At 68.1% G+C, this 57,055-nt stretch carries 54 protein-coding genes and 1 tRNA gene (2 of these 55 cut by a window edge); 24 read left to right on the top strand and 31 right to left on the bottom strand.

From position 1 onward, the window contains the following. The 3 genes in view from dnaG to ACOGXE_RS15650 are tightly spaced (at most 41 nt apart) and all read right to left on the bottom strand, a layout consistent with a single transcriptional unit that may run on beyond the window. Positions 1 to 963, bottom strand: the 5' end (the start) of a protein-coding gene (dnaG, locus tag ACOGXE_RS15660; protein WP_419931824.1) for a DNA primase. 1,053 nt of this gene lie to the left of the window's left edge; only the first 963 of its 2,016 coding nucleotides appear in the window; the start codon lies at positions 961 to 963; the stop codon falls past the left edge of the window. Between the two features lie 12 nt (positions 964 to 975). Then, the gene (locus ACOGXE_RS15655; protein WP_419931823.1) at positions 976 to 2,481 is read right to left on the bottom strand and encodes a putative PEP-binding protein; all 1,506 of its coding nucleotides are present in this window, start codon (positions 2,479 to 2,481) and stop codon (positions 976 to 978) included. Between the two features lie 41 nt (positions 2,482 to 2,522). Next, positions 2,523 to 3,872: a glycine--tRNA ligase gene (locus tag ACOGXE_RS15650; RefSeq protein WP_419931822.1), complete on the bottom strand. Its 1,350-nt coding sequence runs from the start codon at positions 3,870 to 3,872 to the stop codon at positions 2,523 to 2,525. Between the two features lie 95 nt (positions 3,873 to 3,967). On the opposite strand from ACOGXE_RS15650, the gene ACOGXE_RS15645 reads away from it, so the two are divergent. Continuing rightward, positions 3,968 to 4,402: a hypothetical protein gene (locus ACOGXE_RS15645; RefSeq protein WP_419931821.1), complete on the top strand. Its 435-nt coding sequence runs from the start codon at positions 3,968 to 3,970 to the stop codon at positions 4,400 to 4,402. Here ACOGXE_RS15645 and recO read toward each other — a convergent pair. Both recO and uppS read right to left on the bottom strand, forming a co-directional pair. Further along, positions 4,399 to 5,115: a DNA repair protein RecO gene (gene recO, locus ACOGXE_RS15640; RefSeq protein WP_419931820.1), complete on the bottom strand. Its 717-nt coding sequence runs from the start codon at positions 5,113 to 5,115 to the stop codon at positions 4,399 to 4,401. The genes ACOGXE_RS15645 and recO overlap by 4 nt on opposite strands. A gap of 34 nt (positions 5,116 to 5,149) precedes the next feature. Next, the gene (gene uppS / locus ACOGXE_RS15635; protein ID WP_419931819.1) at positions 5,150 to 5,872 is read right to left on the bottom strand and encodes a polyprenyl diphosphate synthase; all 723 of its coding nucleotides are present in this window, start codon (positions 5,870 to 5,872) and stop codon (positions 5,150 to 5,152) included. Between the two features lie 24 nt (positions 5,873 to 5,896). On the opposite strand from uppS, the gene ACOGXE_RS15630 reads away from it, so the two are divergent. Next, positions 5,897 to 7,792 carry an ATP-dependent DNA helicase gene (locus ACOGXE_RS15630; protein ID WP_419931818.1) on the top strand — a complete coding sequence of 632 codons (1,896 nt, stop codon included), beginning with the start codon at positions 5,897 to 5,899 and terminating at the stop codon, positions 7,790 to 7,792. A gap of 29 nt (positions 7,793 to 7,821) precedes the next feature. Here ACOGXE_RS15630 and era read toward each other — a convergent pair whose 3' ends face one another. From era to ACOGXE_RS15605, 5 genes are all read right to left on the bottom strand, one after another. Continuing rightward, positions 7,822 to 8,688, bottom strand: coding sequence for a GTPase Era (era, locus tag ACOGXE_RS15625; RefSeq protein ID WP_419931816.1), 867 nt, complete (start codon positions 8,686 to 8,688; stop codon positions 7,822 to 7,824). A gap of 29 nt (positions 8,689 to 8,717) precedes the next feature. Then, positions 8,718 to 10,082 carry a hemolysin family protein gene (locus tag ACOGXE_RS15620; protein WP_419931815.1) on the bottom strand — a complete coding sequence of 455 codons (1,365 nt, stop codon included), beginning with the start codon at positions 10,080 to 10,082 and terminating at the stop codon, positions 8,718 to 8,720. Next, the gene (gene ybeY / locus ACOGXE_RS15615; RefSeq protein WP_419931814.1) at positions 10,079 to 10,570 is read right to left on the bottom strand and encodes an rRNA maturation RNase YbeY; all 492 of its coding nucleotides are present in this window, start codon (positions 10,568 to 10,570) and stop codon (positions 10,079 to 10,081) included. The genes ACOGXE_RS15620 and ybeY overlap by 4 nt, the downstream gene beginning before the upstream one ends. A 79-nt stretch (positions 10,571 to 10,649) precedes the next feature. After that, the gene (locus ACOGXE_RS15610) at positions 10,650 to 11,612 is read right to left on the bottom strand and encodes a PhoH family protein (RefSeq protein ID WP_419931813.1); all 963 of its coding nucleotides are present in this window, start codon (positions 11,610 to 11,612) and stop codon (positions 10,650 to 10,652) included. 158 nt (positions 11,613 to 11,770) lie between these two features. Further along, positions 11,771 to 12,085, bottom strand: a complete 315-nt coding sequence (locus tag ACOGXE_RS15605; RefSeq protein ID WP_419931812.1) for a DUF3039 domain-containing protein — start codon at positions 12,083 to 12,085, stop codon at positions 11,771 to 11,773. Between the two features lie 146 nt (positions 12,086 to 12,231). Between ACOGXE_RS15605 and hemH the strand changes: the two genes are divergently transcribed. Then, complete coding sequence (gene hemH, locus ACOGXE_RS15600) at positions 12,232 to 14,598, top strand: ferrochelatase (RefSeq protein WP_419931811.1); 2,367 nt, start codon at positions 12,232 to 12,234, stop codon at positions 14,596 to 14,598. A 22-nt stretch (positions 14,599 to 14,620) separates the two neighbouring features. Here hemH and ACOGXE_RS15595 read toward each other — a convergent pair whose 3' ends face one another. Further along, positions 14,621 to 17,491 carry a vitamin B12-dependent ribonucleotide reductase gene (locus tag ACOGXE_RS15595; protein ID WP_419933539.1) on the bottom strand — a complete coding sequence of 957 codons (2,871 nt, stop codon included), beginning with the start codon at positions 17,489 to 17,491 and terminating at the stop codon, positions 14,621 to 14,623. Between the two features lie 183 nt (positions 17,492 to 17,674). Here ACOGXE_RS15595 and ACOGXE_RS15590 point away from each other — a divergent pair, with 183 nt between their 5' ends. The 3 genes from ACOGXE_RS15590 (at position 17,675) to nudC (ending at position 20,024) form a co-directional block, all read left to right on the top strand. Further along, a complete protein-coding gene (locus ACOGXE_RS15590; protein ID WP_419931810.1) occupies positions 17,675 to 18,403 on the top strand; it encodes a dihydrofolate reductase family protein in 729 nt (242 codons plus the stop codon). Positions 18,404 to 18,545: 142 nt separating this feature from the next. After that, positions 18,546 to 19,202, top strand: a complete 657-nt coding sequence (gene lexA, locus ACOGXE_RS15585) for a transcriptional repressor LexA (RefSeq protein WP_419931809.1) — start codon at positions 18,546 to 18,548, stop codon at positions 19,200 to 19,202. Continuing rightward, positions 19,203 to 20,024 (top strand): NAD(+) diphosphatase, encoded by an 822-nt coding sequence (nudC, locus tag ACOGXE_RS15580; protein ID WP_419931808.1) that lies wholly within the window; start codon positions 19,203 to 19,205, stop codon positions 20,022 to 20,024. 14 nt (positions 20,025 to 20,038) lie between these two features. Here nudC and cysS read toward each other — a convergent pair whose 3' ends face one another. From cysS to ACOGXE_RS15565, 3 genes are all read right to left on the bottom strand, one after another. Next, the gene (gene cysS, locus ACOGXE_RS15575) at positions 20,039 to 21,478 is read right to left on the bottom strand and encodes a cysteine--tRNA ligase (RefSeq protein ID WP_419931807.1); all 1,440 of its coding nucleotides are present in this window, start codon (positions 21,476 to 21,478) and stop codon (positions 20,039 to 20,041) included. Positions 21,479 to 21,547: 69 nt separating this feature from the next. Further along, positions 21,548 to 22,339, bottom strand: coding sequence for a type II CAAX prenyl endopeptidase Rce1 family protein (locus ACOGXE_RS15570; RefSeq protein ID WP_419931806.1), 792 nt, complete (start codon positions 22,337 to 22,339; stop codon positions 21,548 to 21,550). Between the two features lie 11 nt (positions 22,340 to 22,350). Then, positions 22,351 to 22,683: a helix-turn-helix domain-containing protein gene (locus ACOGXE_RS15565; protein ID WP_419931805.1), complete on the bottom strand. Its 333-nt coding sequence runs from the start codon at positions 22,681 to 22,683 to the stop codon at positions 22,351 to 22,353. Positions 22,684 to 23,005: 322 nt separating this feature from the next. On the opposite strand from ACOGXE_RS15565, the gene ACOGXE_RS15560 reads away from it, so the two are divergent. From ACOGXE_RS15560 to ACOGXE_RS15530, 7 genes are read left to right on the top strand one after another with little or no spacing between them, the layout of a single operon-like run. Then, complete coding sequence (locus tag ACOGXE_RS15560) at positions 23,006 to 23,623, top strand: RcpC/CpaB family pilus assembly protein (RefSeq protein ID WP_419931804.1); 618 nt, start codon at positions 23,006 to 23,008, stop codon at positions 23,621 to 23,623. Then, a complete protein-coding gene (locus tag ACOGXE_RS15555) occupies positions 23,620 to 24,942 on the top strand; it encodes a CpaF family protein (protein WP_419931803.1) in 1,323 nt (440 codons plus the stop codon). Before ACOGXE_RS15560 ends, ACOGXE_RS15555 begins: the two co-directional genes overlap by 4 nt. Next, positions 24,939 to 25,784, top strand: coding sequence for a type II secretion system F family protein (locus ACOGXE_RS15550; RefSeq protein ID WP_419931802.1), 846 nt, complete (start codon positions 24,939 to 24,941; stop codon positions 25,782 to 25,784). Before ACOGXE_RS15555 ends, ACOGXE_RS15550 begins: the two co-directional genes overlap by 4 nt. Beyond that, positions 25,784 to 26,506: a type II secretion system F family protein gene (locus ACOGXE_RS15545; RefSeq protein WP_419931801.1), complete on the top strand. Its 723-nt coding sequence runs from the start codon at positions 25,784 to 25,786 to the stop codon at positions 26,504 to 26,506. The genes ACOGXE_RS15550 and ACOGXE_RS15545 overlap by 1 nt, the downstream gene beginning before the upstream one ends. Positions 26,507 to 26,555: 49 nt before the next feature. After that, positions 26,556 to 26,831, top strand: coding sequence for a hypothetical protein (locus ACOGXE_RS15540; RefSeq protein ID WP_419931800.1), 276 nt, complete (start codon positions 26,556 to 26,558; stop codon positions 26,829 to 26,831). Then, entirely contained in the window at positions 26,828 to 27,259 is a 432-nt protein-coding gene (locus ACOGXE_RS15535) for a hypothetical protein (RefSeq protein WP_419931799.1), read from the top strand. The genes ACOGXE_RS15540 and ACOGXE_RS15535 overlap by 4 nt, the downstream gene beginning before the upstream one ends. Beyond that, positions 27,256 to 27,705, top strand: coding sequence for a hypothetical protein (locus tag ACOGXE_RS15530; protein ID WP_419931798.1), 450 nt, complete (start codon positions 27,256 to 27,258; stop codon positions 27,703 to 27,705). The genes ACOGXE_RS15535 and ACOGXE_RS15530 overlap by 4 nt, the downstream gene beginning before the upstream one ends. 334 nt (positions 27,706 to 28,039) lie before the next feature. Here ACOGXE_RS15530 and hemW read toward each other — a convergent pair whose 3' ends face one another. The 5 genes from hemW to lepA form a co-directional block, all read right to left on the bottom strand. Then, positions 28,040 to 29,215: a radical SAM family heme chaperone HemW gene (gene hemW / locus ACOGXE_RS15525; RefSeq protein WP_419931797.1), complete on the bottom strand. Its 1,176-nt coding sequence runs from the start codon at positions 29,213 to 29,215 to the stop codon at positions 28,040 to 28,042. Beyond that, positions 29,212 to 29,502 (bottom strand): helix-turn-helix domain-containing protein, encoded by a 291-nt coding sequence (locus tag ACOGXE_RS15520; protein ID WP_419931796.1) that lies wholly within the window; start codon positions 29,500 to 29,502, stop codon positions 29,212 to 29,214. The genes hemW and ACOGXE_RS15520 overlap by 4 nt, the downstream gene beginning before the upstream one ends. 1 nt (position 29,503) lies before the next feature. Next, positions 29,504 to 30,619, bottom strand: a complete 1,116-nt coding sequence (dnaJ, locus tag ACOGXE_RS15515) for a molecular chaperone DnaJ (RefSeq protein WP_419931795.1) — start codon at positions 30,617 to 30,619, stop codon at positions 29,504 to 29,506. A gap of 11 nt (positions 30,620 to 30,630) precedes the next feature. Further along, positions 30,631 to 31,680 (bottom strand): heat-inducible transcriptional repressor HrcA, encoded by a 1,050-nt coding sequence (gene hrcA, locus ACOGXE_RS15510; protein WP_419931794.1) that lies wholly within the window; start codon positions 31,678 to 31,680, stop codon positions 30,631 to 30,633. Between the two features lie 174 nt (positions 31,681 to 31,854). Then, on the bottom strand, positions 31,855 to 33,681 hold the full coding sequence (gene lepA / locus ACOGXE_RS15505; protein WP_419931793.1) for a translation elongation factor 4: 1,827 nt from the start codon (positions 33,679 to 33,681) through the stop codon (positions 31,855 to 31,857). Between the two features lie 54 nt (positions 33,682 to 33,735). Here lepA and rpsT point away from each other — a divergent pair, with 54 nt between their 5' ends. After that, the gene (gene rpsT / locus ACOGXE_RS15500; RefSeq protein ID WP_419931792.1) at positions 33,736 to 33,993 is read left to right on the top strand and encodes a 30S ribosomal protein S20; all 258 of its coding nucleotides are present in this window, start codon (positions 33,736 to 33,738) and stop codon (positions 33,991 to 33,993) included. Between the two features lie 29 nt (positions 33,994 to 34,022). Here the strand turns inward: rpsT and holA are convergent, their stop codons facing one another. From holA to ACOGXE_RS15480, 4 genes are all read right to left on the bottom strand, one after another. Then, positions 34,023 to 34,994 carry a DNA polymerase III subunit delta gene (holA, locus tag ACOGXE_RS15495; RefSeq protein ID WP_419931791.1) on the bottom strand — a complete coding sequence of 324 codons (972 nt, stop codon included), beginning with the start codon at positions 34,992 to 34,994 and terminating at the stop codon, positions 34,023 to 34,025. 61 nt (positions 34,995 to 35,055) lie between these two features. Further along, positions 35,056 to 36,975, bottom strand: coding sequence for a ComEC/Rec2 family competence protein (locus ACOGXE_RS15490; protein WP_419931790.1), 1,920 nt, complete (start codon positions 36,973 to 36,975; stop codon positions 35,056 to 35,058). Next, positions 36,962 to 37,564: a helix-hairpin-helix domain-containing protein gene (locus ACOGXE_RS15485; RefSeq protein WP_419931789.1), complete on the bottom strand. Its 603-nt coding sequence runs from the start codon at positions 37,562 to 37,564 to the stop codon at positions 36,962 to 36,964. Before ACOGXE_RS15485 ends, ACOGXE_RS15490 begins: the two co-directional genes overlap by 14 nt. A 67-nt stretch (positions 37,565 to 37,631) precedes the next feature. Then, positions 37,632 to 38,789: an MFS transporter gene (locus ACOGXE_RS15480; protein ID WP_419931788.1), complete on the bottom strand. Its 1,158-nt coding sequence runs from the start codon at positions 38,787 to 38,789 to the stop codon at positions 37,632 to 37,634. A 132-nt stretch (positions 38,790 to 38,921) separates the two neighbouring features. Between ACOGXE_RS15480 and ACOGXE_RS15475 the strand changes: the two genes are divergently transcribed. Together ACOGXE_RS15475 and ACOGXE_RS15470 are read left to right on the top strand one after the other, a co-directional pair. Continuing rightward, the gene (locus ACOGXE_RS15475) at positions 38,922 to 39,971 is read left to right on the top strand and encodes a phosphotransferase family protein (protein WP_419931787.1); all 1,050 of its coding nucleotides are present in this window, start codon (positions 38,922 to 38,924) and stop codon (positions 39,969 to 39,971) included. Between the two features lie 17 nt (positions 39,972 to 39,988). After that, the gene (locus ACOGXE_RS15470; protein WP_419931786.1) at positions 39,989 to 41,002 is read left to right on the top strand and encodes an LLM class F420-dependent oxidoreductase; all 1,014 of its coding nucleotides are present in this window, start codon (positions 39,989 to 39,991) and stop codon (positions 41,000 to 41,002) included. Positions 41,003 to 41,068: 66 nt separating this feature from the next. On the opposite strand, the gene ACOGXE_RS15465 is transcribed toward ACOGXE_RS15470, so the two are convergent. Further along, on the bottom strand, positions 41,069 to 41,455 hold the full coding sequence (locus ACOGXE_RS15465) for a hypothetical protein (protein ID WP_419931785.1): 387 nt from the start codon (positions 41,453 to 41,455) through the stop codon (positions 41,069 to 41,071). A 100-nt stretch (positions 41,456 to 41,555) separates the two neighbouring features. Here ACOGXE_RS15465 and ACOGXE_RS15460 point away from each other — a divergent pair. Further along, positions 41,556 to 41,628, top strand: a tRNA-Ala gene (locus ACOGXE_RS15460). A gap of 22 nt (positions 41,629 to 41,650) precedes the next feature. On the opposite strand, the gene ACOGXE_RS15455 is transcribed toward ACOGXE_RS15460, so the two are convergent. Together ACOGXE_RS15455 and ACOGXE_RS15450 are read right to left on the bottom strand one after the other, a co-directional pair. Beyond that, positions 41,651 to 42,124, bottom strand: coding sequence for a nuclear transport factor 2 family protein (locus tag ACOGXE_RS15455; protein ID WP_419931784.1), 474 nt, complete (start codon positions 42,122 to 42,124; stop codon positions 41,651 to 41,653). Positions 42,125 to 42,133: 9 nt separating this feature from the next. Next, positions 42,134 to 43,339, bottom strand: coding sequence for an acyl-CoA dehydrogenase family protein (locus ACOGXE_RS15450; RefSeq protein ID WP_419931783.1), 1,206 nt, complete (start codon positions 43,337 to 43,339; stop codon positions 42,134 to 42,136). A gap of 43 nt (positions 43,340 to 43,382) precedes the next feature. On the opposite strand from ACOGXE_RS15450, the gene ACOGXE_RS15445 reads away from it, so the two are divergent. Next, on the top strand, positions 43,383 to 44,834 hold the full coding sequence (locus ACOGXE_RS15445; protein ID WP_419931782.1) for a flavin-containing monooxygenase: 1,452 nt from the start codon (positions 43,383 to 43,385) through the stop codon (positions 44,832 to 44,834). Positions 44,835 to 44,863: 29 nt separating this feature from the next. Here ACOGXE_RS15445 and ACOGXE_RS15440 read toward each other — a convergent pair whose 3' ends face one another. Beyond that, positions 44,864 to 45,673 carry a protein phosphatase 2C domain-containing protein gene (locus tag ACOGXE_RS15440; protein ID WP_419931781.1) on the bottom strand — a complete coding sequence of 270 codons (810 nt, stop codon included), beginning with the start codon at positions 45,671 to 45,673 and terminating at the stop codon, positions 44,864 to 44,866. Between the two features lie 198 nt (positions 45,674 to 45,871). On the opposite strand from ACOGXE_RS15440, the gene ACOGXE_RS15435 reads away from it, so the two are divergent. From ACOGXE_RS15435 to ACOGXE_RS15410, 6 genes are read left to right on the top strand one after another with little or no spacing between them, the layout of a single operon-like run. Continuing rightward, the gene (locus ACOGXE_RS15435) at positions 45,872 to 47,020 is read left to right on the top strand and encodes an aromatic ring-hydroxylating oxygenase subunit alpha (RefSeq protein ID WP_419931780.1); all 1,149 of its coding nucleotides are present in this window, start codon (positions 45,872 to 45,874) and stop codon (positions 47,018 to 47,020) included. Next, positions 47,017 to 48,045 (top strand): hypothetical protein, encoded by a 1,029-nt coding sequence (locus ACOGXE_RS15430; RefSeq protein WP_419931779.1) that lies wholly within the window; start codon positions 47,017 to 47,019, stop codon positions 48,043 to 48,045. Before ACOGXE_RS15435 ends, ACOGXE_RS15430 begins: the two co-directional genes overlap by 4 nt. A gap of 6 nt (positions 48,046 to 48,051) precedes the next feature. Then, complete coding sequence (locus ACOGXE_RS15425; RefSeq protein WP_419931778.1) at positions 48,052 to 48,909, top strand: FAD binding domain-containing protein; 858 nt, start codon at positions 48,052 to 48,054, stop codon at positions 48,907 to 48,909. After that, entirely contained in the window at positions 48,906 to 49,394 is a 489-nt protein-coding gene (locus ACOGXE_RS15420) for a (2Fe-2S)-binding protein (protein ID WP_419931777.1), read from the top strand. The genes ACOGXE_RS15425 and ACOGXE_RS15420 overlap by 4 nt, the downstream gene beginning before the upstream one ends. Further along, positions 49,391 to 51,754, top strand: coding sequence for a xanthine dehydrogenase family protein molybdopterin-binding subunit (locus ACOGXE_RS15415; protein WP_419931776.1), 2,364 nt, complete (start codon positions 49,391 to 49,393; stop codon positions 51,752 to 51,754). The genes ACOGXE_RS15420 and ACOGXE_RS15415 overlap by 4 nt, the downstream gene beginning before the upstream one ends. A 32-nt stretch (positions 51,755 to 51,786) precedes the next feature. Then, positions 51,787 to 53,553 (top strand): cation:proton antiporter, encoded by a 1,767-nt coding sequence (locus tag ACOGXE_RS15410; RefSeq protein ID WP_419931775.1) that lies wholly within the window; start codon positions 51,787 to 51,789, stop codon positions 53,551 to 53,553. 81 nt (positions 53,554 to 53,634) lie between these two features. On the opposite strand, the gene ACOGXE_RS15405 is transcribed toward ACOGXE_RS15410, so the two are convergent. The 4 genes from ACOGXE_RS15405 to ACOGXE_RS15390 all read right to left on the bottom strand — a co-directional run. Then, positions 53,635 to 54,192, bottom strand: coding sequence for a Uma2 family endonuclease (locus ACOGXE_RS15405; protein WP_419931774.1), 558 nt, complete (start codon positions 54,190 to 54,192; stop codon positions 53,635 to 53,637). Between the two features lie 246 nt (positions 54,193 to 54,438). Beyond that, entirely contained in the window at positions 54,439 to 55,227 is a 789-nt protein-coding gene (locus ACOGXE_RS15400; RefSeq protein WP_419931773.1) for an SDR family NAD(P)-dependent oxidoreductase, read from the bottom strand. Positions 55,228 to 55,334: 107 nt separating this feature from the next. Further along, on the bottom strand, positions 55,335 to 55,901 hold the full coding sequence (locus ACOGXE_RS15395; protein ID WP_419931772.1) for a TMEM165/GDT1 family protein: 567 nt from the start codon (positions 55,899 to 55,901) through the stop codon (positions 55,335 to 55,337). A gap of 26 nt (positions 55,902 to 55,927) precedes the next feature. Further along, a protein-coding gene (locus ACOGXE_RS15390; RefSeq protein WP_419931771.1) for a molybdopterin-containing oxidoreductase family protein crosses the window boundary here: on the bottom strand, positions 55,928 to 57,055 show its 3' portion. Its footprint extends 891 nt past the window's final position; the window shows 1,128 of its 2,019 coding nt (coding positions 892–2,019); its start codon lies off the right edge, out of view; the stop codon is at positions 55,928 to 55,930.

The following is a 57,055-nucleotide window of genomic DNA, read 5'->3' as shown; positions in this document are numbered from 1 at the left end:
CCACTGATGCACGCGCTCGGCGGCGGCCTGGCCCGCAGCGTCTGCGTCGAACGCCAGCACGATGCGCTTGGCGGAACGCGAGAGCAATTCGGCGTGCTGCGCAGTCAGCGCTGTGCCGCAGGTGGCAACGGCTTCGGCAATGCCCGCCAGCTCGCAGCCGATGACGTCCGTATGGCCCTCGCACACCACGATCCGGCCTGCCTTGCGTGCTGCCTGTTTGGCCAGATGCAGCCCGTAGAGCACCTTGCTCTTGTCGTACACCGCGGTGCCGGCGGTGTTCTTGTACTTCGGACCCTTGGGCGGCGGCTCATCGGATCGGGGCAGCACGCGCCCGGCAAAGCTGACGACCCGGCCGCTGGCGTCGCAGATCGGGAACATGATCCGATCCCGAAAGAAGTCCGACGCCGGGTCGGCGTACGCCAGCCCCGCCGCTGCGAGCTGTTCGGGCGGCGCGTCGAGATGCCTGCAGAGCTCGTCCCATACCGGCGGGGCGTAGCCGAGACGCCACTTGACCACCGTGTCGCGGTCGTAGCCCCGCCGACGAAGGTATGCCCGCGCATCGCCCGCATCGGGACTGCTCATCAAGCGCTCGTAGTAGAAGCCAGCCGCCCGCTCCAGCAGTTCGAGCAGTTCCTTGCGGCGCTGGTTGGCGCGCTGCGCGCCGGGTGCGTCGTAGGTCAGCGTGATGTTGGCTGCTGCTGCCAGTTGCTCGACGGCATCGGTGAAGTCCAAGTGCTCGGTTTCGCGCAAGAACGTGATGGCATCGCCGGAGGCTTTGCAGCCGAAGCAGTGGTAGAAGCCCTCGGTGCCGTTGACGCTGAACGACGGCGTCTTCTCGGTGTGAAACGGGCACAGTCCCACGTGACGGTTGCCGACCCGCTTGAGGCTCACTCTGCGGCCGATGAGCGCGACGAGATCGGTGGCCTCGCGGACGCGCTGCACATCGGAGTCTCGGATGCTCATCTGGGCTCGACGCTACGCGAGCAGGGCTTGGGCGGCGGCGAGACGCGCGACCGGCACCCGGTAGGGCGAGCACGACACGTAGTCCAGCCCCGTGTGCACGGCGAAGGCAACGCTCGCCGGGTCGCCGCCGTGCTCGCCGCACATGCCGGCGCGCAGGTGCGGATTGACAGCACGGCCGCTAGTCAGAGCCCCGCTCATCAGCTCGCCTACCCCGTCGGGATCGAGCGAGGCGAACGGATCCGCCTCGAGCAGGCCATCGGCGACGTACGGCGCGATGACACGTGTCGCGGTGTCGTCCCGGCTGAACCCGAAGACCATCTGGGTGAGATCGTTGGTGCCGAAGCTGACGAAATCCACTTCGGGAGCGAACTGACCAGCGATCAGGCAGGCACGCGGTGTCTCGATCATCGTCCCGATCCGAGGGGCAGGCCCGGACTGCTCGCCTGTCCACGCAGCGCGGATGGCGCTCACCGACGCCCCGAGCTCTCGGGCAGTGGACACGAGCGGCACCATGATCTCGACGTCGGGATCTCCCCCGGCTGCCCGCCGGTCGGCCACCGCCCCGGCGATGGCCCGGACCTGCGCCTCATAGAGATCGGGGCGCAGCAATCCGAGTCGCACGCCGCGTACACCCAGCATCGGGTTGTGCTCATGCCACTCGGCCGCCACGTCAGGATCGGCTCCTGCCAGGAATTCGTGCATCGGCGCATCGAGCAGCCGGATCGTGACGGGCAGACCGTCCATGGCCTCGAGCAGTTCGCAGACATCGTTGCGCTGTGCCGATTCCAAGTCGTCAAGATGCTCGTCGTGCCCGCTCAGGATGACGTGCTGGACGATCTCGAGCCGATCGGGCTCCAGGAACATGTGCTCGGTGCGACACAGCCCGATGCCTCGCGCCCCCAGCGATCTGGCCGTCGAGGCATCGGCAGCAGCATCAGCATTGGCGAGCACGGCGAACCGGCCGGCCGTGACACGATCTGCCCAGTCGAGCACCTCGGCGATCTCCGCCGGGAGCATCGACCCCGGTTCCCGCCCAGCCCCGGCGACCTGCCGGTCTCCGAGCGTCACTTCGCCGGTGGAGCCGTCGATCGAGATCGGGGTCCCGTTGGTGACGCGCCGATCGCCGACGCTGAAGCTGTCGGCTTCGACCGTGATCTCCCGCGCGTCGCACACCGCCGGAATGCCCCAGCCGCGGGCCACCACAGCGGCATGGCTTGCCAGACCGCCCCGAGCCGTCAGGATGCCCGCAGACAGGCCCATGGCAGCCACATCGGCGGGAGTGGTCTCGGTGGCGACGAGTATCACCGTGTTTCCTGCCGCCGCGAGGTCCAGCGCAGCCTCCGATCCGACGGCCACGAGGCCGGAGGCTGCGCCCGGCGATGCCGCCAGACCGGTGGTCAGCACTGTGCCGGCGTCGCCGGCGAACGTCGGGTGCAGCGCCGCAGTCAGCTCGTCGAATCCCAGCTCGGCCACGGCCTGTTGCTGGCGAGCGCTCAGTCCTGTCTCAGAGTTCGCCATCGCCACCCCCGCAAGCGCAGGCCCGTCGCCGCTTCGTGCCGCTAGAGATCCAGGCGGCTGGTGAGATGGTCTACTAGCGAGGCAATCGGTACCCGGTCCTGGCCCATCGAATCGCGATCACGCACGGTCACACAGCGATCCTCGATGGACTCGAAGTCGACGGTGACGCACAAAGGCGTCCCGATCTCATCCTGGCGGCGGTAGCGCCGCCCGATGGCCTGGGTCTCGTCGTAGTCGCACATCCAGTGCGCTTGGCACAGGGCCAGCACCTCGCCGGCAAGTGCTGTCAGCGGCTCCTTGCGCGACAGCGGCAGCACCGCCGCCTTGTAGGGCGCCAGTCGTGGATGCAGTCCCAACACCGTGCGCAGCTCGTCGTTGACCGTCTCCTCCCGGTAAGCAGCCAGCAGGAACGCCATCAGCGCACGCGTAGCTCCTGCCGCCGGCTCGATCACATGCGGGATGTACCGTTCGCCGCTGGCCTGGTCGAAGTACTCCAGCTTCTGGCCCGAGTGCTCGGCATGCTGGCGCAGGTCGTAGTCGCCGCGGTTTGCCACACCCTCGAGCTCGCCCCAGCCCCACGGGAACAGGAACTCGACATCGCTGGTCCCGCTTGAATAGTGGCTGAGCTCGTCATCATCGTGGGGACGCAACCGCAGGGAGCTTGCGGGAATGCCCAAGTCCACGTACCACTGGTGCCGCTCGGCCAGCCAGAACTCGTACCACTGCTGAGCCTCGGCGGGCGGGACGAAGAACTCCAGCTCCATCTGCTCGAACTCGCGGGTGCGGAACACGAAGTTGCCCGGCGTGATCTCGTTGCGGAACGACTTGCCCACCTGGGCGATGCCGAACGGCGGGCGCTTGCGGCTGGTCTCAAGGATGTTCTTGAAGTTGACGAACATGCCTTGGGCAGTCTCGGGCCGCAGGTACACCTCGGCCCCCGCACCTTCGACTGGCCCCGCTTGCGTACGGAACATCAGGTTGAACGCCCGGGCCTCGGTGAAGGTACCGCGCCGGCCGCAGTTCGGACACAGGTCGGGGTCCTCGAGCTGGTCCTGACGGTGACGGGTCTTGCACGCAGTGCAGTCCACCAGCGGATCCGTGAAGTTCTTGAGGTGGCCCGAGGCCTCCCAGACCTGGGGCGGCCCGAGGATGGACGCGTCGAGACCCACCACATCGCTTCGCAGCTGGACCATGGACCGCCACCAGGCGTCCTTCACATTGCGCAAGAGCTGCGCGCCGATCGGCCCGTAGTCGTAGGCGCTGCGGAATCCGCCGTAGATCTCTGCGGAGCCGAACACGATGCCCCGCCGCTTGCAGAGATTGACGATCTTGTCGAACAGCGCGGGATCGGGGCCCGGCTGGGAGGATCCGGCGCCAGCGGTACTCGTCACGGGCGGCAAGGGTACTGACGGCCTGCGAGGGCGCCGGGGGCATTTTCGGCCTGGGGAGCTTCACCGGCCGCGCGCCGCTCATTAGGCTCAGCGTCATGCGGCTGCGCGACACCACCGTGGTCTTTCTGTGTGCGTTCCTCGGCATGATGGTGCTGCTCATGCCGCTGCCGGTCTTCGGCGGCCCGTACGAGGACATTCAGGAGGGTCAGGTCGACTGGACCTGCTCGATGCCGCTGCTGAGCCTGGCCCCGCCCGACGTCGACCTTGACAGCGTGCGCGACGCAGTCGACGAGGCGGTCGACGCGACCCGTACCACCGGAGAGCCGTACGTGCGGCCGGAGAGCCCGCATCCGCTGTGCAGGGGCTTGGCCCGTACCCAGGTGGTGCTGGCGCTGCTGGCGTTCGCCGGTGCTTTCTGGCGGGGACGGAGGTGGTGGCGCTCAACGGCCGACGCCCGGGCGGAGAAGCGCTTCAAGCGGCTGCACGAGAGCGTCGAGAGCCCCCAGGGACGCTCCAGGATCTTGCGCTAGCCCAGCAGGTCGGCGCTTCGGAGCCGGCGATCCATGTGGTACTCCCACATGCGCGTGACGACCGCTGCCGCCTCGTGGGTATCGGAGCACGGCTCGATGTCGAGCACGGCGTTCACACGGCCTTCCACGATCGAGCGCAGCATTTCCAGCGCGCCACTGGAGAGCTGGCGGCCCCGCCGGTGGGTGGCGCAGGTGACACCGCCCTGCGCGGGATCGAACGCCACGATGGGCGCCTCGTCGCAACCGGTGCCCACCACGCAGCTGTCAAGCATCGGCGCGGTTCCCTCGTGCGTCAGCAGGCGCAACAGGAACGCCGGCAGCAGCATCTCAGAGTGGGCCCGGTCCAGACGGGCCAGCGCTCCGGTGAGCATCTGGTACGGCACGGGGTCATCGCCGCGGTCGTGAACCGACTGATCCACCGCCTCGGCGAGCGTCATGGCGACGCCCAGCCGGTCCAGGTCCGAGCGCAACGCCGGCCAGCGGTCGAGCGTCACAGCGCCCGTCACGATGTCCAGCTCGCCCCGCCCCCGGTAGAGCTGCAGATCGACATGCCGCAGCGGTTCGACATGGCCGGCCAGCTTGCTCCGTGTGCGCCGGGCGCCCTTCGCGACCGCGCGCACCTTGCCGTGCCCCGAGGTGATAACCGTGATGATCCGATCGGCCTCGCCGAGCTTGGTGGTGCGGAGCACGATGCCTCGGTCCCGGTACTGCATCTGCTCCGATGTCCCCCAGCCTCGTGGTGTGATTTCAGCGGTTCAGGCCGCCAAAACGCCGGTCGCGCGCCTGGTAGATGCAGATGGCGTCGAACAGGTCCCCCCTCCGGAAGTCCGGCCACAGCGTGTCGGTGAACACCAGCTCGCTGTACGCCATCTGCCACAGCAGGAAATTCGACAGCCGGTTCTCGCCGGAGGTCCGGATCATGAGATCCACCTCGGGCATCTCGGCGTCGTAGAGGTGTTTCACCAGCGCTGCCTCGTCGATCTCGTCGGCCGGGACGCCCGCCCGCACCAGGCCGGCTGCGGCATCGACGATCTCGGCTCTGCCGCCGTAGTTGAACGCCACGGTGAACGTGAGGCCGGTATTCGCCGCGGTGAGCTCGACCGCCTCGTCGATACGCGCCCGAACCCGGCGCGGGATGCGGGCATCGGGCCGCCCGACAAAGCGAATCCGCACGTTCTGCTCGTGCAGCTCACGACTGCGCCGCACCAGCAACGACTCGTTGAAGCCCATGAGGAAACGCACCTCCGAGGGCGGGCGACGCCAGTTCTCCGTGCTGAACGCGTACACGGTGAGCCACGACAGGCCGATCTCGGCCGCACCCTCCACCGTGTCGATCAACGCCTCTTCGCCGGCGGCATGGCCTTCGGTCCGCGGCAACCCGCGCGCTTGGGCCCAGCGTCCGTTGCCGTCCATCACGCAGGCCACATGAGTCGGCAGGCGCGACACGTCGATTCCCGCACCTCGCTTCACACTGCGCAGGGTAGAACGGAAGAGATGAGCGACGTACCTTCCGAAGCACTCGACGCAGTGGTCGCGGAGCTTCCGGGCGGCGGCGAGCAACGAGGGGGCCAAGCCGAGATGGCAGCCGCGGTGCACGACACCATGGCCGGCGGGGGCACGCTGCTGTGCCAAGCCGGCACGGGCGTGGGCAAGTCGCTCGCCTACCTGGTGCCGGCCGCGCTTGCGGCTGCGGCCGGCAAGCGGGTCGTGATCGCCACAGCGACCCTGGCGTTGCAGGATCAGCTCGTGGGCAAGGACCTTCCGCTGGTGGCGGCCGGAATGGCCAGGGTGCTCGGACGCCCCGTGCGATGGGAAGTCCTGAAGGGACGCAACAACTACCTCTGCCGCCACCGTTTCGGCGAGCATGCCCAGCAGCGGCTCGATATGGCGGGCGGTCCTGCCTCGCCCGCCGAGCTGGCCCGACAGCGCCAGCTCGCGCACATCGGGGAGTGGGCGCCCCGAACGCGTACCGGCGACCGTTCGGAGCTGGCCGTCGCGCCCGACGGGCACGTGTGGTCGTCGGTGTCGGTGAGCAGCACGGAGTGCATCGGCGCCGAGCGCTGCCCCCAGGGGCACAACTGCTTTGCAGAGGACGCCCGGGCCCGGTCCGCGAGAGCCGACATCGTGGTGACCAACCAGCACCTGTACTGCATCGACCTGTTCGGCGACGGATACCTGTTCGGGCCGCACGAAGCAGTCATATTCGACGAGGCCCACCAGCTCGAGCCGGTCGTCACCCAGGTCGCAGGCCTGGAGATCACCCCTGCCGGCTTCACGCGGCTGGCGACCGAAGCGCGCGCCGTGGGTGCTGCGGGCGCGGCGGCGGATGCCGTGGCTGACATGTCGGACCGTCTGGCCGATGAACTCAGTCCCCTGCGCGACACCCGCCTGGGCGCGATCACCGGTGATCTGGCCAGCCTGCTCGAGGTCGCCGACGGCCGTGTCGTCGAACTCGCCTCCGAGCTGCGGTCAGGCAGTACCGACGAAGCCGCAGAACTGGAACGGCTGCGCGTCGCCCGGCTCGCGGCGGAGTCGTTGACTGCGCTGCGTGTCGCGCTGGACCCTCCGCAGGGAACCGTCATTTTGGTCGAAGGCCGCGGCCGCCTCCGGCTGGCACCGCTCGACGTCGGTGACCTGCTCGCCAGCCGGCTGTGGGGCCGGCAATCATGCGTGCTCACCAGCGCGACGCTCGGCCCGCACTTTGTCCAGCGGCTCGGCGTGCCGGCCGCCGACCACACGTACCTCTCGGTGGGCAGCCCGTTCGACTACCGGACCAACGCGCTGCTGTACTGCGCCCGGCACCTGCCTGCCCCCACCGACGAGGCCTACCGCGCCGCAGCGATCACCGAGCTGGCGGCGCTCATCTCCGCCGTGGGCGGACGCACGCTCGCGTTGTTCACGAGCTGGCGCGCGCTCACTGAAACCGCGGATGCGCTCACTGAGCGTCTCAGCGGCATGCGGGTGCTGCGCCAGGGCGGCGAGCTGTCGAACGCGGCGCTGCTCGAGGCGCTCGGTGACGATCCCACGACGGTGGTGTGCGGCACGATGAGCTTCTGGCAGGGCGTGGATGTGGCCGGGCCTGCCCTGTCGCTGCTTGCCATCGACCGGCTCCCCTTCACACGGCCCAACGAGCCCCTGGCTGCAGCTCGGCGCGAGGCCGCCGGTCCCGATGCCTTCATGACCGTCGACGTGCCCAACGCCGCAGACATGCTGGCCCAAGGTGTGGGACGGCTGATCCGCACCACCACAGACCGGGGGGTGGTGGCGGTGCTCGACTCGCGGCTCGCCACGGCCCGCTACCGGTCGCGCCTGCTCGATCCGCTGCCGCCCATGCGTCGCAGCATCGACCAGACCGAGGCGATCGAGTTCCTTCGAGGATGCGCGCACTGACCGGCCTCCTCCGTGATGCAGCGGAATCGTCAGTCGTGAGGGCGTGAGGGGGCTTCGGGCGCGAGCATGCGAGCGACGGCGTCAGGCGTGCGCTGCCAATCCGGTTCGACGCGCACCCGAAGCTCCAGGTACACGCCGTCGAGGCCCAGTTCACGGCGCGCCGCCGTGCCCACCTCTCGCAGCATCCGACCGCCTCGACCGATGACAATGCCCTTCTGCGATGCACGCTCGACGGCGATGTCGCAGCGGATGCGAGTGGGCTCCCACTCGGTGACGCGCACTGCGATGCTGTAGGGCAGCTCGTCGCCCAAGCGCGCCAGCAACTGCTCGCGCACTGCCTCGGAGATGCGCCAGGCGTCGGGCAGATCGGTGACGCTCTCGGGCGGAAAATAGGCAGGGCCCTCGCTCAGGCCGGCCGCCAGATGTTCGATGAGGGCAGCGGTGCCGTCGCCGGTCGTGCCCGACACGGGGAAGTACGCGCCGGCATCGAACTCCCCGGCGGCCGCCAGCTGGGCCGCTACCTGCGCTCTCGACGCCCGGTCGCACTTGGTCACGGCGACCACGGTGGACACGCCCGGAGGCAGCGACTCCCAGACCAGGCGATCGCCACGGCCCAGCGGCGCGGTCGCGTCGATGACCATGCAGATGACGTCGACCGGCTCCAGCTCGGCAATCGCCGTCCTGGCGGTCTCATTCAGCTGTTCGCCCAATGAGGTGACCGGCTTACCGATCCCGGGCGTGTCCACGAAGACGATCTGCGCATCCGGCAGGTGCCGAACGCCCATGACCCGCAGGCGTGTTGTCTGGGGCTTGTCGGAGGTGATGCTGACCTTTGCCCCCACAAGGCAGTTCAGCAGCGTGGACTTGCCCGCATTGGGGCGCCCGACCAAGGTCACAAAGCCTGAGCGCACCCCTTGCTCCAGGCTCAGGCAGAACCCGCTGAGCCGACGCCTGCCGATCCCGGGCTGTCTGCAGCGGGGCCCCGCCGGGCGCCGACGAGGTTGATGCGCCGTCCCTCCACCTCAACCGCCGACAGGCACCAGCCGTCCAGCTCGGTGGTCTCTCCCGTCTCGGGCACATGGCCCATGCGGTCCAGCACCAGACCGCCGACCGTGTCCCAGTCGCCATCGGGCAGCCGCAGTTCCAGCACCTCGGCCAGTCTCGACGCCGGCAGCCGGCCCGAGAACTGGAACGCGTCCTCGCCGACGACCTGAACCAGGGCCTCGTCGGCGTCGTACTCATCGGCGATCTCCCCGACGAGCTCTTCGATGATGTCCTCGAGCGTGACCAGCCCAGCCACGCCGCCGTACTCATCAACGGCGATGGCGAGATGCGATTTGGACTCCTGCATCTCACGCATCAGGTCGCTGACCCGCTTCGTCTCGGGAACAAAGGTGGCCGGTCGCAGCACCTGCGCGCACGTCACCACACCACCGGAATCTGGTCCGTCTGACGGGGTGCCATGCAGGTAGGCAGCGACGAGGTCCTTCGCCAGCACGATTCCCTGCAAGTCGTCGACGCTGTCGGCGGTCACCGGCAAGCGGGTGAAGCCCGACGCGATGACCCGCTCCAGCGCCTCCGCGACACTGTCATTTCTGCTGACAGTGACCATGTCGGGACGGGGCACCATCACCTCTCGCACAATGGTGTCGCCGAGCTCCATGATCTGGCCGATCAGCTCCGCCTCGCTGTCCTCGATCAGCCTGGCCTGGGCCGCGGCGGATGCCAGCGCCACCAGCTCATCCTCGGTGATCTCACCGCTGTCGCCCTGCGTCGCGGCAGGTCCCACTGCCCTGGCCGGGAATGCCAGCAGCCGCGCAACCCAGGCGAGCGGTCCTGTGCGGCTCAGCACACGAGCGACCGGTGCCAGCACCCGGGCCATGCGGTCGTTGGCCTCGACCCCCCAGCGTCGGGGCATGGCTTCGGTGACGCCGAACAGCACGATGGCCGTGACGGCCATGGCCGCGACGATGCCCGCCGGGCCAGTACGGCTCGCTGCAATCCAGGTGACACCGCCCACCAGCGTCACTTGGGCCAGGACGCGCAGCAACGAGACAGGGCCCAAGACGATCTCGCGGTCCGCCACCAGTTCCTGCAGCGAGGCCTTCTGCGCAGCGCCGGCGTGCCCGTTGTCGCGGTCGCCGTTGTGGCGCTCACCGTTCCCGTTGGATTCGTCCAAGCCCGAAGCGCGGGCTCGCCCTAGACGCACGAACGTCGCCTCGACCAATCGCAGGAACATGGCCGCCACGAGCAGGATCGTCGCCGCGAGCGCGCCCAGCACCCAGTTCACGAGCAGCTCCCCGGGCTCGCGCTCGACAGGCTGCGCAGGTGCGCCGCCTCGCGGGCGCGCATGGCAGCGGCTTCGGCAGGCTCCGCGTGGTCCATGCCGAGCAAGTGCAGCACCCCGTGCACCACCAGCAGGTCGACCTCGGCCGCGACGCTGCCGTCGTGGCCCGGTCGAGATCCGGCACCTGCCGCTGCATTCTCCGCAGCCACGGCGGGACACACCACGATGTCGCCGACCAGGGCGGGGGCGGGCCCGGGACGGTCTGGCGCCGTCACCCCCGCCGCAAGATCCAACGGGAACGCGAGCACATCGGTCGGTCCCGCATGGCCCATGTGAGCTTCGTTCAGCTGTGCCATCTCCGTGGTACCGACAAACGTGAGCGCTGTTTCCGAGCCGGGTGGCACCCCTTCGGCCTCCAGCACCTGCCGGACGAGGGTCCGGTAGCGCTGGGTGTCGAGTCTGACGTCGTCCTGACGATCTGCGATCAGCACGCGGTGCTCGCTGACGCGGGGGGCGCAGCCGTCGGCCTGCGCGGCGCGACGGACTCCTGAGCGTCCCTCCGCCGCCGGTTCACTCGCTGCCGTTGCGTTTCGCGTCACGTCGGTCATATGCCGCCACGATGTCGCCGACGATGCGATGCCGGGTGATGTCCCGCCTGCCGAGGCGCGCAAAGGCAAGCCCGGGAATGCCGTCCAGTGCCTGCTCCACATCGATGAGGCCGCTCTTGCCGCCCGGCACGTCGATCTGGGTCCGGTCGCCGGTCACAACCACCTTGGAGCCGAAGCCGATCCTGGTCAGGAACATCTTCATCTGCTCGGGCGTGGTGTTCTGTGCCTCGTCCAGGATGATGAAGCTGTCGTTCAAGGTGCGACCGCGCATGAATGCCAGCGGTGCCACGTCGATCGTCTTGCGCTCGAGCAGCTTGGCGGCGGTCTCGACATCGAGCATGTCGTACAGCGAGTCGTACAGCGGAGCGAGGTACGGGTCGATCTTCGCCATCAGATCCCCGGGCAGGAATCCGAGCCGCTCGCCTGCCTCCACCGCAGGCCGGGTGAGCACGATGCGCCGCACTGACTTGGACATCAGCGCATCAACGGCCAGCGCCACCGCCAGCCAGGTCTTGCCGGTGCCGGCCGGCCCGACGGCAAACGTCACGATGTTGGAGCGAATCAGTTCCACGTAGCGCTTCTGGCCGGCGCTCTTGGCACGTACCACCCTGCCGTTGGGTGCGCGCACGATCGGGGCAGACAGCACGTCGCTCGGGCTCTCGTCGGCTTCGACCATGTCGATGACGCGGTCGAGCATCTCGGGCTCGATGCGCTGGCCGGCTTCGAGGACATGCACCATCTCTTCGAACACCTGCCCGACGAGCGGTGCGCTGGGCCCAGCGACCGTGATCTCGTTGCCGCGCACGTGGATGTCGGCATCAGCGAAGTGATCCGCCACCACACGCAGGTGTTCGTCGCGTTGGCCCAGCACGCCGACCATCAGGTGATTGCCCGGAACGTGTATCCGAACCTGGGTATCGGTCACTGGGCTCCGGCGCAAGCGGTCAGCGGTTCAGCACTCATGTGTCGGTGCCGCGCACACGGCAATCGGGCATGCCGACGGTTGACTCGGTCACGATGGAGTCAAGGCTAGTCGCGTCTCACAATCGGCCATGGTCCAAATTCTCGACCTGTGCGGGAGGGTCACGAGCGCAAGGCGGCGTAGATCTCCTTGCAAGCCGGGCACACGGGGTAACGCTCGCCGTCGCGTGTCGGCACCCACTTCTTGCCGCACAACGCCACGACCGCCTCGCCGCTGACGGCCGAGCGGGTCAGGGCGGTCTTGTTGACATAGTGGGAGAAGCGATCGTGGTCGCCTTCAGTCGTGCGGGTGTCCGGACGTTCGATGACATCGGGACTGCCGGCAGCAGCACCGCTGGCGGCCAGCCCGCTGACGGCGCGGTCGCCGATGGCATAGATGTTGGCGGTATGGGTGGACATCTCGCTGCTCAGGGTCACGTGTGGGGCCGGCTCCTGCCCGTGCAACGGTACGGCAGTAATGTGCCCGTTCGCGCCGTGACCGCACTGGCGGTGCATGCGTGCTTGGAAGGGCAACCCACACCCAGCATGGCCAGGACTTCGTCCCAGCCGCCGGAGGCGGCGCAATGAGCCCAGCCGAAAACGGCCAGAGGTTGGATTCCGCCGCCGGATGGGCCGTCGCATTGTCGGCCTCGCTCGCCACCTTCGCTGTTTTTGCTGTGGCCTACAGCTTCGGGGTCGTCCTCGCCTCCATCCGGGACGAGTTCGGCATCGGCACCGGCTTGGCCTCGCTGCTCTTCGCGATCCCGACGTTCCTCTACTTCGTGCTCGGTGTGTTCACCGGCCGCCTCGGCGATCGCTACGGACCCCGGCGGGTGCTTCTCGCCGGAGCAGTCGCACTGGGAGCCGGCCTGTGGGCCACCAGCCTGGCCCAGAGCCTGTGGTTGGCGATGACGACGTACGTGCTCGGCGTAGGCATCAGCGTGGCATGCGCCTACGTCCCCATGGTGTCCGTCGTCGGCGGCTGGTTCGAACGTCACCGCACCGCAGCGTTGGGTGTCGCGGTGGCCGGGATCGGCTTGGGCCATTTCGCCGGGGCTTGGGCTGCGGAATGGCTCATCGAGCTTTACGGCTGGCGGGACACCTACCAGGTGCTGGCTGTCGTATCGACGGGATTGCTCATGCTGGCGGCGATCGCCGCACGGCGGCCGCCCTACGTGCCGCCCCAGAGCGAGATGCCGTCGCTGCGCCGGCTCATGCACAACCGGCGGTACACGCTGCTCTATTTCTCCATGATGCTGCTGAGCGCCAGCCTGTTCATTCCGATCATCTACATCAAGGACTACCTCGACGACCTTGGCAAGCCAGGCGGTCAGTGGCTGATCAGCATCATCGGCTTGGCTTCGCTGCTCGGCCGGCTAGCCCTCGGGGCACTCGGCACTGTGCTGCCGCTCATGCGGCTGTACCAGCTCTCCTTCACGATCATGGGGCTGAGCTACTTGATCTGGTTCTTCGCCGGCGACAACTACCCAGTCCTCGTGATCTACGCGCTGGTGATGGGATGCAGCTATGGCGGCTTCATTGCCCTGTCCCCCGCAGTTGCCGCAGAGCTCTTCGGGCTCGCCGGCCTCGGCGGCGTCTTGGGCGCGTTGTACACCGCGGCGGGCATCGGCGGGTTAGCCGGACCGCCGCTGGCCGGACTGCTGATCGACGGCGCCGGCTACCGCGTGACCATCGTGACGGCGATGATCGTTGCGCTCACCTCGGTGCCGTTGCTGGTCGCATCCGGGCGTGCCCGCGTCATTCCTCTCGCCACTGTCGGCGACGGTGAGGCCGCCGGTCGTGGCACGAAATCGGCACCCCGCGAGCAGGTCGCATCTGCGCTTGTCGCGCAACCCGACGGCGCTATTCCCGCCGCCGGATACGGGCGCCGTAGGACGATCGCGGTGCAGTCTTTCCGGGCGGCACCGGCCCAAACGGCACTCGGACCCATGTCGATCGATTCGGTGCTGCTGCTGTCGTTCGGCGGGCCCGAGGGTCCCGATGACGTCATGCCCTTCCTGCAGAACGTGGCCGCAGGACGCGACATCCCCCCAGAACGGCTCACCCGCGTCGAAGCGCAGTACCTGCGACACGGCGGCGTCAGCCCCATCAACGAGCAGAATCGTGCCCTGCTGGCGGCTGTATCGAGCGAACTCGCTCGCCGGCGCACACCATTGGCGTGCTACTGGGGCAACCGGAACTGGCATCCGTACCTGGGAGACACCGTCGGCCAGATGGCCGCCGAGGACCGCCGTCATGCCGCGGTGATCGTGACCTCCGCGTTCAGCTCCTACTCCGGCTGCCGTCAATACCACGAGGATCTGGCGCAGGCAGCGAGCACCGTGCCCCGCGCACCGCAGCTGTCCCGCGTGCGCGTCTATGGCAATCACCCGGGCTTCGCCGGCGCTGTCGCCGAGCGCGTCCGCGAAGCGCTCGACGGGGCACGCCTGCGACGCGACGTGCACACCCTGTTCACTGCGCACAGCCTGCCGAGCCGGATGGCGGCATCGTGTGACTACGAGGCGCAGCTCAGCGATACCGCTCAGGCCGTTGCCGACATGGCGGGCCTCACCGGCGAGTTCGAGGTCGTCTACCAGTCCCGCAGCGGTCCGCCGCAGGTGCCGTGGCTGGTACCCGACGTCAACGACCGTCTCGCCCAGCTCGGCTCGATGGGCTGCCGTACCGTCCTCGTGGTGCCGCTCGGCTTCGTTTCTGACCACATGGAAGTGCTCGTCGATCTCGACACTGCGGCGCGGGCGGCTGCCGCTCGCGCCGGAATCACCATGGTGCGCGCCCGCGCGGTCGGCACGCACCCGCTGTTCGTCGAGGCGCTGGTCGATCTGGTGGAGGAGACTGCCGGCCTGCGGTCGGCACGGCCCGCCGTCGGCCGTCTCGGGCCACGCCCGGACGCCTGCACGCCGGGGTGCTGCGAAGTCGAGCGCCCTGTCTGACTGCCGGCCGGCAGCCAGACCCTCAGCCGCAGCCGCTGGTGGCGCCGCACGAGCGGCAGGCGAAGCATGAGCCGGCACGCACCATACGGTCGCCGCAGGTCATGCACAGCGGAGCGTCGCGGTACCCGGCCGAGTCGACAGGCCGCGACGGCGGGTCCGGCGCAGGCTCGGCGCCGATGGCGGTCTCGACTGAGGCGCTCTCGAGACCGGGCAGCGGCGGATCGGTGCGCTCGTCCACGCTGAGCACCCCTAGCTCGCTGCGCTCGTCGAACGACAGGTATTCGAGCGCCAGCCGGCGGAAGATGTAGTCCACGATGCTGGTGGCAATCCGCAGCTCGGGATCGTCGGTGAGCCCCGCCGGTTCGAACCGCATGTTCGTGAAGGCCTCGACGTAGGAACGCAGCGGCACACCGTGCTGCAAGCCGTGGCTGACCGATATGGCGAATGCGTCCATGATCCCGGCCAACGTGGAGCCCTGCTTCGCCACGGTGAGGAAGATCTCTCCGGGCCGGCCGTCCTCGTACTCGCCGACAGTCATGTAGCCGTGGCAATCGGTGACCCGGAAAGAGAACGTGCGCGACTGGCGGCTGCGCGGCAGCCGGTTGCGCGGCGGCACCACGGCGCCCTGCAGCGCCGCGGCAGCGGATGCCGTCGCCCCGTCCGATGCGCCCGTTTCCTGTGCGAGGGGGGCTGCTGTCGCCGGTCCGACCGACAGCGGCTGGCTCACCTTGCAGTTGTCGCGATAGATCGCCACCGCCTTGAGCCCCAGCCGCCATGATTCGACGATCAGGTCCTCGATGTCGGCGACCGTCGCCGATTCGGCGAGGTTGACCGTCTTCGAGATCGCACCGGAGACAAAGGGCTGGCAGGCAGCCATCATCGCGATATGGCCGTGCGGCGAGATGGCGCCGTCGCCGATCGAGCAGGCGAACACCGCTCGGTGAGCATCGGCCATGTGCGGCGCACCCGCGATGTGGCCGGTGGCGAGAATGTGCGCCTCGATGTCGGCGATCTCCGAGAGCGAGTATCCGAGCCGACCGAGAGCGACGGGAACCGTGGAGTTCACGATGCGCAGGTCACCGCCGCCGACCAGCTTCTTGTGCTTCACCAAGCCCAGATCGGGCTCGATGCCGGTGGTGTCGCAGTCCATCATGAACGAGATCGTCCCCGTCGGAGCGATCACGGTGGCTTGGGCGTTCCGGACGCCATGAGACTCGCAGCCGGACACGGCATGATCCCAGCGAGCACGTGCAGCCGCACGCAGATCCTCGGTCAGCGCATGCAGGCCTGCAGGACCGGCATGCTGGGGCATGTCTGCGCCGGCGCCTGCTGGCTCCGGACAGCCCTCGATGGCCTCCAGCGAGCCTCGGTGCATACCCAGAACCCCGCGCATCGCCGCCGCGTTCGTGCCGAAGCCATCGAAGGGTCCGAGCCGCTCGGCCAGATCGGCTGAAGTGGCATACGCCTCACCGCACATGAGGCCGGTGAGCGATGCCGCAAGCGCTCGTGCCTGGGGTGAGTCATACGGAACGCCCGCTGCCATCAGCAGCGCCCCCAGGTTCGTGAAGCCGAGGCCGAGCTGGCGGAAGCTTCGGGAGGTGTTGCCGATCTGGGCCGTCGGGTAGTCGGCGTGGCTCACCAGCACGTCCTGAGCGATGAACGTGATGCGCACCGCTTGGCGGAAGCCCTCTATGTCGAAGTGGCCATCGCCGCCGTCAGCTGCGTGATCGGTGAAGAAGGGCAGCAGGTTGACGCTCGCCAGGTTGCAGGCCGAGTTGTCGAGGTGGACGTATTCGCTGCACGGATTGCTTGCGCTGATGGGGCCATGATCGGGCGCCGTGTGCCAGTTGTTGATCGTGGTCGAGAACTGCACGCCGGGGTCAGCGCATTCCCACGCCGCCTGGGCGATCTGGCCGAGGAGATCGCGTGCGCGCATGACCGACGTGACCTCGCCGCTCGTGCGCGTCCGCAGTTCCCATGTGCTGTCGGCCGCCACTGCTTCCATGAACTCATCGGGCAGCCGGACTGAATTGTTGGCGTTCTGGTATTGCACCGAGAACGAGTCGGCGCCGTCGAGATCCATGTCGAAGCCCGCGGCGGCGAGGGCCCGCGCCTTGCGCTCCTCTCGCGCCTTGCACCACACGAAGGCCTCGATATCGGGGTGGTCAGCGTCGAGCAGCACCATCTTGGCGGCGCGGCGAGTCTTGCCGCCGCTGCGAATCGTGCCCGCCGACGCATCGGCGCCGCGCATGAAGCTGACTGGGCCGCTCGCCGTTCCGCCGCCCGACAGCGGCTCGCACGATGCCCGCAGCGCCGAAAGGTTCACCCCGGCACCCGAGCCGCCCTTGAAGATGCGGCCCTCGGTGACGTACCACTCCAAAATCGATTCCATCTCGTCGTCGACAGCGAGGATGAAGCACGCCGACGCCTGCTGAGGCACGCCCTGCACGCCGATGTTGAACCACACCGGGCTGTTGAAGGCCACCCGCTGATGAACCAGCAGCCACGCCAGCTCTGCTGAGAAGGTCGCCTCTTCCTCCGGTGATTCGAAGTAGCCGTCGCCGGCCGCCCAGCGGGTGATTGTGCCTGCCACGCGGTCGATGACCTGGCGCAGCGAATGCTCCCGTTCCGGCGTGCCGAGCGTGCCCCGGAAGTACTTCTGGGCGACGATGTTGACCGCGGTGGGGCTCCAGTCGGCGGGAAACTCGACGTGAGGCTGCGAGAACGCAACCGACCCGTCGACCGCGTTGGTGATCGACGCATCGAAGCGCTCCCACCGCACGGTGTCGTAGGGATGGGTGCCCGCCGCGGTGAAGTGCCGGCGCAGGCGCAGCGGCGCGCCGACAGGCCGGTGATCGAGGTCGTCAACCCGCGACCGCTGCGCCTCGGTCATCGCCACGAAGCCACGACCCTACGGCTGGATGCCTGTGGAAGGAAAGGGGGCAATGTCGGGGTCTTCATGGGGAAATCCCTGTGCACAAGTGCAGCATGGTGCAAGCGGAGTTTTCCACAGCTCCTGTGGGCGACTGCCGCCGCCCGGGACGGCCGCTGTATGCGACGGTGGCAGACTCGCCGCGTGCACCGGCTGTATCCCCTGCCCTCCGAGGCCACCGACGCAGCACACGCCGCCGGTCCGCAGCGCGTGCCGCACGCCGATCGCCCTTGGCTGATGCTCAACATGGTTGCGAGCATCGACGGTGCCGCTGCGGTTGACGGTGTGTCACGGGGACTCTCGAGCGAGCCCGACAAGGCAATGTTCGGGGCACTGCGCGCCCAAGCTGACGTCATTCTGGTGGGTGCGCGCACCGCGAACGCCGAGCGATATCGGCCGGCTCGGCGGTCTAGAGCCCGCATTGCTGTGGTCAGCGGATCGCTGAGCGTCGACCCGGACTTGCCGCTGTTCAGCCCGCCGCAAGGCCGGTCGACAGCGCCGCTGCCGCTGGTGGTGACCACAGATGACGCCGACGACGGTGCCGCCGATCGGCTGGCAGGCCGCGCAGAACTCGTGCGCGCTGGCACAGGGTCCGTGGACTTGCTCGGTTCCTTGAGACACTTGGGTCGGCTCGGAACACGCGTCGTGCTCTGCGAGGGGGGGCCGACGCTCAACGCCGCGTTGCTGGCGGCCGATCTGGTGGACGAGGTGAACCTGACGCACGCGCCGCTGACGGTGGGCGCCCACGCACCGCGCATCGCAGCTGGACCGGTCGACGGCTCGCTGGCGACACCATCACGCGCGTACGCGCTAGACCACGTCATCGCCCATGATGACGTGCTCTTCGTGCGGTGGACCCGCTCTCGGTCATAGCGCTTCGAACAAATGCGCGCTGTATCGAACATCTGTTGCTAGTGTATCCGTTGGAACGAGAGTTCTGTCTCAGCAATCATGCCTCTAGCCGGCGCCGGACAGCGGTTGTCCGGCGTGAGGCAACCGACACGAAAGGTTCGCCGTGAACGCAACCAGCGCCGCAGACCAGCGGGTCGCGCATCTCAATCCGCGCCAGCGCGACATGCTCGAATTCATCGACGAGACGCAGCGTGAGCGCGGCTATCCCCCATCGGTGCGCGAGATTGGCGAACAGGTCAACCTCAGCTCGCCGGCGACCGTGCATCGCCACTTGCGGTCGCTTGAGGCCGATGGGTGGATCCGGCGCGATCCTTCCCGGCCCAGGGCACTCATTGTCAACTTCGACTGGCAGACGGGGGTGAAGGGCGAGCGACGGCCGACCCGTCACGTGCCGCTGATCGGGGACGTCGCGGCTGGCACCGAGGTGCTGGCCCAGCAGAACGTAGAGGAACTGTTGCCGCTGCCAGCCGACTTCACGGGCAACGGCGAACTCTTCATGCTGCGGGTGCGCGGCGACTCGATGATCGAGGCCGGCATATGGGACCGCGACTACGTCGTGGCACGCCACCAGCCAGAGGCAGAATCAGGCGACATCGTCGTTGCTGGCATCGACGGCGAAGAAGGCACCGTCAAGCGCTACCGGCGCGCCGACGATCACGTCGTGCTCGAACCTGCCAATGCAGACCATCGTCCGATCGTCCGCCCCGCCAACGAAGTCACCATCTTCGGCAAGGTGGTGACGGTGATCCGGCGGCTCTGAGTGTTCACCGTCCTCACCCAGCCGCCTGCCGATCTGGATGACAGTTCGCGGGTGTGGATTCCCATCCGCTCCGGCGCAGTATTCACCGTGCCGGGCGGCGGCCTGTGCGCCGGCGCCACGGCGCCTGTCGGGGACGGTTCGCCTGATGCGGCATTTCTCGGCGTGCTCGACGGTGCCGGCGTCTGGGCCGTCGACATGGATCCTGTCGAAGCACCGCCGCTCGACGAAGGCGATCTGGAACCGGTGCCGCTGCGAAAGCTCTATGGCCGCATTCCCGACGAGCACTGGCAGATCGCCGGCCGAGCCGCGCAGATCGTGGAGTTCGAGCGAACCCATCGCTATTGCGGACGTTGCGGGAGCCTGACGAGCACCAATCCCTCTGATCGCGCGAGAGTCTGCGGCGAGTGCGGGCACATGGCCTTTCCGCGGCTCAGCCCGGCCATGATCGTGCTGGTCGAACGCGGTCCCGAGGTGCTGCTCGCGTGGGGCCGGCAGTTTCCCGGCCGCTTCTACAGCGCCCTCGCGGGATTCGTCGAGCCCGGCGAGAGCCTCGAGGATGCCGTGCTGCGCGAGGTGTACGAGGAAGTCCAGATCACGGTCGACAACGTCCGCTACTTCGGAAGCCAGCCGTGGCCCTTCCCCCATTCGCTGATGTGCGGTTTCACCTGCGAGTGGCAGGACGGCGAGATCGAGATCGACCCCACCGAGATCGTCGAAGCCGGTTGGTACACCGCCGACAGCCTGCCTCCGTGCCCGCGTGGCGGCATGTCCATCGCGGGCTGGCTCATCGACGACTGGCTGAAACGAACGGGCGCCGGCTGAGAGGCCCTGGGCACTCAGCCGCGATGCCAGGTGGCGCCCGCGGGACTGTCGGAGACAACAATGCCCGCAGTCGCCAGTTCGTCTCGAATGCGGTCTGCAGTGCCGAAGTCCCGAGCCGATCGCGCTGCTGCCCGCTGTGCCAGCAGCGCATCCACCTCGGCGTCAGAGAGCCCATCGTCGGCCAGATGGTCGTCGCCTTCGTCGCCGCAGGAGAGCCCGAGCACGTTGAGCAGGTGCAAGGCGGTGCGGCCAGAGCGTGCAGCCTCGCCCGGAGCTGCGCCGTCGAGCGAAGCGTTCGCACTGCGCACGAGCCGGAAGATGACGTCGAGTGCAGTCGGTGTGGAGAAATCGTCGTCCATTGCAGCAGCGAATGCCGCCACGGCATCGGTATCCACCTCCGGGACGGTCCCGCGCTCGATGTCCGGCCGCCGCACTCCAGCGTGGGCATCGGGCGCTATGTCTGCGTGAGCGACCCGGCGAGCGAACGCATCGAGCCGACCGATCGCGCTGCGTGCCGCGTCGAGCGCGTCGGGTCCCATCTCCATCGCTCGCCGGTAGTGGGTCTGCAGCACCAGCAGGCGCACGGCGCGGGCGCCCGCCGCGTCGATCGCGTCAGCGAGCCGGGTGTAGTTGCCCAGCGACTTGGCCATCTTCTGGCTGCCCACGTTCACCATGGCGCTGTGGACCCAGTAGCGGGCAAACGCTTCGCCCGTGGCGGTCACCTGGGCCCACTCGTTCTGGTGATGGGGGAAGATCAAGTCGTCCCCGCCGCCGTGGATGTCGAAACCTGGGCCGAGCGCGCTGAGCGACATCGCCACGCACTCGGTGTGCCAGCCGGGCCGGCCCTCCCCCCACGGTGTATCCCAGCGCGGCTCTCCCGGCCGAGCGGCCTTCCAGAGTGCAAAGTCCAGCGGTGAGCGTTTGTCAGGGTCGACATCGATGCGGGCACCGGCATCCGCGTTGAGCTGTTCCAAGGTCCGGCCCGCCAACGTGCCGTAACCGGGGGCTGACCCCACAGCGAAGTAGACGCCCTTGCCCGCCACCTCGTAAGCAGCGCCGATCGACAGCAACTCAGCGATCACGTCGACCATCTGGGAGATGAAGTGCGTGGCATGGGGCCGTGAATGAGGTCGCAACACGCCGAGCCGATCCATCTGCTCGTCATAGGCGACGGTGAACTCGGCAGCGACATCGGCCTCGGCGCGCTGTTCCCGCTGGGCACGTTCCACGATCCTGTCGTCGATGTCGGTGACATTCGATGCGACCGTGACGTCAAACCCTGCCCACTCCAAGTACCGCCGGATCACGTCATAGGTCAGGGCGGTGCGGCCATGGCCGAGATGCGGCACGTCGTACACCGTCGGCCCGCAGACATACATCGAGATCGCGCCCGGCGTTCGCGGGACGAAGGCGGTCTTGCGCCGTGTCATCGTGTCGAAGATCTGCAAGCTCACTGATGCCGGAATCCCGCTCGGGCTGCAAGGGTACCGATGGGTCCCGCGGCGAACCCGGGAATTACTCGTTCAGCCGGCAGCGGTGGTCACGCTCCAGACCGCGAGGTTGTGGAACGCGTGCAGCACCAGACCCGCCCACCATCCGTACCGCACCCGTGCGATGGTGAACATGAGACCCAACCAGATCTGCGGGCTGACCACCAGGGGCGCCACGACGACCGCAGCGACGGACCAGGCGACGTCGTAGTTGGCGAGGTGCACGGTGCCGAACGCGGCGATCGAGCACCACACCGGCCAGCGCGGGTGAGCCTCCCACCAGCGCGCAACGCTGTCGCGCCATGCCGGAGGCCCCGCGCCGGGCTCGCCGCCGGCTTCGGGCCGTGTCACCCCGGCGACGAGCGATTGGATCCACAGGGCGCCCGACAGCAGCACGATGAGAGCGAAGACAGCTGCGACGACCATGACGGGACCGTCGCCGCCGGCGAAGTTCACGAGTCCGAATGCCGCAGCGGCTGCGAGCACGCCGAGGCGCAGGCGGGCGGCCAGCGCAAGCCGGAACACGAGCTCCTCGATCAGCGGGGCGAACAGCACAACGAGCACCAGTTGTTCGACGACGGGCCGATCGAGCAACTCGACGATGGGGGTGTTGTCGTAGCCGGTTCTCGCCGCAAGCAGCGACGCCGCGAGCAGCACCAGCGAGCCGCCGAGGCCAAGGACGAACAACAGCGCGAGACCCCCAGGCCAGCGCTTTCGGCTCGCAGCGGTGCGCCAGTCCGGGTGAACGCCGAAGCGCGGGCTGATCGTGCTCCACACGCCCCCTGGCGCGCCAGCGTCAGCGGGTGGGTTCTGCTCGTTGCTCAACCGCCGTCGACCTACCCGGATTCTTCGCCGTCTTCGCCGAGGTCGTCGTCCTCATCGGGATCGTCCGGGCGTGCTTCGGGGTAGAGGTGCTCGAGACTTCCCGGTTCAACCTTGCTGCGCTCGATGAACCTGTCCACGTCGTCGAGCCGCAGCCGGATGACACGCCCGAACCGGTATGCGGGCAGGTCACCCCGGTCGATGAACCGATACAGCGTCCGGGTGGTGATGCCCATGCGGTTCGCTGCCTTCAGCGTGGACAGCCAAATGATCTCGTCGTATGGAGCCTGGTGCTGCTCTTCACCAGTTGCATCGCTGGCGCCTGAGTCGGTCTGCTCCTCGGGCATCGGTGCACCTCGCAGTCGGTCGGCTGTTGGCGCTCAAGGGACATGGTCGATCCCTGTGGATTAACGCTACTGCGCGAACCGCCGGACAGCGTGCACTACGACATCGATCATTGGTATCGCGCGCTATATCGCCGTATCTATTCGACCTATTGAATAATTGTTCTGTATTTTCAATAACTATTTGATTGTTTCACTCAGAAGTGATGGAGTCTGCAACGTGCCCGCAGACTCGCTGCCGTCAACCGATCACCGGCCTCTGCCGCCGGCATCTGCGACACGTCGCTCCGCTGGCGCCGTCCGATCGTCGCTCCGCCCCCGGATCATGGCGGGCAGTGTCCTGTGCGGTGTCGCTGCGCTCGGCCTGTGGTGGGCATTCGAGCAGTCGGCGGCAGCGCCCGAGACCAGCTACCTCGTCGCAAGGACTCGCCTCGCGCCGGGCAGGGTGATCGAAGCAGCGGATGTCGCCCTCGTGTCGATTCGCTTGCCGGCCGAGGTCTCAGCGACCGTCTTCGGCAGCGGCGACGAGGTCGTCGGCGGCCTGGTGGTCGACGCCATTCACGCCGGAGAACTGCTGACCCGGGGTGACATCGGCTCGCATCAATCGATTCGCGGCCGAGAAACGGGCTATGCCATCGCCGTCGAGCTCAACCGTCCCGGCGCGCTCAACGGGCTGGTCGCAGCCGGTGAGCGAGTCGATGTCATCGCCGCCGGTCGACGCCTCGCGGACGCGTCCGGCCCGCTCACAGCAGGCCTGGTAGCAGCGAATGCTCTCGTGCTTGATGTCGATGACATCTCGGGAGCGGAGCATCTGTCGGACACCATCACGGTCACCTTGCAGGTACGTGACCGCGCCGCCGCCATCGCGGTCGCCGCGACGGCCGATGCCGGTGCCATCACCTTGATCCGGCCCTGGGGGGCCGTGCCGCCGGCGACCTCATGAACGACGCAGCGATTCTCGCCGAGATCGAACGGTCGGTGTCCGAACGCGCCCGCCACAGCGGCATGGACCCGCGCACGCCGGGCGCAGATCACGCGATCACGGCGCTCGCCCACGAGGAGATCCGGCGCTGGAACCTCGGTTTCAAGAGCGGCGAGCGCGGCCATGCGGTGGACGACGCCGGCGCGCTCGCCGACCGGATCGTGCGCGACCTGCTCGGCTACGGCCCGCTCGAGGCGCTGCTGGCCGATAGTGATGTCTGGGAGATCATGGTCAACGCACCTGATGAGATCTTCGTCAAGCGGCACCGGGGTCCCAGCGGCCAGCACCATGAGTCATTCCACGATGACCAGCACGTCCGCCGCACGCTGACGAGGATCATCGATGATGCGACGGCGTCCCATCGCAAGCTGGATCCGAGCGAGGGATTGCAGGATGCGCAACTCGACGATGGCGCCCGACTGCATATCGTCCACCCCGACATCGGCCGCGGCGGTCACTTGATCTTCAACATCCGCAAGTTCGCTGGCACCGCGTTCTCGAGCTTGGGCGATTTGGCCGCCATGGGAAGCCTGACGAGCGAGATCGCCGACTTTCTGAGCGCTGCGGTGCGCGCCCGGCTGTCGATCCTGTTCGCGGGCGCTCCCGGCAGCGGCAAGACCACGCTGCTGGGATGCTGCACAGCCGAACTCGATCCGCGCCTGCGGGTGGTGACGGCCGAGGAGGTGTTCGAGCTCGACATCCCGCTTCCGAACGTGGCGGGAATGCAGACCCGGCCAGGTCGCACCGAGCGAGCTCCCGTCGACTTGCGGCGCCTGGTGGCCGGTTTCCTGCGGATGGCACCGGATGTCGCCATCGTGGGCGAGGTCCGTGACCGCGAGGCAGTCCCCTTGCTGCTGACGCTGTCCAGCGGTGTCACCGGCTACGCGACCATTCACGCAGGATCGGCACGTCAGGCGCTCGGCCGGCTGCGGCTCATGTGCCAGCTCGCTCCTGACGTGCGCGACATGCCCGTCGCGGCCATCACGCAGCTCGTGGCCGAGTCGATCGACGTCGTGGTGCACCTGCGCCGGAGCCTGGCCGGTGTGGAGGTCACCGAGGTCGTGGCAGTAGAAGAGCCCGAGCGCGACGGCGCCGTTTCGTTCGAGGTCACCACGCTCTTCGCGCCTGCAGGCGACGGCGAGTCGCCGGTGAGGGCCCCGCACATGTCCCGGCGGGTGGCGTCACGGTTCGCCGCTGCCGGGTTGGCGATGCCCGGGCCTGGCGAGGCTGAACCGGGCGGCGAGGCCCGGGGCGGCGTTCGGACCGGTTCGCCGACATGACCGGCTTCGCGTTCATCGCCGCAGGTGCAGTGGGTGTGTGGCTGATCTCCACCCCCGGTCGCGACGCAGTATCCGGGACCCGGCGGATGCCCAGAGCAGCGACGACACAGCTCCGAGCGCCGGCACAGACCCTGCGCACCGCGCTGGCTGGAGTCGCTGCCGCGGCTGCGGGATGGACCGGTGCCTGGGCGCTGTTCGGCGGCGGCGTTGCACCCATCCTCGTCGCCGTGCTCGGCGGGGCAGCGCCGCTGTGCGCTGCCACACAGCGGCAGCGTCTTCGCGCTAGGGACACCTGGCGGGCATGGCCCCGATTGCTGGCAGAGATCCGCGTGCTGGTGGCACACCGGGGTCAGTCGATCCCCGCTGCACTGTTCGCTGCGGGAATTCATGCGCCCGCAGGCATGCGCCCGGGATTCTCCGATGCGGCGCGCACCTGGTCGTTGAGTACCGACTTCGAAGCCTCCCTGCGTGTTCTCAAGGCATCGCTCGCGGACCCGACCGCAGACGCTGTGTGCGAGACGCTGCTGGCAGCACACCAGATCGGCGGCGTGCGGATCGATGCCCGACTGCGTGCGTTGGCCGAGGCCGCCCAGGCCGAGGCCGCCGCCCGCTCCGACGCCCGGGCCAAGCAGGCCGGCGCCCGGTTCGCACGCAGCTTCGTGGCGCTGGTGCCCGCGTTCATGGCGGTGATCGGTCTGAGCATCGGGCGGGGCCGGCAGGCCTACGAGTCCGCAGACGGTCAGCTGCTGGTGGCGTTCAGCGTGCTCGCGGTGACCGGCTGCTGGCTGTGGGCCGGGCGGATCATGGCCGTCCCGATGCGGCAGCGAGTGTTCCTGCAGTGATGCCGCTCGCCGCTCTCGCACAGCGCATTGCGACGCTGGCCGACGCCGACGCCGAGCTCGCTGCGCGACTGTCACACGCCGGAGTCTCCCAATCCCCATTCGGGTTCCGCGTACGGCAACTCGGCGGCGTGGTCGCAGGGCTCGCCGCTTCGGGCGTGGCGCTCACCGCCGCCGGCGTGAAACCTGTGCTCGCGCTTGCCGGCGCCTTTGCTGTGGCCGCCGCTGTCTACGGTGCCTGCGCGCACGGCCTCGAGCGATCGATTGCCTCGCGGCGGGCACAGATCGTCGAAGAGCTGCCGATCGTGGCAGAGCAGATCGGCATGCTGCTCGCAAGCGGCATGTCGCTGAGCAGCGCCCTGGATGCCGCTGCTCGACGCGGGCACGGCATCTGCGCCGAGGGACTGGAGCGAGTCGGCGCCCGCGTCGCCGGCGGCACGACGGTCGAGGTGGCGCTGGCCGAATGGGCTGACGATGCAGGCTCAGCCGAGATTCACAGGTTCGTCGGTGTCCTCACGTTGCACGAGGACACCACCGATGTCGCCGCGTTGGTGTCTGATGAGGCCCGCACCGCCCGGATGGAAGCGCACCGGCGCCTCATCGCCCACATCGAGCGTCGAAGCGAGCAGGTGTGGATTCCGGTCACCGTGGCAGCGCTGGTGCCCGGATGCGTCCTGCTGGCGATCCCGTTCAGCGATGCCCTGAGCGGGTATGCGGCGCTGTGAACACGAGCCCTCCCGGACCCATGACCGTCATCTGCCGAAAGGACACCCCATGTACATCGCCTCCATAGCCGCACTGCTCGCCCTGTTCGGCGCCCTCATCGCCGGAGCCGGTGTCGGTGCACCGAACAGACGGCAGGGCCTGCGAATGCCACGCGTCGCCCCGGAGAGCTCGGGGCGGAATGAGCGCGGCGAAGGAGTCATCTCTGCTGCCATCGCCGTGTTGATCATCGCGTCGCTCGGCGCCCTCATGTGGGTCGGCTTCAAGACGCTCTGGGAGAACGCCGAGGAAACGACGAATTCTGAGATCGCGAAGATCGGCAAGTGACCCGCCGGCACGCGGCCATGCTCCGTGACGACCGCGGTGCCGGTCTTGTCGCGCTGCCGTGGGCGGTCATGGCCTTCCTGACGTTCCTGATGCTGGCGGTGCAGGTCGCGGTGCATCTCTACAGCGCATCGGTCCTCACCGCCGTCGGTCACGACGCGACGCGTCGGGCGGCTTTCGGCGGCGGCAGTCCCGCCGCGATCGCCGACGCCGAGCGTTGGCTGCGCTCGCGTATCGGCACCGCGGTCGAGATCGAGGTGCTTCGCTGGAACACCACGGACGACACCGTCGCATTGGAACTGGCAGCGAGGCCGCCGAGTGTGCTGATGGACACCTCCGCTGTGATCGGCCAGCGCAACATCGAGCGCCGGTTCGAGGTCCGGCGCGAGCTGGCTCGCTTTGCCGGTTCACCCTGGGGCAGCTCATCGTGAACCGCCCCCGTCGAGATTCCTCCGGCGCCGCGGGAGCCGAAGTGCTGCCGTTCGTCGTGCTCGTTTTTGTCGGGGGCACCTTGATGCTCGCCCAGGCGACCGCAGCGCTCGACGCGAAAATCGCCGCAGTCGCTGGGGCCCGCGAGGCCGCGCGGGCCTTTGTCGAACATCGCGGGCCCCGCGCTGCAGATGCCGTCGAAGCCGCTATCGGCGCAGGTTCTCGGGCTATGTCCGGCTACCGGTTGAGCGGCGCGGCATCAGTTGAGCCGGTCGGCGCGACCCGGTTGCGCCGCTGCGAGCGAGTGACCTTCGAGGCCACGCGAGACGTCCCGCAGTTGACACTGCTCGGCGGCGGCTGGTCGCCGGTGACGGTCGGCGCCCGAGCCAGCGAGATCGTCGATCCGTACCGGCACGGTCTCGACGGGCGGGCGCCCTGTGGACCGTGACCGCGGTTCGGCGCTGCTGCTCGTGCCGGCTGGCGTACTGATAGTCGCACTGCTGGCGAGCGTCGCCGTTGACAGCACTGCTGCGTTCCTGGCGCAGCGCGAGGCCGAGGCGGCAGCATCATCGCTCGCCAACGACCTCGCCTCACTCGCCCTCGACGAGTCCTCGCTTCGCCATCGTGGGCCCTACCGTGTCGACCCCTCCCGGCTTCGACGGCTGAGCCCCTGGAGCCAGCGGATGGCACAGGAGCGGCTGTCGGCGGTGTTCGAGCCCGGATCCGTCTCAGCAACCGTCAGCGCAGCGGGACCTGCGGCAGTGCGTGTGACCGTGGAGGGCTCAGCCCGGCGGATCATCGGCTTGATCGGCAACGTCGACGGGCGCTCGAGCCGCCCTGTGGCTGCAGAAGCGATCGGGCGCATCCAGCTGTCCGGTTGAGTGCATGAGCCGGAGTGCCACCTCGTTGGCGAGCAGACGCCCATGAACGGTCAGCCTGAGGTGGCCCGGCCCGGCCGGTTCCAGCAGATGCTGCACGTCGTCAGGCAAGGCACCGGCGGGGACGCCGGCGGAGGTGCGCAGTGCGAGCTGCAAGGCTTCGATGCGGCGCTCGTCCGGTCCCAACTCCTCGCTGCCGGCCACGGGCGATGCGCCCGTCGATATCGCCGCAATGAATCGCTCCGGCGTGCGAACGCTCCAGAAGCGGCGGCCATTGCGATGGCTGTGCGCGGCGCAGCCGAGGCCAGCATAGGAGCCCTGCTGCCAATACAGCAGGTTGTGCCGGCACTGGGCGCCGGCTCGAGCCCAATTGGAGATCTCGTACATCTCGTAGCCGGCGCCCGCGAGCAGCTCGTCTGCGAGCAGGTACTTGTCGGCCATGTCGTCATCGTCGGGATGCCGGGACAGGTCGTCGCCGAGCGCTGTGCCGGGCTCTGGGGTCAGCCCGTACACGCTCAGATGATCAGGCGCCAGATCGATGGCGTCGGCCAGCGTGCGCTTCCAGTCAGCCAGCGATTCGGCAACAGCGCCGTAGATCAGGTCCAGGTTGAGCTGGTCGATGCCCGCCTGACGGACTGCGGTGACTGACGCCCCGACCATCTGGGGGTCATGACGGCGGCCCAGCGCGTCGAGCACGGCCGAAGCCATCGACTGCACGCCGAGGCTGATGCGATTGACTCCCAGCGCCCGGTACTGCTGCATCTGCTCGGGTGTGACCAGATCCGGATTGCACTCCACCGTGACCTCGGCCCCGCGGGCCAGCCGCAGCTCCGCCAGCACGTCGCCCAGCAGCGACGGCTGCACCAGGTTCGGTGTTCCGCCGCCGAAGAACACCGACGTCGCCGGTGGCATGTCGGCCGCCAGGTCCTGGGCCTGCCTGCGACAGCTCGCCATGTAGTCCCCGATGAGCTCGCTGCGATCGGTCCACGTCGCGAACGCGCAGTAATCGCACCGGTGCGTGCAGAACGGGATGTGGCAATAGACGCCGAATGCCGGCAACGTGTGGTCTGCGCCAGTCACAGCACCGAATCAGGCGGGTAGCGCTGCGACAGCGCATGGCCCTGATCGCCAGCGCGATCGCCGCTCGGCAGCAGCTCGGCGGGGGCCACGCCGTACAGCTCCGCCAAGCGCAGCAAGCGATTCACCGCCACGCCCCGTTCGCCGCGTTCGTACGCCCCGAGCACTGACGTCTTGAACTCACCGCCGGACAACGCCTCGACATCGCTCAGCGTCAGGCGCCGGTACTTGCGGGCTGCACGCAGGCGCTCCCCCACCAGCGCATCGACGTGCCGGCGGTTGCTGGCCATGTCAGTGCTTGCTTCGCCGCTGGCGTTGGCGCCGGGCGTCGGGTCCGCCGTCGGTGTGCTCACCGCGCTCAGCGGCAACCTCGGCCAGCTTGGCCGCCTCGGACTTCGAGAGTTTTCTGGGGATGTCAACCCGCACCACCACATGCAGGTCGCCGCGCCCGCGCCCATTGGCGCGCGGGACGCCCAGCCCGCTCAGCCGGATCGTTTCGTTGGGCTGGGTGCCCGCCTTCACCGCCAGTTCCTGGGGCCCGTCCAGCGTGTCGAACGTCACCGTCGCTCCCAGGGCAGCTTGCAGCATCGTGACCGGCAGCTCCGCCACCAGGCTGTCGCCCTGGCGCACGAAGGCATCGGATTCGGCGACGCGCAGGTGCACGTAGAGGTCGCCGGCAGGTCCCCCGCGGGGTCCCACAGATCCGCGGCCGCTCAGGCGAAGCGTGGCGCCGGAGTCCACGCCAGGCGGCACCCGCACCACGAGCGAGACATGTTCGGCCCGGCGGCCTTCGCCGCGGCAGGTTCTGCACGGGTCGGCAATCTCCTCGCCAATGCCGCGGCACCGCGAGCACGGCGCTGCGGTGACCATCTGGCCCAACAGGCTCTGGCGCACCTGGCGCACCTGCCCTAGGCCCTCGCAGGCTCCGCACACCGTCGGTGACGTGCCCTCTGCAGCGCCCGAACCGCCGCAGTCGTCGCACGACACCAGGGTTCGCACATCGATCGGCCGGTCGACGCCGAAGACGGCCTCGGCGAAGTCCAGGTCGACGACTGTTTCGTGATCGTCACCACGCGGCGGTCCTGACGGGCGGCGGGATCGACCCCCGCCGAAGGGGTTCCCCCCGAAGAACGACTCGAAAATGTCGCTGAGATCGAAGTCGAATGCCGGGCCGCCCATGCCGCCACGCAGACCGTCATGCCCGAAGCGGTCGTACCTCGCTCGCGCTTCGGGATCAGAGAGCACGGCATACGCCTCGCTGATCTCCTTGAAGCGCGCCTCGGCCTGCGCGTCGCCGGGGTTCGCGTCGGGATGATGCTCTCGGGCCTTGCGCCGGTATGCGCGCTTGAGGTCGCCCTCGCTGACATCGCGGCTCACGTCGAGCAGCTCGTAGTAGTCGGCAGGCATCTGTGGCAGTTCTACGTCTGGGAGCGGGGACCTGCCGGCGCATGCGCGCCGTCGCCTTCGCCGAGCGAGTCCGACAGCCGCCGGCTCACCGTGTGCACTGCTGCCAACGCCTTCGAGTAGTCCATCCGCGTCGGGCCCAGCAGTCCCACGCTGCCGACAGCGCGGCCGTCGACCTCGTAGGGCGCCACCACGACCGAGCACTCCGCCAGCGGCTTCATGCCGGTCTCGGACCCGATGGCCACGCTGAGACCGCGATCGACGAGGCTGCGCAGCAGCGTCACCACCATCAGCTGCTCTTCCAGCACCGACAGCACCGAGCGAAGCGATGACACGGCTTCGAACTGCTCGGTGATCTTGGCAGTCCCGCCCACGTAGAGCTCGCTGGGATGGGACTGATCGTCGGCCAGCGCGGCCAGCGCCGCCGACACCAGCGCATCCGTCGCCGCATCGCCGGTCGCCGGAACGGTCGGCGGCTGCGATCGGGTGCGCCCAACCAGCGCCTCGGCCAAGATCGCCGAGGCCGCCCCCGCGGCCGGTCCTTGGGCCGCATCCGCCAGCTCCCGGTCGTTGTACACATCGACGTAGGTGCGCTCCACGGCGCCCGATGACATCACCAGGACGACGAGCAGGCGGCCGCCGCCCAGGTCCACCAGCTGGGCCGACCGGATGCTGTCCCGATCATTCCGGGGAGCGACGACCATCGCCGCGTACTCGGTCAGGTCGGACAGCAACCGGCTGGTGTCGGAGAGCAATTCCTCGATCTGCCCCTGGGCGTGAGCGAAGAACGCCCGCACCTGCCGGACCTCAGTGTTGTCCAGCGAGCCCGGCCCGAGGCCGTCCACGAAGTGCCTGTAGCCCGCCTCGGTCGGCACCCGACCGGCGCTGGTGTGGGGCTGCATCAGGTAGCCGCCGGCTTCGAGCGCTGCGAGATCGTTGCGGACGGTCGCAGGCGACACATCGAGGCGGGTCAGCTCGAGCACAGCCGCCGATCCGACCGGCTGCGCGCTCTCGATGAAGTTCTCGACTACCGCCTGCAGCACCGTGGCTCTGCGCTGGTCCATCACTCCTCCGCCGCCAATCCTGGGCCGACCCCGGCAGCTTGCCTCGCGATGCTACCGATGCCCCATCTGGCAAACGGGGGGAATAGCTGCGGAGGCGGCAGGGAATTCTGCGACGTTGCGACCTGCCGGATCGCTGGTCGCGGAATTCCCTGCCGCCTCCGCAGCGGGCGCAACTCACGAATCCAAGCGCAGGGCGGACACGAAGGCCTCGTTGGGCACCTCCACGCGCCCGATCGCCTTCATCCGCTTCTTGCCTTCCTTCTGCCGCTCGAGCAGCTTGCGCTTGCGGGTGATGTCGCCGCCATAGCACTTCGACAGCACGTCCTTGCGCTTGGCCTTCACCGTCTCGCGGGCGATGATCCGCCCGCCGATGGCGGCTTGGATCGGCACATCGAACAGCTGGCGCGGGATGAGCTCGGCCAGCTTCGCCGTGATGGCCTTGCCGTAGGGATACGCGCTGTCGCGATGGCAGATCGCCGAGAACGCGTCCACCGGCTCGCCGTTGAGCAGTATGTCCACCCGCACCAGGCGCTCGGCGCGGTAGCCCGCGTGGTCGTAGTCGAGGCTGGCGTATCCCTGGGTCCGGCTCTTGAGCTGATCGAAGAAGTCGGTCACGACCTCGGCAAGCGGCAACTCGTAGCGCAGCTCCACACGCTCGGGCGACAGGTAGTCCATGGAGGTCATCGAGCCTCGGCGCGACTGGCACAGGTCCATGACCGCGCCCGTGTACGCGCTGGGCGTCAGCACGGAGACCGTGAGCATCGGTTCTGCGATCTCGCTGATCTGGCCGGCAGGCGGCAGGTCGGACGGGTTGTCGACCTCCAGCTCCTGATCGTCGTCGGTGCGTACCCGGTAGGCCACCGACGGCGCCGTGGCGATCAGCGACAGCCCGAACTCGCGCTCGAGACGCTCGCGCACGATCTCCATGTGCAGCAGGCCCAGGAAGCCGCAGCGGAAGCCGAACCCCAGCGCACCCGAGGTCTCGGGCTCGAAGGTCACCGATGCATCGTTGAGCCTCAGCTTCGCCAGCGCCTCGCGCAAGTCGGGGTACTCGTCGCCGTCGACGGGATACAGGCCGCAGAAGACCATCGGCTTCGGGTCGTCGTATCCGGCCAGCGGTGCATCTGCCGGCGCTGCAGCCGAGGTCACGGTCTCGCCCGAGCGGGCCTCTGCCACGTCCTTGATGCCTGCGATCAGGTACCCCACCTCGCCGGGCCCCAGCGAGTCGGTCGGCGTCACCGCCGGCAGGCGTACGCCCACCTCCTCGGACAGGTGCAGACCGCCGGCGTGCATGAAGCGCAGGCGGTCACCGGCGCGCAATTGGCCGTTCATGACACGGACCGAGGAGACCACCCCGCGGTACTGGTCGAAGTGGGAATCGAAGATCAGAGCCTGGAGCGGGGCGTGCGGGTCGCCGCCCGGCGGGGGGATCCGGTCCACGATCGCGTCCAGCAGCGCTTCCACGCCCTCGCCGGTCTTGGCCGAGATGGCCAGCACCTCGCTCGCGTCGATGCCCAGCACCCGCTCGATCTCCGATGCGTACAGATCGGGATCTGCTGCGGGGAGATCGATCTTGTTGAGCACGGGCACGATGGCGAGATCGGACTCGAGGGCCAAGTAGCAGTTCGCCAGTGTCTGCGCCTCGATGCCCTGCGCTGCGTCGACGAGCAGCACGACGCCTTCGCATGCCGCGAGCGACCGGCTGACCTCGTAGCCGAAGTCGACATGACCGGGCGTGTCGATGAGGTGCAAGGTGTGCTCTCGCCAACTCACCCGGACGTTCTGGGCCTTGATGGTGATGCCGCGCTCACGCTCGAGCTCCATCGAATCGAGGTACTGGGCACGCATAGAGCGCTCCTCCACAGCACCGGTCAACTCCAGGATCCGGTCCGACAGCGTGGACTTCCCGTGGTCGATATGGGCGATGATCGAGAAGTTCCGAAGAGAACCGGTTCCGGCGCCGCCATGGGGGCTGGCAGCCGCAGGGGGCACGTGGGGCATCGCAGGCCGCACGGTACCCTGCGGGGCCGGTTTCGAGACGGAGAGCATGCCTTCGTGGCCAACATCAAGAGCCAGATCAAGCGCAACCGCCAAAACGAGGCGCGCCGGGTGCGCAACCGCGCCGTGCGCTCAGAACTGCGGACCCGCGAGAAGGCCGTCGCCGCTGCTGCTGAGGCGGGCGAACCCACCGATGAGCTCATCCGTCTCGCTCAGAAGCGGCTCGACAAGGCTGCCGCCAAGGGCGTCATCCATCGCAACGAGGCCGGGCGGCGCAAGTCCCGGCTCGCGACCCGGATAGTTCGCGCCACCTAGACCGCGCGAGTACCGGTCACCGGCCGGCACTAACGCGAACCGGCTGCAAGCCGGGCGCAGAGAATCTCGGCGACGCAGCGAGGGTCGAGCCCTGAGCGTCCCCGCAGGTCCATATCGGCCGCCGCCGCAAGCTCGACGGCACGTGCGATGCCGTCGCTCCCCCGCCGGCGGCAGGCATCAAGTGCCTTGCGGGCGGGGAAGGTCGAGCCGCGCATGCCCAGGATCTCCGCTGCTTCTTTCTCATTCGAGGCATCTGCACCGTCGAGGCGGGCCATCCGAGTGATGTGGTTGGCGACGGTTGCCGTGACCGCAAGGGGATGCCGGCCCGCTCCCCACATGCGCTGCAGCACCGCGAGGGTTGCGCCCACCTGCCCGCGGTCGATCGCGTCGGTCAGCTCCCACGGCGGGACATCGCCTTCGGCGCCGAGGTACGGCAGCACGTCGTCGGCATCGAGGCGGGCGCCCTCGCCGAAGACCGCCGCCAGCGTCTCCAGCACCGCCCCGAGACGGCTGAGCTCCGAGCCGAGATGCTCAGCGATGCTGGCGCGAGCTCGGGCATCGAGCTGGACCGGTGACTCTGCGAGACGCTCTTCGAGCCATGCGCGGCGGTGACGCGCCCCGCCGGGCACGTCGGATGCGACACGATGGCCGCCGGTGGCCTCCACTGCCTCGGCGAGCGAGCGTGGCACGCGACCCGAATCCCACTCGAGCACCAGGTCCGTGGTCGGGCAGGGATCGTCCAACCACGCGATGAGCGCCGCGAGATCGCCGGCGCCGAACCGGCTGAGCCCACGGGCGACCACCACACGGTGGGTTGCCAGCATGGGCGGCGTCGACGCCGAGATGACGAGATCTTCCAGGGTGTACTCGTCGCCCGAGAATTCGTCGAGCACATCCGCTCTGGCGGCATCGCCCACCAGCTCGGCGACGGCGGCTCGCACCGCCTCGGCCGTCAGGATCTCGTCGGCGCCGCTGATCAGACGCACCCCTCCGCCGGGCATCAGCGCCGCACTCCCGGAGCGACGGCTCGCCCGCGCCTGCCCAGGCTCACGGTTGTTGCCGTCACCCGTCCGAAGCTAGTTGGAGCGAGACGCTCAATCGCTGCGCCGACGGCTCGACGGTAAGCCCCCCGACAGCCACGGACTCGGTCACGGTTTCGTGCGCAACCCGGCCGCCGAGGCCCGCTGGCGCGAGCACGCGCACGATGTCGTGCCGGGCGGCCAGGGCACGCACTGCCTCCCGGCCGGCTCGGCTCGGCGAGCGCGCCACGAGCACGTCGATACGGTCGATGCCCGCGGCGGCCAGCTGGTCCAGGGCGCGTGCGGGATCCGGGCGATCCACCACGACCACGACCGGGTCCGTCTGCTGCACCGCGAGATGCGGCCCCGCCGGCGGCGGCGGTCGGTGTGCGCTGGCCGCGGCCCAGACCCCGACGCCGGCCGCGGCGATCGCCACGCGACGAGGGACGGCACCGAGGCTGCGCAGCAGGCGTGACGACGCTGCGCAGCCTCCGATAACAGCAGCAACGGCAGCTACCTCAGCGGCCTCGATCTGAGGCCAGGCCAGTGCGGCGCCCCAGCGCGCCACGCCTGCGACCCACGCCATCATCAGCCGTGTCGGCAGGTGCAGCACCGAGGCCACTGCGTCACCGGTTGCGCCGCCCAGCAGGCCGCCGACGAGGCCCCAGACCATGGCCGGGCCGGCGATCGGCCCCGCCAGGACGTTGGCGGGGATGCTCACGAGCGGCAGCGAGCCGAAGACGGCGAGCTGTACCGGCAGTACTCCCGCCTGAGCGCTCAGGGCGGCCGCGAGCGCCAGGCGCAGCCACGGCGGACCCCACAGCACACGGGAGAGGCGACGCGCCCCGACCACGATGGCCGTCGTGGCAGCGACGGACAGCTGGAAGCCGACCGAGCGGACAAGCAGCGGGTCGACGAGCAGCAGCACGATGACCGCCAGCGCCAGCAGCCGCAGCGCCGATGCCCGTCTGCCCACGGCGTGCGCGCCGACCGCCAGGGTCGCGAGCGTGCAGGCCCGCAGCACCGACGGCTCGCCTCTGGTCAGCACAGCGAACTGGACGAGCAGGATCGCCACTGCGCCCAGCCGAGCCCGGGGCGGCAGCCCGGCCAGCAATGGTGCGAACAGCAGCAGCACGAACGCCACATTCGACCCGGAGACCGCGAGCAGGTGGGTGAGCGATGTGGCCCGGAAGTCGTGCACGACTTCGGGCAGCTGTCCCCGATCATCGCCGTACACGAAACCCGCGAGCAACGCTGCGTCACGCTGCGAAAGCGATCCGGCGGAGGCTTCCACGAGCCCGCGCAGCGAGTTCGCGAAGCGGAATGGCGCGCTGCCGCCGTCGACCCGGTGCGCTGTGTGAATCTCAGCGGTTCCAGCGAGATGCCGGGGCCACAGGAAACGGCGATCGGCGGGCTCGGCCGTTTCTGCGGTCACGCCCAGGCGCCAGCGCTCCCCCATCGCCGCGTCTTCCAGCCGCCATGCGGCTGGGCCACGTGCGCGACCCTCCCACCGGTGCGCTGCGCCGTCGATCGTTGCGCTGAAGGGCACGACCAGGGCACCGGAGCGCCAGCGAGGATCGCCGACCAGCAACACCTCACCCTCGAACTCGCCGCCGATGGCCGTACCGAGTTGGGCGAGCTGCGCCTGCATGGCCGAGGCCGCGAGCACCAGCAGACCGGCCGGAATGAACAGCCGCGCACGGCTCACCACGCCGGTTGCGCACAGTGCGATGCCGAGTGCAGCTCCCCACAACCACGACCCTTGCCACGACAGCGCAGCAGGCGCCCACACCGCTCCGGCGGCGGTGGCAATGGCACCGGCGACGACCCACCGGTCGGCGACGGCGCTCAGACCGCCGAATCGGCGAGGCGCCGCTCGTGGCGGTTGCCGTCGGTCCAGCGGAGGGGATGAGTTCGACCAGTGCGATGGCGGCGGCGACATCGCAGACTCAAACGGTCGCATGGGGCCGCAGCTGGGACAGCTTGGATGGCCCGATCCCGGGTACCTGCTCGAGTGCATCCAGGGTGGCGAACAGGCCGTGCTCGCTCCTGAAGGCGATGATCGCCGCCGCCAGGGACGGGCCGATGCCCGGCAGTTCGTCGAGCTGCGCTGCGGTGGCGGTGTTGACGTCGACCGGCCCGGCCGAGTCCGAGTCCCGTGCCCCGGCAGCGGGCAGCTCGCCCTCCACCGGCACATAGATCTGTTGCCCGTCGCTCAATCGCTCCGCCAGATTGACCGCTGCATTGTCGGCATCGGCGGCCAGCCCGCCGGCCTTCTCGACGAGGTCGCCGGCGCGGAAACCGGCGGGGACCTCATACAACCCAGGCTGCTGGACAGCACCAGCAAGGTGCACCCACAGCGTCGACGGTTGCGTGGTGGCCACAGGCAACGGCGCGCCTGCTGCTGCCGAAGGCAGGTCGATGGGCGCGGGCGCACCGTGCCGCACGCCCGCCAGAAAACCCACGCCCACCACGGCGACAAGTGCGCCGGCTACGACCAGCACAGGCACCATGCCCACACGGCGGGCAAAGCCAGCCAACTCTGCCAGCACGAAGCGCCAATCAGTTGAGGGTCCGTCTGCTGAGGGACTTGGGCCCGGCGCCCGCATTCAGCTGAACTTAGTGACTGATTTTGACAATCTTTGGTGGAATTTCCACTGTTTTCAGTCGCCACATAGCCAGCAGGGCCAGAACCAGACAGACAGCCGCCCAGCCGCTGAAGAGCCAGCGCGATCCGATCAAGCCATACAGCGGTGGGCCGCCGAACGCGGCAATCGATGCCATCGTCAGACCGACTGCTTCGAGCACGCCGGTGCCCGTCGCAGCCCGCTCGGCGCCGGTCGCCTCCAGCACCAACACCTGCGCCCCCATAGCGCCATACGACTCGGTCACGGCCTCAGCCAGGCCGACCAGGATGAATGTCACCAGGCCACCGATCCAGCCGTAGAACAGCACCGCCGGAACGAAGAGCAGGAGCGCGGGCACAGCGACGCGCCCGCCGCCGAGACGCTCTGCCAGCGCACCGGTGTAGGGCGGCAGCGCCATGAGCGGGACGCCGATGATGAGCAACCCGACCGCCAGTTCCACCGACGACACGCCGACGTCGGTGAGATACCGGTCGACGGTTGCATCGAAGATCCCGATCAGACCCCAGATCCCCACGTGCACGCAGATGGCGGCCTGCACCCGGGGCCGGCGAAGCAGGTCCGCGAGATCCGAGTAGTCCACCACGGCCGCGGCGATCGGCGACCTCGAGATCTGCACCGCCGCGATCGGGCCGAGCAATGCCATCACAGTGCCGGTGAGCAGGAACGGGGCTTCGAATGAGATGCCGCTGAGCGCCGCCCCGATGGCCGGGCCGCTGATGAAGCCCGCTACCGCGCACGACACCAGGCCGCCTACCTTGGCACCGCTGCCGCTGACGTCGCGCCCGATCAGCGCTTTGCGGGCCACCAGGCCGAACAGCCCGAACGCGAGGCCGGCCAAGGCCCGACTCGTCACCAGCGACCACGTGGACTCCGCGAACACAAAGCCGTACGCCCCCAGCACTGCAGCCGCCAGCGAGAGCCACACGACCACGCGATGGTGGCCGCGGTCGATCAGCGGCGAGAGCAGCAGTTGCGCTGCCAGACCGGCGATGAAACCCGCCGCCGCGACGAATCCCAGCTCCCAATGGCTGAGGCCGAAGCGGTCTTGAAGGTCTGCCAGATAGGCGAAGATCACACCCATCGATGCCGTGACGAGGAATTGCGTCGTGTAGATCGTCACGTACAGCACCGGCGCAGCGTATTGGCGTACTTCGGTCCTCGGCACGACCCCGCGCTGGGCATGATCGTCGATACGCGAGACGCCTTAGCGCCCCTGAGGCAATGATGTTGTCGGCTCAATCGACCGAGGGAGGCAACGACGGTGACCAGCTCAGCCCATTCCGCAGCCGCCGGCAGCGTCGCAGGCATCGACGCCGCGCCGGTCACCGCATGGCTTGCCGAGCGAGTCGAGCTCGACCCGCCGTTGTCGTTCGAGCTGATCACCGGCGGCCACTCGAATCTGACCTACCGCGTCGCTGATTCCGAGGGGCGACGGTGGGTGCTGCGCCGCCCGCCGCTGGCGCATCTGCTGGCCAGCGCACACGACATGGTCCGCGAGCACCGCATCCTGGCGGCGCTGGAGCCCACGCCGGTTCCCACTCCCCCGGTGGTGGGCCTGTGCACTGATGCAGAGATCAACGGCGCCGACTTCTATGTGACCGAGTTCGTGGACGGCACGGTGCTGCGCTCGCTGGCCGATGCGGAGATGCTGGCGCCCGAGGCCCGGGGGGTGCTGAGCCAGCAGCTGGTCGAGGTACAGGCCGTCATCCACGACACCGATCTGGGGGGCACTGGCCTGGACACCCTCGGGCGCCCGGAGGACTACGTGGCCCGGCAGATCCATGTTTGGCGACGCCAGTTCAACGCCATGACCTCGCGGGATCTGCCGATCATCGAACGAGTCCACGACATGCTCGTGTCGACCATCCCGCCCCAGACCGAGGCCACGCTGGTGCACGGCGACTACCGCTTGGACAACTGCCTGTCCCGCACCGATGGCGAACTGGCGGCGGTGCTGGACTGGGAGATCTCCACGCTGGGCGACCCGTTGGCCGACTTCGGTTTCTCGCTGGGCTACTGGGTGGAGCCGGGCGACGGCTTCAACCCGCTGGGCCACGACGCCACTGCTGCTGAGGGCTTCTGGACACGCGAGCAGCTAGCGGAGGAGTACGCGAGGTTGACGGGCCGCGACGTCAGCGCCATGCAGTGGTTCTTCGCGTTCGCGAGCTGGCGTCTGGCGTGCATTCTCGAAGGGGTGCATGCCCGCTATGTGGGCGGCGCCATTCCCGATATCCCGCCCGAGGTGCACGAGTTTCCCGACAGCATCGTGGCGCTTGCCGAGCGGGCGGAATCGGTGCTGGCAAACCTCTAGCCACTATCGTCCCCGCCATGAAGGTAGACGGCGGCCTCGGAGTCACAAGCGGATTCGATGGGATCATCGAATCGAGTCGGGAACAGGAAGAGCTGGGCTACGACGGCCTGTGGGTGCCCGAGACGTGCCACGACCCGTTCACCATGCTGCCGCTCGTCGCGCACGCGACCGAGTCGGTGGACCTGGGCACGAACATCGTGGTCGGCTTCGCCCGCAACCCGATGTCGCTGGCCTACAGCGCCAACGACATCCAGACGATGTCGGAAGGGCGCTTCGTCTTGGGTCTCGGCAGCCAGATCCGCCCGCACATCACCCGGCGATTCTCGATGGAGTGGTCGAAGCCGGCGGCTCGCATGCGCGAGATGATCATGGCGATCAAGGCCATCTGGAACTGCTGGAACAACGGCGAGAAGCTGAACTTCCGCGGCGACTTCTACGAGCACACGCTGATGACGCCGTTCTTCGACCCTGGGCCCAATCCGCACGGACCGCCGCGCCTGGCGCTGGCGGGCGTCGGGCCGCTGATGACCGAGGTGGCGGGTGAGACCTGCGACGTGTTCCTCTGCCACGGATTCACCACCGAGAAGTACCTGCGCGAGGAGACGATCCCGGCGCTCGAGCGAGGCGCAGCCCGGGCCGGGCGTGACCCCAGCGAGATCACGATCTCTGGGCCGTCATTCATCGTCACCGGCAACACCGAAGAGGACATGGAGAAGGCCCGGCAGGCCACCAAGCAGCAGGTCGCGTTCTACGGCTCGACGCCGGCGTACCGGCCCGTGCTCGACTGCCACGGCTGGGGCGACATGCAGACCGAGCTGAATGCAATGTCCAAGGAAGGCCGCTGGGTGGAGATGGCCAACCTGGTCGACGATGACATCCTCGATGCGTTCGCCGTCGTGGCCGAGCCCGAAGGCGTTGCCACCGAGCTGAAGCGCCGCTTCGACGATGTCGTGGACCGCATCAGCTTCTACGCCCCCTACAAGGGCGACCGCCAGCGCTGGCAGACGATCTTCGACGACCTGAAGAGCTAGCGCCTGCTAGCTCGAAGCGTCGTTGAAGCATCAAACACAGCGACGATCTGAAAAGCTAACGCCAGCTCACGCGCCCAGCGGGGCGCAGTCAGAGCCGCAATTGGGATTCGCTGCGGGCGTGGCAGGTGTGGCGGGCCGGTGCAGGACACCCGAGGTCGGCCGCAGTTCCAGCTCGAGTCCGTCGGCACCTTCGACGGTACGGGCCTCGACGTCCACGATCATCGAGTAGCCGCGAGGCTCGTGCGGCGGCCACAGCACCGAGATGTTCGGCTGGCTGGCCACGTTGGCCGCGGCGGACCGGCTGGCGCCGCACCGCAGGACGTCACCGTCAAGTCGCATATCGAGGTGCGCGATGTGCGGCGTGGCGTCGTCGCGCACCGTCAGCACGTACGCCGCAGTGCCGAACTGCTCCATCTGCTTGCCGATATCGGCCGGCTCCACGGGGATGCTCATGGGCCTGACGATATGCCCGCAACAAGCCGCACGCGCACCGATTTGCCGTCACGGTCAACTCTCGAATCTCGCCAGCGCGCTGGTATCGTCGTGAGGCCTCGGGGCTATAGCTCAGTTGGTAGAGCGCTTCCATGGCATGGAAGAGGTCAGGGGTTCAATTCCCCTTAGCTCCACCCCACAGACTTGTAGCGAACCTCAGCGACGAGGCGGCAGCACGTGGCGCGCCATGTAGTCGACCTCGCGGGGCCACGCTTCCTGACCCATCGTGAGCACCTGGCGCTTGCAGATCCTCCAACCGGCCTCGGTGCGCACGAACGAGTCGACGTAGCGCCCGAAGATCCAGGCGTTGTCGATGTCCTCGTGGAACTCGTGCCACGCGTCGAGATAGGTCACCGTCTCGGCCGAGTCCTCGCCGTTGAAGCTGACCTCGATGTTGCTCACGTAGTGCGCAGACCGCTTGTAGATCTTGTCGGTCCCGGCCCGGAAGAACTTGTACGCGTACGCCTTGTCGTTGAACGTCCCGAGTTCGCCGCCGTAGTCGTACTCGCAGTCATCGGTGAACAGCTCGACCACGTCGTCGGGACGGTTGTCATCGATGGCGCGGCAGTACGAGTGCAGGACGTCGCGTATGTCCTGGAGGTCCGACAGCTGTTGTGCGGTGTAGGGCATTGGCCTCTCCTACTGGTCGGGGAGCTCGCTGAACGCCAGACCCCGAGTCGGATCAGGCTCTTTGGGCAGACCGAGCTCGCGCTCGCCGATGAGGTTGCGCTGGATCTCGTCGGTACCGCCGGCGATAGCCATGCCCTGGGCGAACAGTGCCGTCTTCAGGAAGTGACCGCCGTCGGGCTGATCGTCGCGGCCGAGCTGTGCGGGCATGCCCTTGCCGGAGAAGCCCAGATCGCGCAGGGTGCGGCACAACAGCGAGTTGCCGAGCTTGCCGAGCGACGGATTCACCTGTCTCGCGCCGTTCCAGTCCAGGACAACTCGTTCGATGTGTGCGTTGGCCAACGCCTGTCGCAGCAGCGGATCGGTTCGGTCCTCGTCATCGAGCAACGATCGGACGACCTGGTCTTTCATGGCGCCTGTGGTGTAGCTGAAACCCGAGATGCCGGTGCTGGTGGCCTGGGAATGCTGGACAACTCCGACAGGCGTCGAGAGGTCGACGTCGTTGACGACGTCACCGCCGCCGTCGTGGCCCACGGCATCGAGCTCGCGCTCGACGGCCAGCATCGTCATGGCCGCCCGCCAGCCGTTGTTCAGCCCGCCGATCGCATCGTCGTGACGCACGCGGGCGTTGTCCATGAAAACCTCGTTGAACTCGCAATCACCGGTCATGTCCCGCAAGGGGCGAACCTCGACGCCGGGCTGGCCCATGTCGATGCAGAAGAACGAGATGCCCTGGTGCTTGGTCACGCCGGGGTCGGTGCGCGCCATCACGACGGCCCGATCGGCCGTGTGAGCAGCAGTGGTCCAGACCTTCTGGCCGTTGATGATCCACTCGTCGCCGTCTCGCTCGGCGGTGGTCCGCAGCCCTGCCAGGTCCGATCCGGCGCCGGGCTCGGAGAAGAGCTGACACCAGAGCTCTTCACCTGTGGCGATCTTCGGCAGGTAGCGATCGAGGAGCAGGTCGGGTCCGTGCTCGAACAGTGTGGGCGCCACCAGCGTCACCGCCACCCCGTTCGGAGGCCCGAACGCCCCGACGTCATCTCGGGCGCGATCGGCTTCGGTGGCTTCGAGGTGGCTGAGGCCGCGACCGAACCGATCGGCCGGCCAGAACGGGTAGCCCCATCCGGACTCGGAGATGAGCCGCCACCAGTCCCCCACGGGCATCTCGGCATCCCAGTGAGCCGAGTACCACTCGTGCGCCTCGTCGTAGACCGTCATGCTCGAGCCTGTCCCCCGCGGCCTCCGCTGAGACACTAGTGCCATGGCGCTGGTCGGGATCTTGGGCGCGGGCCTCAGCGGCGTGGTGATGGGCATCCAGCTCAAGCGTCTGGGCATCGACGACTTCGTCGTCTACGAGAAGCAGTCCGATGTCGGCGGGACGTGGCTGCGCAACACCTATCCCGGACTGCACTGCGACATCCCGTCGCACATCTACTGCTACAGCTTCGAGCCCAACCCCGACTTCTCGATGGTGTTCTCCGGCCAATCCGAGATCCAGGCCTACATCAGGTCGTGCGCCGAGAAGTACGGCATCGCCGACCACATCCGGCTCAACACCACCGTCGACCGGGCATCGTGGCAGCCTGACGACGCCTGCTGGGAACTCGAACTGGCAGAGGGCGAACGGCTCCGCCACCGCTTCGTCGTCTCAGCCACTGGCGGCCTCACCGAACCCCACTACCCCACCCTCGACGGCTTCGACTCCTTCGAAGGCCTGGTGTGGCACGCCGGTTCGTGGCGCCACGACGTCGAGCTCGCCGGGCGTCGGGTCGCGGTGGTGGGCAGCGCAGCGGCCGCGGTTCAGGTCGTTCCCGAGGTGGCGAAGGACGCGGCCGAGGTCTTCGTGTACTCGCGTACGCCCAACTGGGTTCGCCCTCGCGGCAACCGCTTCTACACCGATGAGGAGAAGGCGGAGCTGGCCACCGACGAGGGTTGGCACCGCGCTCGGCGCCAGCAGTACCGCGACACCATGCTGTGGCAACGGGCGTTCGAGAAGAAGACCGACGCCATCGAGGAGCTGCGCGCTGAGGTCATGGACCAGATGCGCGCTGCGATCTCCGATCCGGACACGATCGCCGCACTGACACCCTCGTTCGAGCCGGGATGCAAACGCATCCTGGTCTCCGACGACTACTACCCCGCCCTGGCGCTGGATCACGTGACGCTCGTTCCGCACGGCGTCACCGCGCTGACCCCGAGCGGCGTGGTCAGCGCCGACGGTACCGAGGTCGATGTCGACGTCGCCATCTTCTGCACCGGGTACAAGCTGGGTGGCCGGGCCGATGGCGGGCCTGCGTTGGAGATCTATGGGCGCGACGGCCTCGACCTGCGGACAGCCTTCGGTCGGGCGCCCGAAGCATTCCGGGGCGTCGCCATCCCGGGCTTCCCGAATTGGTTCACCGTCGCTGGTGTCAACGGATCCCCAGGCCATGCCCCTGTGTTCATGACGGCCGAAGTCGCCACCGACTACATCGGCCGCTGGATCCATCATCTGCTCGCCCGCGGCGCGAACGCCATCGAGGCTCGCCGAGACGCCACCCATGAATGGGCCGAAGCCACCCAAGCGGAGCTGCAGGAGATGAGCTGGGCGGGCGACTGCCCCGGCTGGTACCGCGACCGCAACGGTCGCATCCTGCCGTTCTTCCCCGGCAGCTGGACCCGCTTCCGTCGCGAGATGCGCGACCTTCACCTCGATGCGTTCGAGGTGAGCTGACACCGACTCACATCATGTCCGCTCAGGGGTCAGGTCCCGAGTGTGAGACGGGCGACCGCGATGGTGGTGTTGTCGATCAGGCCGGCGAAGCGGGCGGTGTCCATCAGCGTGTCGGCGACTGTGTCGGCCGATTCCCGCCGCTCGGGCGGCAGCGCGAAGCCGAGGCTCAGATCGTCTGCGTCGTCGCCGAACCAGCCCCGGTCATGCGTCATCAATACCGGGTCGAACAGCCCATCGGTGGCCAGCACGACCAGCAGCCCCTGGTCGCTGATCCAGCCTTGGACACGGGCCGCGGGCACGTCCTCGCTGAGGTTCTCGAGGTGGCCCGCCGGCAGCTCGTAGGTGCTGCCCGGGCTGGCCCGGAACATGCCGATGCCGCGGCTGACGAATCCCATCGGCCCGCCATGAGGGGTGCTGTGCCAGCCCGGCCCTCCCGCGATGGGCACCAAGAACGCCATCGAGTCCCCCGCCCACGACACCAGCAGGCGGCCTTCGGGTGTCCACGCGGCAACCACGAGCGTCGTGAGCGCGATCACCGACGACACGCCCTCGTCGGGGCTGCGCATCTCGGGATGCAGACCCCATGCGGCCGCGTTCGCCGCATCGAATGCTGCGGTCATCTCTGCCTGGCTGGTGATGCGTTCGGGCAGCGCATCCACTGCGGCCTGGGCAGCCTCGTCCCCGAACGGATGACCGCCCAGCCCGTCAGCCACCGCCATCACCCACGAGCCGTCAGCGTTCGCGACCGTCCGGACGCGGTCCTCCTGCCGATCCCGCGGCCCAACCTCAGCCCGCGTGGCGATGTCGACACCGACCGAGGCGGCTGATATCCGGGTCACAGAGCACTCCGTTCGAAGTCTCACCAGCGACGGTACCGAAGCGCATCGGCCGGAGCCCAATTGATTTCCGCGGCCACACGGCCTCGGTCGAGGCACTGGCCATGGCGGGCGGGCGGATGCCCTGCTATGCAACGGAGAACGAATCGAGTCTCGCAATGCGGTTCCATGGGGCGGAGCCGTGGGGAATGGGGGGACGTGATGCCAGATTCGTTGGAGCCTGGTTCGTTGCAGATAGATCCGAGGGAGACCCGGGCCGCTCTGGACCAGGCCAGCCATGCACCGGGCGCGATCTACGCCAGCCCAGAGATCTTCCGTCGCGAAGTGACCGAGTACTTCAAGCGCGAGTGGCTGTATGTCGGGCGGGTCGAGGAGCTGGCCGACCCGGGTGACTACATGGCGCTGCGCCTCGTCGATGAGCCCGTGCTGCTCTCACGCGACCGCGACGGCAAGCTGCATGCCAACTACAACATGTGCGTTCACCGGGGTGTCGAGATTGCATACGGGGAGGGCAATCTGCGGGCGTTCAGCTGCCCTTACCACGGCTGGGTGTACGGCCTCGACGGCCAGTTGAAGAGCGCCGCCTACATGGCCGAGTCCGAAGGATTCGACGTTGCCGAGTGCGCCCTGACCCCGCTTCGGCTCGATGTCTGGCGGGGCAACATCTTCATCAACTTCGATCCCGATGCCGAGCCGCTGGCCGACGCGATGGCCGTGATCGACGAGGAGTTCTCGTTCCTCGGGTGGGAGAAGTGCCGCCTCGGCAACAAGCTCGAGATCGACCTGGCGTGCAACTGGAAGTTCGTGCACGAGAACTTGATGGACTTCTACCACGTGGGGGTGCTGCACGCGGGAAGCTTCGGGGCCAACTTCAAGTTCGAGCCCGACCACGTGATGATCAAGCCCGGCGGCGGACTGTCGATCTTCTACGACGCCGGCCCGCCCACGCCGGGCGCCGAACCGCTGCTCGGCAAGATGCCGTGGCTGGATGACCGGCCGCACAGCTTCGCCTGCACGGCGTACAAGGCGCCCAACATGACGTTCTTCGGCCGCATCGACTGCATCCGGCCGATGATCGCGTGGCCGATCGACGAGGGCCACACCAAGGTGGTCATCTACCACCTGTTCCCCGAGGAGTTCTTCGATCGGCCCGACTTCGACGAGACGCTGAAGATCTACTACGACTACCAGATTTTGGTGCTCGAAGAGGATCGGGTGATGATCGAGTCGATGCAGCAGGCGATGAGCTCACCCGCCTACCGGCCCGGGCGCATGAGCACGCACGAGAAGGGTGTGCACAACTTCCTCAACGGCTACCTCGACCGTGTCCTCGACGGAGCCACCCCATGACCGCCACCGTGACCGGCGCGGCGGACGTGCTGATGCGCGACTACATGGCGTTGGAGCCGGGCGAGACCGTCCTGATCACCGCTGATACCGACAGCGACGAGGTGGTCTGGCAGGCGGTACTGCGGGCGTCGCTGCTCGCCGGCGCCAATGCCTCGGTTCACCTGATCCCGCCACTGCCGTATCAGGGTCGCCTCGCCGATCCCTACGTGACTCCCGCACTGGGGGCCGCAGCGCTGGCTGCAGACGTGTGGATCGACTTCACGTTCCCCTATCTCGCCGGTTCGGAACTGCACGATCACGCAATGGAGACCAACCGCATCCGCTACCTGCTGGGTGCCGACCTCAGCGCCGGGGGCCTGTTGCGGCTGTTCGGGCGAGTTGATCTCGACCACTACTTCGCGGTGCACCATGGGTTTGACGCGCTGGTGAACGATGCCGTTGGCAAGAACGTGCGCATCACCGACAACGCCGGCACCGACGTGAGCTTCATTCTGGGGCAGCGCGGGTTCGAGAAACCTCGACGCGCCGACAAGCCGGGGACGGTCCTGATTCCCGGGCAATGCACGCTGTTCCCCGAAGTTGAATCCGTGAAGGGCCGCATCGACGTCGGCGCCATGTTTCACGAGTACTACACCCGGCTTCCTTCACCCATCACCCTCGAAGTCGATGGCCGCATCCAGGCCATTTCCGGCGGAGGCAATGAGCGAACCGTCGCCGACCGGGCGCTGCGCCGGGCCGGCAAGGACGGCGGCTACGGATACGTCATCCATTTCACTCACGGCATCCATCCCACAGCCCGGGTCACCGGCGGCTCGTTCGTCGAGGACACACGTGCGATGGGCAACAATGCGATCGGCATGGGCATGCCGTGGTGGGATCCCGGCGGCGGTGAGAACCACCCCGATGCTGTCTTGTTCATGCACACGATCGACATCGACGGTCAGCGTGTCGTCGAAGACGGCGCCATCGTAGGCCCTGAGCCGTTGGCGGCGCTCGCAGCCGATCTGCAACCCCTCGCCGGCTGAGCCGCCATGAAACCTGCGCCGTTCTCGTTCGTTGCTCCCGAGACGCTCGACGAGGTGCTCGGGGCCATGGCCGCCCACGGCGAGGACGCCCGGATTCTCGCCGGCGGCCAGAGCCTGGTCCCGCTCATGAACCTGCGGCTGGCCCGACCCGAGGTGGTCGTGTCGATCAACCGCTGCGGAGAGCTCGACTACATCCGGCTGTCGGACGACCGCCTCGTCGTCGGTGCGCTCGTGCGCCAGTTCGATGCCGAGACCAGCCCGTTGGTCCAAGCCGAGTGCCCGCTGCTGGCCACCGCACTCCCCCACGTCGGCCTGCCCGCCACGCGCAACCGCGGCACCGTCTGCGGCAGCCTGGCCCACTGCGACCCGCTCGCCGAGCTGCCGGCCGTTGCGCTCGCGCTCGAAGCCGAGCTGGTGCTTGCCAGTACCGCCGGCGAGCGTCGGGTACCGGCCCATGACTTCTTCGTCGCGGACATGACCACCAGCATCGAGCCAGGCGAGATCGTCTCGGCAGTCGCATTCAAACGTCAAGACCCAAGCGAGCGAAGCAGTCTCGAAGAAGTATCGAACGGAGGCAACGTGTTCCCGGTCGGCGGGGTCGCATTGCGGTGGGCCAGCGCGGGCGGCACCTGCACAATGGCACGCATCGCGGCGTTCGGCGTCGGGTCGGTGGCCCAGCGTCTGGTCGACGCCGAGGACGCGCTGGTCGGCACCGACCTGGGTCCCACCGCAATCGCGGCCGCCGTCACGGCTGCTCGCAACGCCGTCAATCCGACCGGTGACATGCACGCCGACGCCGACTACCGGCGACACCTCGTCGGCGTGCTGATCGAACGCGGGCTGCTGGAAGGGGAAGGTCCATGACCGATGAATGCGAGGTAACCATCACCGTCAATGGCCGGAACCGCCACTCCCGCGTGGAGCCTCGGCGATTGCTCGTCGACTACCTGCGGCACGATCTCGGCCTGACCGGCACCCACATCGGCTGCGAGCAAGGGGTCTGCGGGGCGTGCACGGTGCTGCTCGACGGCCGCACTGCCCGCAGCTGCCTGCACTTCGCTGCGGCGGTCGACGGATCGGACATCCGCACCGTGGAAGATCTCGCGGGGCTTGACGAGCTCCATCCGATCCAAGAGATGTTCCACCAAAAGCATGCGCTGCAGTGCGGTTTCTGCACGCCGGGATTCCTCCTCACAGCGGTCGAGCTGCTGGAACGCACCGCCGACCCAGACGAGGCCACCATCCGCGAGACGCTCATGAACAACGTCTGCCGCTGCACCGGCTACGCCAACATCGTGGATGCGATCACCGAGGCCGCCGTGGAGCTGCGACGGGGGCAGCAAGCATGAGCAGCGACACTCACGGCGCTGTCGGCCAGAGCGTGCTGCGGCGAGAGGACGATTACCTCCTGCGAGGCCAGGGGCGCTTCGTCGACGACCTGCCCGCGCCGCTCAACACGCTGCACCTGGCGTTCGTGCTCAGCCCCTACGCCCACGCCCGCATCACCTCGATCGACGCGAGCGAGGCCCTTGCGCTCGACGGCGTGGTCGACGTGCTCACCGGCGCGGATCTCGCTGCCATGGTGAAGCCGATCGCTGCGCAGATCGAGCTGCCCGGCTACAGCTTCAACACCCGAGACGTGCTGGCGATCGACGAGGTGCGGTTCGCAGGCGAGGCGGTGGCCGTGGTGGTGGCCGAGAGCCAGTACCTCGCCGAGGACGGCATGGAACTGGTCCAGGTCGACTACGAGCCGCTTCCTGCGGTGGTCGACATTCACGAGGCCACTGATCCCGCCGCCCCACAGGTCAACCCGACAGTGCCGGGCAACGTCTATTTCGAGGGCCGATTCGCGACCGAGAACGTGGCCGCTGCTTTCGACACGGCGGCCCACGTCATCTCCGAGGAGTTCCACTCCAACCGTGTGACCGCCGTGCCGATCGAGCCCCGAGGGTGCCTCGCCGTGCCCGAACAGCCGGCCAACCTGGTCTTCTACTCCTCGACCCAGATCCACCACCTGCTGCGGACGGCGCTGGCCGAGTTCCTGGACGTCGCCGAGTCAACCCTGCGGGTCGTTGTTCCCGACGTCGGCGGCGGATTCGGCATCAAGGCGGCCCTCTACCCCGAGGAATTCGTCTGCGCTGCGCTCGCCCTGCGTCTGCGCCGGCCAGTGAAGTGGGTCCAGGACCGGTACGGGGCCCTGCTCACCGACGTCCACGCCCGTGACAACCACTATCGAGTCGAGGCCGCTGTCGATGATGACGGCATCGTCACGGCGCTGAGGGCCGAGATCCTCACCAACGGCGGCGCCTACTCAGCGGTGCCGTTCGGCTGCACGCTGGAGACCACCGGCGGCGCCCGCATGATCGTCGGGCCGTACCGCATCACCGAGTATGAGTACACGGCCACCGCCGTCGCCACCCATACCGCGCCGGTGCTGGCCTATCGGGGTGTCGCACAGCCGGTCTGCTTCATGGCGATCGAGGGCATGATGGACCGGATCGCCCGCCGGCTCGAGCTCGACCCTGCCGAGGTTCGGCTGAGGAACATGGTGCCCACCGCGGAGCTGCCGTGGAACAACGTCGTCGGCGTCCGCTACGACACGGGCAGCTTCGTCGAGTCGCTCGAGATGGCGATGGAGATGGCGGGCTATGACGAGTTCCGCGCCGGTCAGGCCCAAGGCCGGCTCGTCGACGGCAAGTACCGAGGCATCGGCATCTGCAGCTTCACCGAGGTGAGCGGGACGGGCGCTCCCGGCTGGCGCGCCCGCGGACTTTCCCGCCTGCCCGGCTTCGACAGCGGAACGGTGAAGGTGGAGCCCACCGGCAAGGTGACGGCCTTCGTGAGCCACGCGCATTCGGGTCAAGGCCACTTCACGACCTTCGCTCAGGTCGTCGCGGACGAGCTCGGGGCTCGCTTGGAGGATGTGACGGTCGTCGAGGGCGACACCGCGGCGGGGCCTTACGGCACCAATACCTTTGCCAGCCGCAGCGCAGTCACCGGCGGCGGGGCGCTGATACGGGCATCGGAGAAGGCCCGGCTGAAGCTGGCGCGGATCGCCGCATTCATGCTCGAGTCCACGCCAGAGGACATCGTGGTCTCCGACGGCCAGATGCATGTCGCGGGCGTGCCGAGTCGGGCCCTTTCGTTCCAAGAGGTCGCCGAGACGGCGTACGCAATGAACACCACCGACCTGCCTGAAGGCGAGAGCTTCGGCATCGAGGAGACCGACTTCTACGACCCGCCGCTGGTCACCATGGCGAACGCCACCCACATCGCGCAGGTGGCGGTCGATGCCGCAGACGGGACGGTCGACATCGAGGGCTACGTCGTCGTTCACGACTGCGGCCGCGTCATCAACCCGATGATCGTCGACGGCCAAGTGATGGGCGGCGTGGCTCAAGGCATCGGCGAGGCGCTCATGGAGGAGTTCGTGTACGACTCCGACGGCCAGGTCCGCACAGCGACGCTGATGGACTACCTGCTGCCCAGCTCGACCGACGTTCCCAACTTCCAGATCGCCCACATCGAGTCGCCGTCGATCGACACCGTCGGCGGATTCAAAGGCGTGGGAGAAGGCGGTCTGATCGGAGCGGTGCCCTCGATCGTCAACGCCGTCGCCGACGCCCTCGCCGACCTCGACGTCAACGTCAACATCAAGCCGCTGCGGCCAGCTCTGCTGTCACGCCTCATCCGAGAAGCCGGAGGCTGACGCCGCCTCGGCCCCAATAGCCTCGGCGACAAGTGCTGTTGGCTGCGTCGGCACCGCCGCTGTTCACCGAGCTGGCGATCCTGCTGGTTGCGGGAACGTTGATCGCCTTCGTGTCCTCGCGTCTCGGGGTGGTGCCAATCGTCGGGTTCCTCGCTGCGGGCACGGTCATCGGGCCCAGCGGCGTCGGTCTCATCAGCGACATCGATCTGGTCAACCAGTCGGCAGACATCGGCGTGATGCTGCTGTTGTTCACGCTCGGCATCGAGTTCAGCCTCGAACGGGTCCGCCGCCTGGCGTCGCTGTTCCTGATCGGCGGGACGGTGCAGGTGGGCCTCACCACCGGCATCGTCGCTGCGGTCGTCGCCGCCTTCGGCGTCGAATGGCGGACGGCGGTCTTCACGGGTCTGCTCGTGTCGCTCAGCAGCACGGCAATCGTGCTGAAAGTGCTGGCCGAGCGCCGAGCCACCACGTCGCCCGTCGGCAACGTCTCGGTCGCGCTGCTCATCTTCCAGGACTTGGCGATTGTCGCCATGGTGCTGGCGGTGCCGCTGCTGGGCGGCCAGACCACCGGTCCGACCGACGTGCTGATCGCCTTCGCCAAGGCGGCCGGCATCGTCGTGGCAGTGATCGTTGTGGCGCGGACGCTGGTGCCGGCAGTGCTGCAGTACGTCTCGCGGATCCAGTCGGGCGAGGTGTTCCTGCTGACCGTGCTGGCCATCTGCTTCGGGACGGCGTATGCCACCAGCCTGCTCGATGTCTCGATCTCGCTCGGGGCGTTCCTTGCGGGCCTGATGGTCAGCGAGAGCCGTGTCGCTGCGCGGGCACTCGGTGAGGTGATGCCGCTGCAGATCCTGTTCTCGGCGACGTTCTTCGTCTCCATCGGCATGCTGCTCGACGTCGGCTACCTGGCGCGCAACCTACCCTTGGTGATCGGCTTGGCACTCGTCGTGGTCGTCGTGAAGATGCTGTCGACCAGTGCTGCGGCGTTGCTGGTGCGCCAGCCGCGGGCGGTGGCACTGTCGGGGGCTCTGGTGCTGGCGCAGATCGGAGAGTTCTCCTTCGTGCTCGAACGAGCCGGTGAGGAAGTCGGGCTCGTCCCGGCGGGACTCGCTGACGGCACCGACGCATTCATCGCCGTGACCGTGCTGCTGATGGCATTCAGCCCCTTCGGCGCGCGCTGGGGCCAGTCGCTCGCCGCACGTTCCGACGCCGACCGCCGTGCCCGCCAGCGCAATCGCCCGCACGACGGCGATGTCCCTGAGTTCGACTCCAGCGAGCACGAAGCGCTGGTGGATCACGCCGTCGTGAACGGCTTCGGCCCGCGGGCACGCCGCATCGTCTCCGCGCTCGAACTGGCGCACATCCCCTACACCGTCGTGTCGCTCGACCCCGAGGCGCAGCGATGGGCCGCAACCACAGGGCGCAAGGTGCTCGTCGGCGACCTGTCCCGTCACGTGATCGCGGAGCGCGCCGGCCTGCGTGACGCCCGGATCGCGCTCGCCGTCGACAGCCCGCCCTCAGCGGTCGAGCAGTTCGCCCGCATCGCCCGAGAGCACAACCCCGACATCGCCGTGCTGGCCTGGGCCGCCGATCCCGCCGATGCCGCCGACCTCGAGCGCGACGGGCTCGTCGATCACGTCGTCGCAGAGCGCCAAGCCGCCCACGACGCGCTCATTGCCCATGCGCTCGGCCACTTCGAGCTGCCCGAGCCCGACACCGAAGCCGTCACCCACGCAGTCCTCCACAACGAACTCGAGCCCGATGCGACACGAGACGACTCAGCGAGCAACGACCCATGACATTGCAGTCGCAGTGGCCTTCGACCAACTCGCCAGCCCCGTCGAGCACGCCAGGATCCGGCTGACGCCGCGCAAGTGTCTTTAGTCTGCGAAGAGTCGGCGGAGCGGGTAGGAGAACCCCGGCAGCACTGAGCCCCCGTCGAGTTCGTCATCGAGAGAGCGCGTCTCGGCCTGCGGCACGCCGGCCGGATGGGCATCGGCGTCGCGGACTTCGACGGTCTTCGAGTCGGGATGAACCACCCACAGCAGCCGCACGCCGAAGCCGAGCCACATCTCGGCGCGCTCGGCAAGCTCGCCAGGGCGGTCGCTGGGCGATGCCACTTCCACCACCAGATCGGGAACGACATCGGAATAGCCGGTGGGTGCGGCACTGGGCGACAGGCGGTCTGCCGAGGTGAAGGCGATGTCGGCTTCTCGGACAGTGTCCGGGTCGCGTTCGAGCAGGATGCCGGTATCGGATGCCACCACGGTTCCGCAGCGTCGCTCGTCGGCATAATCGAGGAGCCTGGCGGCCAGCCTCACCACGATCATCCCGTGCCGGTAGCCGGCAGACATGACCTCGCAAAACACTCCCCTGACCAGCTCGCCCCGCACTCCCTGAGCGTCGAGGCGCAGCAGTTCCTCCGCCGTGAGCAACATAGTCGGAGAGGATTCTGTGGCAGTCTTCATTTAATTTCGATGCCTTTCATAGCTATAGGCAACGGATCTGCGCTGCGAGCGTTCGGGGGGACGGCGACCAGCCTGCGGCCTCAGCATTGTCTCACTTAGCGAGCCATCGGGAGAAGCGGTTTCTCGACGAGCTCGCCAGCCCCGTCGAGCACGCCAAGATCCTGATCGTCCCCTGAAGCGCGCCGACAACCGTCGGCCCAGGCGCAGCCCATTCCGTCAGCGCGGAGCGGACGTCCAGCGATCGCCGCCGTCGGTGTCCCAGCTCCCGTAGATCGGCTCGCCGGCGGTCATGCCGCCGTCGATGGCCAGCGTCTGACCGGTGATGCTGCGCGCCCGGTCCGAGCACAAGAACGCAACGGCATCCGCGATGTCCTCCGGTGTCTGGTCCGACAGCAACGGGATCCGCGACACCACGTTGCGCTTGTAGCGGTCGATGTCGGGCTCGAGCTGCTCCCACAGGATCGTCCGGATGATGCCTGGGGCCACCGCATTGATGCGGATGCCCCTGGGCCCGAGCACCCGCGCCATCGACTTGGTCCAGTGGATCACCGCGCACTTCGCCGCCCCGTAGGCGAACAGCGGCGACGCCGTCTGGCCCGCGATCGATGCGGTGCTGCAGATGGCGGCCCCGTCGGTGAGGTCCGGGCCGATTATCGAGGTCACCAGGTGCGCGCTCGTGAAGTTCAGGTCGACCATGCGCCGGAACTGCTCGGGATCCTCGAAAGGCCCGTGCGTCGCAGCCGTGACCCCGGATCCCGGATCGCCGCCGGCGTTGTTGACCAGCACACGCGGCACGTCCCCCACGGCCTCATAGGCCGCCCGGACCGATGCCACGTCGGTCACATCGCACCGGTGAACCGACACGCGGCCGTCGTCGACCGGCTCATCGAGAAGGTCGAACACCGCGACCCGCTCGACCACGTCTTGTTCCAGCAGCGCGTGGACCATCGCCAACCCGAGGCCCCGGGCCCCACCAGTCACGATTCCCAGTCGGTCGTCGCTCACAATCGCTCCCCCATCTGTTCTGCCTCAGCGGAGGGCGTCTTACCACGAATCTCGCGCCGTCTTCGGTGCTGGGCGGCGTCAGTCGACTGGTTCGCGATCTGGGGATCTCAGTTGCCGACGGCGGCACTGACGATGGTGATGACGCCTACCGCCACAAAGACGACGGCGCCGATCCGCGCAAGACGCGGACCGGACCAGCGCTCGACAATTTGCTGACCGACGACGACAGCGAGCCCGGTCGCCGCGACCATGGCAGCGAAGGAGCCCAGCCACACGAAGACTGCCGAGCGTTCAGCAGCAAGTGCAGCGGTCGCGATCATGGTCTTGTCGCCGAGCTCGGCAAGCAGAAACAACCCTGTCGCGCCAAGCAGGCTCGCCCGGCCCAGTCCCTTGGGCATCTCCTCCTCATCGCCGCTCGCCGACCACCACGTCCACAGTCCCAGCACGACGAACAGCCCGCCGACGACCGCCGTGGCCGCCCGGCCCCCGAAGATCGACCCGACTGCCGAACCTGCAGCGACCGAAATGGTCTGCAAGAGGGCGATGGCGGCAGCGAATGCCGCGAGGGTCTTTACGGCACCGTGACGTCCCGCAGTTGTCAGAGCGACCAGCTGGGTCTTGTCGCCGATCTCCGCCAGGAACACGATGCCGAACGCAACGCCGATGTCAGCCACCGCTGCACCTGAGGTCGATCGTCAATTCAGCGGGCTGGTTCGAGGCTGACGAGGGTGCCGTGCACGGCACTGCAGCCCTCGATGTCGGCCGAATTGCCCTCGTGCAGCGCGTTGACATTGCATCCGCCAGGCTCAAGCTTGGGCCAGCGCCCCTTGTAGGCCACGAGCACGCCGCGAGGTGCGATGTCGCCGATGGCTGTCGCGAGCGTGATCTGTCCGGCGCCATTGCGGAGGTGCACCGGATCGCCGTCGGCGATGCCGAGATCGGCTGCGTCGGCGGGGTGAACGGTGACGGTTGGCGGCCCTGAACGCCGCCCGATCGTGCGGTCATTCGCATGGGAGTCGTTGAGACGCCAGCGAGATGCCGGGGTCAGCAGCCGGAACAGGCCCTCCGGCTGGGCGGCATCGGTCGCCGGCGTCGGCACCGGGTCGAGGCCGACCTCTGACAACGATGCCGAAGCAATCTCAATTCGCCCCGAAGGTGTGCGGAACCTTCGATCCGCGAAGTAGTCGAACGGGTCCTCGGTGAGATAGACGTGACCCCGTTCGGCCAGTTCTTCGAACGAGAACCCCAGGTCGAGCCCGTCCAGGAGCCGCTCGATGAGGACTACATCGCTCTCGTGGAGCTCGGGTTCGTCGTATCCCATTGCTGCGGCGAGCCGGCGGAAGATCTCCTGGTTAGGCAGCGAGTCTCCGACGGGTTCGCGGACCTTGCGCTGGGCTCCCACGATGGGGTTCATGTAGCTGAAGGTGAGATCGTCGAACTCCAGGAAGCTGGCCGCCGGCAGGACGATGTCGGCATAGTCGACGGTGTCGGTGGGGAAACAGTCGACGACCACCGTGAACAAGTCCTCACGGCGGAACGCCTCCCGCAGCCTGAGCTGTTCGGCCGCCGACGCCAGCGGGTTGGTGTTCCAGCTGAACATGGCACCGAAGCGATCAGGGTCTTCGAGGGCACCGGCGAGACCGATGTGATTCAACTTGCGGGCCTCGCCGTCCACGAGCGACGCGCCGGCGAGCTCGTCGAAGTCGGCCCCGAGCAATGCTGCCGCCACGTTGAGGTAGCAGATCCCGGCCCCTGGCTTTCCGATGTTGCCGGTGAGCGCCGGCAGCATGCCGATCGCTCGCATCACGTTGGCGCCGGTGGGCTGGCG

Source organism: Candidatus Poriferisodalis sp., from assembly GCF_965208555.1.
Taxonomy (GTDB): Bacteria; Actinomycetota; Acidimicrobiia; order Acidimicrobiales; family Poriferisodalaceae; genus Poriferisodalis.
The sequence above is the reverse complement of the archived record's forward strand: the minus strand, read 5'-3'. Positions and strand labels throughout refer to the sequence as shown.

Coding starts and splice junctions, on each gene's coding strand:
- ACOGXE_RS15405 (WP_419931774.1), bottom strand. CDS start 54,192: ATGTTGCTCACGGCGGAGGAACTGCTGCGCCTCGACGCTCAGGGAGTG.
- ACOGXE_RS15565 (WP_419931805.1), bottom strand. CDS start 22,683: ATGCCCGAGGAGCAGACCGACTCAGGCGCCAGCGATGCAACTGGTGAA.
- ACOGXE_RS15595 (WP_419933539.1), bottom strand. CDS start 17,491: ATGACCGAGGCGCAGCGGTCGCGGGTTGACGACCTCGATCACCGGCCT.
- ACOGXE_RS15540 (WP_419931800.1), top strand. CDS start 26,556: ATGTACATCGCCTCCATAGCCGCACTGCTCGCCCTGTTCGGCGCCCTC.
- ACOGXE_RS15465 (WP_419931785.1), bottom strand. CDS start 41,455: ATGAGCATCCCCGTGGAGCCGGCCGATATCGGCAAGCAGATGGAGCAG.
- dnaJ (WP_419931795.1), bottom strand. CDS start 30,619: ATGCCTGCCGACTACTACGAGCTGCTCGACGTGAGCCGCGATGTCAGC.
- ACOGXE_RS15560 (WP_419931804.1), top strand. CDS start 23,006: ATGGCGGGCAGTGTCCTGTGCGGTGTCGCTGCGCTCGGCCTGTGGTGG.
- ACOGXE_RS15645 (WP_419931821.1), top strand. CDS start 3,968: ATGCGGCTGCGCGACACCACCGTGGTCTTTCTGTGTGCGTTCCTCGGC.
- recO (WP_419931820.1), bottom strand. CDS start 5,115: ATGCAGTACCGGGACCGAGGCATCGTGCTCCGCACCACCAAGCTCGGC.
- lepA (WP_419931793.1), bottom strand. CDS start 33,681: ATGCCCCACGTGCCCCCTGCGGCTGCCAGCCCCCATGGCGGCGCCGGA.
- ACOGXE_RS15445 (WP_419931782.1), top strand. CDS start 43,383: ATGGCGCTGGTCGGGATCTTGGGCGCGGGCCTCAGCGGCGTGGTGATG.
- ACOGXE_RS15555 (WP_419931803.1), top strand. CDS start 23,620: ATGAACGACGCAGCGATTCTCGCCGAGATCGAACGGTCGGTGTCCGAA.
- ACOGXE_RS15470 (WP_419931786.1), top strand. CDS start 39,989: ATGAAGGTAGACGGCGGCCTCGGAGTCACAAGCGGATTCGATGGGATC.
- ACOGXE_RS15520 (WP_419931796.1), bottom strand. CDS start 29,502: ATGGCCAGCAACCGCCGGCACGTCGATGCGCTGGTGGGGGAGCGCCTG.
- ACOGXE_RS15490 (WP_419931790.1), bottom strand. CDS start 36,975: ATGCGACCGTTTGAGTCTGCGATGTCGCCGCCGCCATCGCACTGGTCG.
- ACOGXE_RS15450 (WP_419931783.1), bottom strand. CDS start 43,339: ATGACGGTCTACGACGAGGCGCACGAGTGGTACTCGGCTCACTGGGAT.
- holA (WP_419931791.1), bottom strand. CDS start 34,994: ATGCCCGGCGGAGGGGTGCGTCTGATCAGCGGCGCCGACGAGATCCTG.
- ACOGXE_RS15455 (WP_419931784.1), bottom strand. CDS start 42,124: ATGCCCTACACCGCACAACAGCTGTCGGACCTCCAGGACATACGCGAC.
- ACOGXE_RS15430 (WP_419931779.1), top strand. CDS start 47,017: ATGACCGCCACCGTGACCGGCGCGGCGGACGTGCTGATGCGCGACTAC.
- ACOGXE_RS15630 (WP_419931818.1), top strand. CDS start 5,897: ATGAGCGACGTACCTTCCGAAGCACTCGACGCAGTGGTCGCGGAGCTT.
- ACOGXE_RS15655 (WP_419931823.1), bottom strand. CDS start 2,481: ATGGCGAACTCTGAGACAGGACTGAGCGCTCGCCAGCAACAGGCCGTG.
- hrcA (WP_419931794.1), bottom strand. CDS start 31,680: ATGGACCAGCGCAGAGCCACGGTGCTGCAGGCGGTAGTCGAGAACTTC.
- ACOGXE_RS15415 (WP_419931776.1), top strand. CDS start 49,391: ATGAGCAGCGACACTCACGGCGCTGTCGGCCAGAGCGTGCTGCGGCGA.
- ACOGXE_RS15425 (WP_419931778.1), top strand. CDS start 48,052: ATGAAACCTGCGCCGTTCTCGTTCGTTGCTCCCGAGACGCTCGACGAG.
- hemH (WP_419931811.1), top strand. CDS start 12,232: ATGAGCCCAGCCGAAAACGGCCAGAGGTTGGATTCCGCCGCCGGATGG.
- ACOGXE_RS15545 (WP_419931801.1), top strand. CDS start 25,784: ATGCCGCTCGCCGCTCTCGCACAGCGCATTGCGACGCTGGCCGACGCC.
- ACOGXE_RS15550 (WP_419931802.1), top strand. CDS start 24,939: ATGACCGGCTTCGCGTTCATCGCCGCAGGTGCAGTGGGTGTGTGGCTG.
- ACOGXE_RS15435 (WP_419931780.1), top strand. CDS start 45,872: ATGCCAGATTCGTTGGAGCCTGGTTCGTTGCAGATAGATCCGAGGGAG.
- ACOGXE_RS15420 (WP_419931777.1), top strand. CDS start 48,906: ATGACCGATGAATGCGAGGTAACCATCACCGTCAATGGCCGGAACCGC.